Genomic DNA, 54919 nt, shown 5'->3' on the forward strand with positions numbered 1-54919 from the left:
GGCAGTGCAGCGTGCCGTGCACCAGGTGGAGACCGCCCTCGCCCGCGGGCCGCGTGTCGGCGGCGGGGCCGCCCCGTCCCGCTCCGCGGCCGGGCCCGGCCTGTCCGGCACCGACCGCGGGCTGACCGTGCTGCCGCTCGGTGACGGCCTGCTGGCGCGCCACGTCACGGTGCGCGGCACCGACCCTGCCACCGGCGCCCCGGTGGCGCAGGAGGTCTACGTCGACGCCGCCACCGGCATCGTCCGCTTCCAGTCGGGAGCGCTGCGCACCCTGACGGCCGCGGCGCCCACCAGGCGCGGGGCGGCGAGCAGCACTCCGGAGCGAGGCAAGGCCCCCACCACTCCGGCGAGCGGTTCCACAGGCGTCACCGGCAGCGGGATCCTGCTCAACGGCGCCACCGTGCCGCTGAACCTCACCAAGGACACCGCCACCGGCGGCTACCTGCTGCGCGACAGCGCGCACATGGCCGACAGCAAGGCGCACAACGTCATCCAGACCTGGGACGCCTCCAGCCTGTGGTGGGTGGACCTCGACGGCGAGTGGCCGGCGGGGGTGGTGCCGTTCGCCTCGCCCACCACGAAGGTTCCGCAGGAGCTGACCGACAACGGGGCGGTCGACGCCCACTGGGCGGCCGGCAAGGTCTACGAGTACTACCGCGGCACCTTCCAGCGCGACAGCCTCGACGGCAAGGGCATGGCCATCAACTCGCTCGTCGGCGTCACCGATGTGCTCGGCTTCCCCTGGGTCAACGCCTTCTGGGACGGCAGCAAGATGGTCTACGGCACCGGTGACAGCGAGTACCGCTCGCTCTCCTCGGACCCGGACGTCGTCGGCCACGAGATGACCCACGGCGTCGTCGAGCACACCGCCGACCTCGTCTACTCGGGCCAGTCCGGCGCCATGAACGAGGCCATCGCCGACTACTTCGGCAACGCCATCGACATCACCGTCAGCGGCACCCCCATGAGCGACCCCGAGGCGGGCCTGATCGGCGGCGACCTCTGCCGCACCCTGGCGCCGAAGGACTGCGCCCTCCGCGACCTCAACGACGGCGCGGACACCGGCGACTTCGTCAGCATGCCGCTCGGGCCGCTCAACGACCAGGGAGGCGTGCACCTCAACTCCACCATCTTCGGCGGCGCGCTGTGGGACATCCGCGAGGCCCTGGGCGGCGAACTCGCCGACCAGATCGTCTACAAGGCGCTCACCTCCTACCTCACCCCTCTCGACGGTTTCACCGAGGGCCGTGACGCGGTCCTCGCCGCCGCCAAGTCGCTGCACGTCAAGGGCGACCGCATGGAGCAGGTGAAGAAGGCCTTCGACACCCACGGCATCGTCCCCGACTGGGAGAAGAGCCTCGGCCTGGACAGCGACCTGCTGCTCGACCGGCTCGGCACGATGGAGGTCTACTACGCCAACGACATCAGCCCCGCCACCGGCGGCGACTGGTGGGTGGTCCCCCGCTCCAGCGCCGACAGCACGGCCCCGTACTCGATGTGGGCCGGCCGCATCGACGGCAAGGGCAAGGCCCGCCGGATCTCCCCGGAGGACGGGCGCTACCACTTCAGCCCCGTCACCGACGGCAAGCGCGTGGTGTGGGTGGCCGTCGGCGACACCTTCGACCTCATGTCCGCCCCCGTGACCGGTGGCCCGGCGAAGCTGCTCTACCGCACGTCCCGCTCGATCGGCAGCCTGAGCATGGACGGCGACACGGTCGCCTGGTACGAGAACGAGGACGAGGGCCGCACCTCCCTTCGCTACCTCAAGGGTTCGGACCCCACACCGCACACCATCCCGCAGAACCGTCCCGACGTGGCCGCGGTCACCGACTTCGCCCGGGCCGAGTCGCCCTCCGTGAAGGACGGGCGCATCGCGTACATGGTCAGCGGCTGGTGGGGCGACGACAACCAGCAGAGCCGCGCCGTCGTCGACGTGTACGACACGCGAACGGGCACGACCTCCTTCGGCACCCCGATCCGCACCGTGGGGTTCAGCAAGCCCGTGGCGACCGCTTCCGGCGTGTACTGGCTCGCCGACTCGAACGTCTACGACGAGGGTCAGGCGGCGCTGCGCAGGAGCGACCTCGACGGCTCGCACGTCGAGGACGTCATCCCGGAGACCTCGTCCGCGTTGCTCGGGGTCTCGGACCTGACCGCGTCGGACACCGCCGTCACCGTGGAGGTCTCCCCGCTGGCCCGGACCGACGTTCCCTACCTCAACACCAAGCAGTACCAGTTCACGTCCAAGGGGACCCCGCTCGGCCGCGTCTCGTGCGGTGCGGGCCGCCAGACGTTCGCCGTCGCCGGCACCGGCAACCGTGTGCTGTGGCTGGACACGACCACCACGTCCTTCGACCTGGTGACCCGTGCCCGGCCGGCGGGCGACTGCCGCTGACCTCCGCCGGGTGAACCGGGGCCGGGCCCCGGTTCACCCGGCACCGGTCGTCAGCGCGGCATCGGCAGCTCCACCAGAGCGGCGAGTTCGGCGCGGGTCGCCGGCCGGAGCGTGGACAGGACCTGGCGTGCGGCCGGGAGCTGGGCCTCGCCGGCTCCCCGCAGGGTGACGGTGCAGACCAACCCCCCACGTAACAACCGCTGTTCACGACGGGGGCGGTCGCCGCCGTAGGCGATCAGCAGGCGGCCGCCCCCGTCGTCGCGGCAGTGGATCTCCTGGCCGAACGGAACGGGGCAGCCGCGCGCGTCCACGCGCCGGGTGCCCGGCCCGGCGCGTTCGACATGGAGGCCCAGGGCCGGGACGTGCGGGCTCTCGTAGTGGGCGCCGAAGCCGTCGCGGCTCGCTCCCCCGACCAGCAGGGTGTAGCCGGTGGGCGGGTCGCCGACGCGCAGCAGCGCGCCGTCCACGCCGTTGGCGCTCAGCCACGCGTCGAGGGTGGGCGGACGGGTCGCGTCCCAGGCGGCGTATCCCCCGCCGGCCACAAGAACGACGGCCGCGGCGGTCGTGGCGAGCCGGGCCCTGGCCCCGGGCAGGAAGAACCCGGCGGCAAGCGCGTGACAGGTCCCTCCGACGGGGAGCAGCACGAGCCGGCCCGCGCCGCCGCCGACATGGTGCAGCAGTACCGCCGCAGCGAGCGCCCCGGCGGTGCCGGACAGGTACACCACCGCCGTCCAGCCCCACAGGCCCCCCGCCCGGCGGGTGGCCGGCACGACGGTGCGCGCGGCGCGGCCCAGGGTGGCGAGGAACGCCGAGGCCAGTGCCGCCGTGCCGGCCGCCGCGGCGCCCTGGACGGCCACCGGCCCGTCGAGGAACAGCACGAGGACCAGCACCGGCAGCTGCACGGCGGTCAGGGCGCAGCCCGCCGTCCAGACAGCGGCCAGATGCGCACCGACGGCGGTGGCGTCGTTCTTCCGGATCACGTCCGTTGATCACGCGGGGGCGGGTGCTCACGGTTCCACCCCCGGCGGTCCAGGCCGTCGGCCGCCGGAAGCGGAAGCGGGAACTCCTGATCGTTTGCTGTACGGGCCCGCACCGCGCCCTCGCACCGACACTTCGAAGGAGCAAGTCATGACCGCTGGAGAGGACGGCCGGACCCGTGTCCGCGACGCCGGCGACGACGGGCCGCAGAAGCCCGCCCGGCGCACACGCGGCCGCGGCACCCGCGCGCAGCGTCCCTGGTGGCAGGAGTTGCCGCTCCTCGTGCTCCTGGCACTGGTCATGGCCCTGGGCATCAAGACTTTCCTCGTGCAGGCCTTCTCCATCCCTTCGGGTTCGATGCAGAACACCCTCCAGGTAGGAGACCGGGTCCTGGTCGACAAACTCACCCCGTGGTTCGGGGCGAAGCCGCATCGCGGCGAGGTGGTCGTCTTCCGCGATCCCGGCGGCTGGCTGGGCGACCAGCCGCAGCAGACCGGCCGCAACGTCATCACGCAGGCTCTTTCGTTCGTCGGGCTGGCGCCCTCCGCCGACGAGCAGGACCTCATCAAGCGGGTGATCGCGGTCGGCGGGGACACCGTGGACTGCGAGCGCGGCAAGCCGGTCGCGGTGAACGGGAAGCCGCTGGACGAGCCGTACATCTACCCGGGCGCCACTCCCTGCGACGACAACCCGGTCGGGCAGGTCACCGTCCCCGCGGACCACCTGTGGGTGATGGGCGACCACCGCAACGCGTCGGAGGATTCGCGTGCCCACGTCCGCCAGCCCGGCGGGGGCTTCGTGCCGGTGGACGACGTGGTCGGCCGGGCCGTCGTCATCGCCTGGCCGATGCCGCGCTGGTCCACGCTGCCGGTGCCCGCGACCTTCGACCGGTTGTGATCCCGGGGCGGCTCCGCAGCGGGGCGCGGGCTGCCGGTCGCGGTCCGGCGATCCGCCGCGGGGCGGCTGTCCCACGTCGGTGCCGGAACCGGTTCTCACCCCGCTGGGCGCCCCGGTCCAGGCGCCGTGCCGGATCGCCGCCTTCCCGAGACGACCGACCGTCGTGTCCCGGCGCCGACCGGAACGCCTTGACGCCGCCGCACCTCGGTCGCAGAGTGGATACCGCATTGCGGCAGTGGTTTCCACGATGCGACACGTAAGGACGGTGGAGCCATGATCCAGACGAATCCGCGCGCCCACAAAAGCCCGGGCGCATCCGGTACCGGCTCCGCTTCCGCTTTCCCGGCGGCCGGCCGTCGACAGTGCCCCGCCTGCCGGCGGCTTCCGGTGTTACCGCCCAGCGCGACGGTTCCGCGACGGCGGCCGGTTCCCCGGCCCTCGGATACGGGCCGCATCCGAACATTCCGGCCGACCGGCCGGTCCCCCCACCGGGCCGGGTGACATCCCGTCCGTCCGCAGGTGCGTGGTCGCGCGTTCCCGCCGTGCCGGAGGGCGCACGCGCACCGTACGCGTGACGTCCGCGCACGCGTACGAACCACCCGCAGGACCCTTCATGAAACTCTTCTCTCCCCCCGTCCCGGCGGCCGGCCGGGCGACGCGCCGCCTCGCCCCCTCCGGCGCGCGCCGCGCCGGAGGACACGGGAGGCACCCGCGGCATGCCGTCCGGGCAGGCGAACACGTCCCGAGGGCGGGCGTCCGCATCCAGATGTCCCTGCCGGGCGGGCTGATCGCGGCGATCACCCTGGCCGGGGCGCTGGCGCCGGTGGCCATCCATCTGTCCCCGCTCCTGGTCGCCGCCCCGACATGCACGGCCGCGTTCGCCCGTGCCCGGTTCACCGCGTGCGTCGCCCTCATCGCCAGCGGCGCGGTCCTGCTCGTCGACCGCCACGACGGGCTGTGGCACACGCCCATCATGCCCATCCACATCGGCTCGGTGCTCGCGGTCTCCGCCTTCGTCATCGCCGCACGCACCTTGCACGACCGCGACCTGGCGGAGCTCAACGAGGTGCGGGCGGTGTCCGAGGCCGCCCAAAGGGTGCTGCTGCGGCCGATCCCGCCGCGCATGGGTCCCCTGCGGGTCGCCTCCGTCTACCGCGCGGCCGCCGCGCACGCCCTGGTGGGCGGGGACCTCTTCGGCGCCGCCCGCACCGACCACGCGACGAGGTTTCTGATCGGTGACGTCCGCGGCAAGGGGCTGCCGGCCGTGGAGGACGCCTCCGCGTTGCTGGGCGCCTTCCGCGAGGCCGCCCACCACCACACCACCTTGCCGGGCCTGGCGGCGACGTTGGAGCGCAGCATCCAGAGGCACTTGGCCGAGCTCGACGAGGCGGGACCCGAGGCGGGCCCCGAGGCGGCTGAACGCTTCATCACCGCCCTCCTGGTGGAAGTGCCCGACACCACGGGCGTCCTGCGGATCGTCAGCTGCGGGCACCCGCTTCCGCTGGTCCGGCATGCCGGACGGATCACCTCTCTCGAGGCGGACCGGCCCTCGCCGCCCTTCGGCCTGGCCGGCGACTCCCCGGACGACTTCCACATGGACACCTTCGCCTTCGGTGCCGGCGACACTCTCCTCCTCTACACCGACGGCGCCATCGAAGCCCGGGACGACTCGGGCGACTTCTACCCCTTCCACGAACGGGCCGGCACCTGGAACTGGGACAGGCCGGACGAGTTGCTGCGCCATGTCAGTGGTGACCTGGACGCCCACACCGGGCAGCGCCTCGACGACGACCTGGCGATGATGGCGGTGCAGCGACCGGCGCCGGCGGGTGCCGGACAGGATCCGCCCGCCCCCCGGTCGCCCCACCCGTCGGAGGCCGCACCATGATCGGCGAACGTACCGCAGTGCCGCAGGGACGTATCGGCCACGGCAGGGAGCCGGGGGGCGCACTCGTACTCCGCCGCCTGTGGAGCCCCGGCCCCGTGCTGCTGCTGTGCTACCTCGGCGCGGTGTGCGCGGTCCAGTTGGAGGCGTCGGCGGGAGGCCTGCGCTGGGCGCCATACTCGGCGTTCGCGCCCCTCGCGGCCGCCACGGTGCTGCCGGTCAGGCGCACCTTCGCCATCGGCGTCGCCACGCTCGCTGCCAGCGTGGCGATCTACGGCTTCGTGATCGGCGGGGTGTCGGTGGGCGGCCGGACCGTCGTCATCATGGCCGCCGCGCTCTCCTTCGCCGCGAGCGTCGTGCTGTGCCGGGCCCGGCTGCGTCTGCAGCAACGGCAGTGCCCGGCGCCCGGCACGTGCGTCCCGGCACCCGTCACGGCTGCGGCGGTCCCCTCGCCCGCCGGAAGCGACCGCTCCCACCCCCAGCGCTGCGATTCCGCCCCTTCGGCCCCCGACGGCCTGCTGGTGACGTCCCTGCCGGGATCGGGGGCGGTGGAGGCCGTCGGCCGCTACGTGCCGGCGTGCGATCACACGGGGTCCAGCGCCCACTGGCTCGACGCGATCCCACTGCCCGGCGCCCGGGTCGCCCTCGTGGCGGGATCGGTGTCCGAGGACAGCGGGACGGCGGCGAGCGCGGACAGCGGGACGGCGGCGAGCGCGGCGGCCACCGGGCTGCGGGCCGCGGTGCGCACCCTGGCAGACATCGACCTCCAGCCGGACGAACTGCTGACCCACCTCGACGACGTGCTCGGTCGGCTCCGGCCCGAGGGGAGACAGGTCAGCGCCGCCTGCCTGTACGCGGTCTACGACCCGGTGTCCGGCCGGTGCTCGCTCTCCACGGCCGGGCACCCCGCACCCCTCGCCGTCACCCCCGACGGCACGGTGGTGGACCTCGAGCTTCCGCCGTCCCGGCCCTTGGGCATGGCACGGCCGTCCGCCGAAGCCACCGAGGTGGAGTTCCCCACGGGCAGTGTCCTGCTCGTGCGCACCGGTTCCCCCGTCGGTGAGCCGGCCGACGAGACGGTCCTCGGCGCGCTCGCCCGTACCGGGGAGCACGGCCGCTCCCTGGACGACGTGTGCCGTGCCGTCCTGCGCGCCCTGCCGCGGGCCGACCGGCCCTGCGCCGCGGTCCTCGCCGCCCGCACCCGCACGTTCGGCAGCGACGCCGTCGCCACCTGGGATCTGGCGCACGACCCCGCCGCCGTCTCCCACGCGCGCGCCCACGTGGCGGCCAAGCTCGCCGACTGGGGCCTCGCGGATGCGACGCAGTCGACCCAGCTGATCGCCAGCGAACTCGTCACCAACGCCATCCGCCACGCCGTTCCGCCGTTCCGGCTGCGCCTCATCCGGCATGACGCCATGCTGACCTGCGAGGTCTCCGACAGCAGCAGCACCACCCCGCATCTGCGCCGGGCCCGCACCTTCGACGAGAGCGGCCGGGGGCTGTTCATCGTCGCCCAGCTGACCCAGCGCTGGGGCTGCCGCCACAGCGGGACGGGCAAGACCATCTGGGGCGAACAGCCCTGCTGACCGGTCCGCCGGCGCCCCCCGGTCCCGGCCGGCCCGGCTTTCGGCGGCTCCCGAACGGAGCGGTCCCGCGCCCGGGGAATCCGGGCGCGGGACCGTGGAGTCAGCCGTCCGCGCGGCTCACTTGCGCACGGTGAACTCGCCCGTCAGCGCACCCAGGGCGACGCTGTACGTCCCGGGCGTGTCGCGGCGCACGGTGAAGTCCACACGGATGTCCTTACCGGAGGGGACCTGCACGGCACGGCGCTCCTCGACCTCGCCGCCGACCAGGAGCACGGCCTGGTAGGTCCCGGCCCGCTCGCCGACGTTCTTCACGTGGACGGAGACGCGCACCTTCTTGTCCGGCCGGGCGCTGTCCGGGGTGACCGACAGGTCGCTCGGCGCGAACACCGGCTCGGGGCCCGGGGTCCGGTCGTGGACGAAGACGTCGTAGCGGCGGTTGGTGTCGCCCTCGACGAGGTTCGTCGCGCCGCTCTCGAAGGCCACGTACCGGCCGTCCCCGCTGAGGGAGGGGAAGTCGGACGCGGCGTCGCCCTGCACGCCGTCCACGCCGGTCGACACGCGCTCGGTCGTGCCGGCCGTGCGGTCGCGGACGAAGACGTCCGCCTGCCCGTTGGTGTCGTCGGGCACCAGGTTGCTCGCGTAGCTGTAGAAGGCGACCTTGCTGCCGTCGTCGCTCAGCGCCGGTGCGAAGGCCCAGTTGTCGGGCTGGGACCCCGAGCCGACGGAGACCTGCTCGGTGGCACCGGTGCGAAGGTCGTGCGCGAACAGCTGCCAGTTGTTGGTGAAGGCCACGACCTGGCCGTCCGCGCTGATGACGGGGCCGCTGTTCTCCCCGGGCTGCGGACCGGGCACCAGGGTGGTGGTGCCGGTCTGCCGGTCGTGGACGAAGACGTCGAGCTCACCGTCGGTGTCGCCGGGCACCAGGTTGCTCGCGGCGCTCTGGAAGGCGACGTACCGGCCGTCGGCGCTGACCGACTGCTCCCTGGAGGGGCCGTCGCCGGGGCTGCCGTCGGGGGCCTGCGAGATCCGGCTGGTGGTGCCGGTCTGCCGGTCGCGGATGAAAACGTCGGTGGTGTTGTTGGTGTCGCCGGGCACCAGGTTGTCGGCGTCGCTGATGAACACCGCGTAGCGTCCGTCGGCGCTGAGGGAGGGCGAGGAGGACAGGCCGTTGCCCTGGGTGCCGTCGGAGGCCACGGACACCCGCTCGGTCGTGCCCGTCCCGCGGTCGTGCACGAAGCTGTCGGTCTGCTCGTTGGTGTCGCCGGGCACCAGGTTGGTGGCGCCGCTGTTGAAACCGACGAAGCGGCCGTCGGAGCTGAGCGAGGGCGTCAGCGAGAAGCTGTCGGCCTGGGTGCCGTCGGAGGCGACGGACACCCGCTCGGTCTGGCCGGTGCGCCGGTCGGCGACGAAGATGTCGAGCTCGCCGTTGGTGTCGCCCGGAACGAAGTTGGAGGCCGGGCTGGCGAACGCCACCGCGGATCCGTCGGCGCTCATCCTGGGCCACCAGGCCTCGTGGTTGGCCTGCTCGCCCTCGGAGGTCAGCGACACACGCGCGGTCGCGGACGGCCGGGGCAGTCGCAGGTCGGCCGTGGTCTGTGGCCCCTTCTCCCGGACGGTGACCGGTACGGGCTTGGAGCGCGAGATACCGGCCGCGTTCGCGCCCACCTCGTAGTCGCCGACGGGCACGTCGCGGATGGTGTAGCGGCCCTCGCGGTCGGTCGTCGCCTTCAGCGGGTCGGGGACGTCGAGGACGGCGACCGTCGCCCCGGGCACCGTGGAGCCCGTCGGGCCGAAGGTGACCCGGCCGGTGATCGTCCCGCGGCCGGTGGGGGCGAGCTTGAGGGAAACGTCGGTGAAGCGGTCGGTGCTCACCCGCTCGGTGGCCTTCTGCTCCACGTAGCCGAAGCGGGTCAGCCGCAGTTCGTGCGTGCCTGCCGCGAGGCGCATCTCGAAACGGCCGTCGGCGTCGGTGGTGACGGTGCGTCCGTTCTCACGCGCGACGGTGACGCCGGCCAGCGGGCGGCCGCTCTTGGCGTCCTTCACCGTGCCCCGCACACCGCTGGTCAGTGCCGCCTCGTGCACCGCGGCGTAGGCGTCGATGCGGCCCCAGCCGTACCGCGGGTTCGGGCGTGCGCCGTAGCGCTGGTCGAAGAAGGAGGTGCCGGTGAGGATCGCGAGGGCGTCGTCCACGGTGAGGTCCGGACGTGCCTGGAGCATCAGCGCGACTGTGCCGGACACGTGCGGCGTGGCCATGGACGTGCCGTCGAGCACCCCGTACTCGCCGCCCGGGAAGGCGGAGAGGATGTCGACGCCGGGGGCGGAGACGTTGGGCACGACGTACGACTGCGGCCAATCGGCGGGCGCGTCGATCCAGTCGGTGCGGTCGACGACCTCGCCGCAGGAGAAATCGGCCACGTCGTCGGCCTCGTCGGTGGCGCCGACGGACACGGCCTCGTAGACGTTCCCGGGACTCGCGGAGCCGGCGGCGCAGTCGTTGCCGATGGCGAACGCGGGGAAGACCCCGGCACGGCGCAGGTTGCGGGTGATGTCGATGAACTCGTCCGAGTAGCCCTCGGACCCGAGGGACATGCTGACGACGTCGGCGGGTTCACCGGCGGGCTTCCCGTCCGCGTCGTACGGGGACATCGCCCACTGCATGCCCGCGATCACCTGGGCGAGCGAGCCGTGACCGCCGGGGATGACCAGTCCGGCCATCAGCTCGGCGTCCGGTGCGACGCCGATCGCGGTGCCCGAGGCGTCGCCGCCGGCGATGGTGCCGGCGACGTGGGTGCCGTGGTAGGCACTGTCGTGGGGCAGGGAGGGAACGGGCTCACCGTCCTCGCCGAACTCCAGCCAGCCACCCGGGTGCGCGGGATCTGTGGCGTCGTCGGTGGCGAGCTTCCCGGCCAGGTCGGGGTGGCTGATGTCGACGCCGGTGTCCAGGACGGCGACGCGGACGCCCTCGCCCGTGGGCCCCTGCTCGGCGCGCAGCTTGTCGACGCCGATCTTCGTCAGGCCCCAGGTGCTCGCCCCCGCTGCGGCGGCGCGGGCGGCCTTGACGTCCTTCTCGACCTCGACGGGGGGCGCCTCGAGCGTGAAGTTGGGGATGATGTGGTCGACCGGTGCGAGGTCGGCCAGTTCCTGGAGGGTCTGCGGCCGGACCTTGACCAGCAGCATGTTCTTCAGCCAGAAGGTGTTGAGCACCTTGTCGCCGCGCGCTTCGACGAGGTCCACGACCGGGGACTGCACGGACCGCGCGCTGCGCTCCAGTCGGGCCCTGGCCTCGCCCGGGTCATCTCCCTGCTCGGTGAGCGCGGCGGAGCCGTCGCGGAGCACCACCGCGGCCTCGACACGGCCGTCGCCCCGCGCCTCGGCCGCGTCCATCCTGCTCAGCAGCGCCGGGTCGATCTTCTGCCGCCCGGTCGGGGACGGCGCCGACGTCGCCTCGCCGCTCTCCTGCGCCGCGGCCGGAAGGGCGGTCAGCAGCAGCGTGCATATCCCGAGTGCCGGCAGCCACGCTCGGTGGCGGCGGTCCCGGAGTAGGCGGGGAACAGGCAGCGGCATGGGCGCTCCTTCGTGCGACGTGTGTCCACGTCAAGAGGATTGACGACGTACCGCGGGGAACGCTGACATCCGGTTGACCGGGCTGACAAGATGATCAGGAGGCGACTTCCCGTCAGGTGACGGGAGTACGACACGTGAAGACAGCGCGAAGGCGGACGACAGGACCATGCTCGAACCCATCGGCCTGAGCCGGCAGGACGAAACGGTGTACGAGGTCCTCGTGCGCCGGGTGCACGCCACGGTGGCGGAGTTGGCGCTCGACAGCCAGCTGCCCGTACCCGCGACGCGCCGCAGTGTGCGGTCGCTGGTCTCCCTCGGCCTCGCCGTGCGCTCCACCGGACGCCCCGTCACCTATGCCGCGGTCTCTCCCGACAGCGCGCTGGAGGCCGTGCTGCGCGAGAGGGAAAGGGCGTTGCACGACGTCCGGTCCCACATCTCCGGCCTGATGGACCTGTACCGCGCCGCGACACGTTTCGTGAACCCCGGCGAGCTGGTCGAGGTCGTCTCGGGACGGGACGACGTCAACCGCCGCTGGGCGCAGCTCCAGCAGAGCACGCGCACACAGGTGCGGGGGTTCGACCGGCCGCCGTACGCCACCGTCGAGGAGCACACCCAACCCAACCCGGTCGAGCTCGAACTGCTCAAACGCGGCGTCGCCTACCGCGTCATCTACGACAGCACCGTGCTCACCCTGCCCGGCTGGCTCGCGAACGTCACGATCGGCATCCAGCACGGGGAGCAGGCCCGGGTGGCGTCCGACCTGCCGATGAAGCTGGCCGTCTTCGACGACCGCATCGCCATCATCCCCCTGCTGCGCCCGGGCGACAACACCTTGACGGCGTCCTATGTGATCCACCCCTCGCCCCTGCTCGACGCGCTCGTCGCCCTCTTCGAGACGTTGTGGGAGCGCAGCATGCAGGTGCGTCTGCCCGCGCACGGCGGGTCCCTGGGCAGCCTCGAACAGACCGGGGACGAACTCAGCGCCGAGGAGGCGAAACTGCTGACGCTGCTCGCGGCGGGCGCCACCGACAAGTCCGCGGGCCGCGCCCTGGGCTGGAGCGAACGGACCGTCCAGCGTCATGTCACCCGGCTCATGCAGCGCTTCGGCGCCCAGACCCGGTTCCAGATAGCGATGGAGGCCACCCGCCGCGGGTGGATCTGAATTCCTTCGCCGCCGCACACCGCCCGGCGGCGCTCGACGGGGCGCGTCCGGCGCCACCAGCCTGCGCTCCCAAGGGAACCCGCACCACGACGTAGGCACCCGCCACCACAAAGCGACGCCCCCGGCAGCCTGTGCGACAGCCACCAGCCGCCCCGCGACTGCGTCCGCCCGTGCACGGCAGGTCCCCTGACAGCCCTGAACCGACCGCGGACGAAGTCAGCGCCCAGGAGGCGACACCGCCGACGCCGCGCGAGGCAGGTGGATCAGGCCACCCGGCGCCGCTCAGCGGGGCGCGTCCGGCGCCACCAGCGTGCGCACCAAGGGGACCCGCACCACGACGAAGGCACCCGCCACCACAAGCGACGCCCCCAGCAGCATGGGCAGTACCCACCAGCCTCCCCGCAGCCGCTCCTCGAACACGGCCACACCGAGCGCGAGGCTCACGGTCGCGTCCCCCAGCGTCAGCGCGGGCTGGGAGGCCACCAGGGGCCCGGACTGCATGGCGTTCTCCAGGAGGAAGACGGCCGCGACCCCGACGGCGGCGAAGCCGTACGTCTGCCATGCGGTGAAGAACGCGGCCGCCCCGTCGGTGGCCCACACCTGCGTGGCGTCCTTCATGAGTCCTGCCGTCAGGGCGTAGCAGATGGCCGCCGAGAGACCGAAGCAGGCGGCCCGGGCCCGGCCTGCGGGACGCCGGACCGCGGTGCCGACCAGCGCCAGGACGGCCGCGGCACAGCTGATCAGCGCCAGCACCCACACGCCGATGGACGGCCGGTCAACGCCGCCGCTGGGCGCGGCGGCCCACAGTCCCAGGCCCAGCCCCACCACCAGGGCGGCGACAGCGGCCCAGCCGCGCGGCGGAAGCGGGCGGCGCAGCACCATGCCGCCGATGAACAGGGCGAAGGGCAACTCGAGCACGAACAGCGGCTGGACGAGCGACAGCGCGCCGTTCAGCAGCGCCAGCGCCTGGCACGCGGCTGCCGCGATCACCGCGCCGAACCCGGCCAGCCAGACGGGCTTGCGCAGCAGTTCGCCGATGAGCGCCAGACGCAGCCCCGCAGAGAGCGGAACGGTGCGGGCCGCGTAGCGCTGGAGCACGGTGGCCAGGGCATTGCTGATGGCGGCGAGCAGCGCGAACAGCACGGCAAGGGTGGTGTGCACCAGGGTTCTCCTCCGGGTCCGGGCCCACGCTAACCGCTGCGCTCGCCCATCGGGCCGCACGACGCGTCCGGGCACGGACGGCCTGCGCGACAACCCGGTTGACGCCGCACGCGGCACGGGGTTTTCCTGCTGCGATGCCGATCCTTCGCATCGAACAGCCCCATGACGACGCCATGCTCGAGGACTGGCGGTCCGTCCACAACACCGTCATCCCGACCGGCCCGCTCTCCCTCGACGACGTGCGCGAACGCTCGCACCGCAACCACCTGGAGATCGCCTACCTCGGGGACGCCGTCGTCGGCTGCTCCACCGTGCGGCCGCCCACCGGCGAGGACGCCACGGCCACGGTCATCGCCCGCGTACTGCCCGCCCACCGGGGACAGGGCTACGGGACGCGTCTGTTCACCCGCGGAATGGACAGGGCGCGGGAGATGGGGGCGGCAGTTGTCGAGACGGTCGTCCTGGCGTCGAACTCCGCGGGGCTGCGCTTCGCCGAGGCACAGGGTTTCGTCGAGGTCGAACGGTATGTGCTGCCCGGGGACACCGTCGCGTACGTCACCCTGCGGGTGCCCTGAGCCCACCTCACCCGGGCCCGCTCCACCTGCCCGCCTTGGCGCCGGCACCACTCGGGCGTGGTCCGCCGGAGCGCTGCGGCGCAGGTAGCGCTCCGCCACCTCGTGCAGCCGGCCGCGCCCGAGCTCCGCCCGTGGCCCGGCGAGGAACACCGCGGTGCGCCGGTAGCCGGCACATCGGGCTCCGGCAGGTCGCCGGTGAGGTGGCCGTCACAGACGGCGTCGCCGAAGCTCAGCGCCCTTGTGCGCTGCTCGGTGAAGGCTACGGACCCGGACGTGTGGCCGGGTGGGGCGGAGGACGGCGAGCACACACTCTCCGAGATCGATGCACGCGTCCCCGCTCAGCGTGCGGGTGGGGGCGCGCCACGCTGATGGGCCCGGGATCGCTGATGCCGATGAGGCCGTCGCGCAGGCCGCGCCGGCCGATAAGTGCTCCTGCCGGCTGAGTGTCCTCGTCGCGCACGCCGGGTCGTAAGGGAGCGGGGCGGACACCACCGGAGACGGGGCGGCGCGAAGACGGGGTGGCCGAGCCGTCCCCGGCAGCGGTCTCGAACGCTGCCGTGGACGACCCGGCCACCCCGGTCGCGAACCGTCAGTTGCGGATGATGTTCTCCGCCTGCGGCCCCTTCTGTCCCTGGGTGACGTCGAACGTCACGGCCTCACCCTCGACCAGTTCGCGGTAGCCGTTGCCGGCGATGTTCGAGTAGTGCGCGAACACATCGGGGCCACCTCCGTCCTGTGCGATGAAGCCGAAGCCCTTTTCCGAGTTGAACCACTTCACGACGCCTGTCGCCACCGCGTCCATCCTTCACGTGCCAGCTGAAGAGCCACGCCGACTGCGTGACCCGCGGCCGCCTCCGGTCGGAGACGTCCACGGAGCCCTCTTTACCCGATGCGGGGCGTTTTTACGCCGGGTCTTCGCATCTGTACGCCCACTGCCGCAACGGACCCCGCCGCGGCGCCCGTCAACAGGGCCTTCGTGACGGGGGTCGGCACGGCCGGAAGTGCTCCCCGATGCAGCTCCGGCGGCCCCTCGGGTACCGTGAGCGACCGTGTGCGTTCCGCGACGATCTCGTCGGAGATCCGCCCGTCACCGGGGACGACAGCCGCCCACCGGGGGGGGGAACGGGGAGCGTGCGACGCGGACGACGGGGTGGAGGTACGGATTGAAGACGCAAGGGAAGGTACGCAGAACAGGAGTGCTCGACGTCGGGTGCCACAGTGCCCTGCTCACGGTCGTGGAACGAGGGGACGACTCGCCGCTGGAACCGGTGCTGGCGCGCAAGGTGCGGCTGCGGCTGCACGAGACGCTCGACGCCGCGGGACGCCTCGACAGGTCGGGCGTGCGCAGCGTCCAGCGCGCGGTGGCGCGCACGCTGGCGGCCGACGGGGGGCGTTCGCTGCCCTCGGTGTACGCCTTCGCGACCTCCGTCATCCGGGACGCCCCCAACCGCGACGAGGTCATCGCGCAGGTGGCGCGGACCACCGGGACGCGGCTGCGTGTGCTGCCGGGCGAGGAGGAGGCACGACTGGCCTATGTAGCCGCCCGTCAGTGGGCGGGGCGGGACGGGCGTCCCCTGCTGGTACTGGACATCGGCGGCGGCACGGTGGAGATCGCGGACGGCGCCGGGGAGCAGCCGCGCGCGGTCCACTCGCTCCCCCTCGGGGCCCGCGCCGTCAACCGCCGCATGGACCTCGCGGACGCCGTGACCTCCGGGCGGCGGCTGCGCGAGGTCCGCGAGAGTCTGCGCGCGTCGGTGGGCGAGCTCGGCGGCGCCCTGCCGCGCGCGCCGCGGGACGGTCGGGTGCTGGCCTCGTCGAAGACGTTCACCCAGCTGGCACGGCTCGCGGCGGCCCAAGGCCCCTTGGGCGAGGGTCCCGAACGACTGTCGCTGCGGCAGGTACGGAAGATCGTCCCCCTCCTGGCCGCCAGGGGCCCCGCCGAGCGGGCCAAACTCCCCGGCATCTCACGGCACCGCGCCGGTCAGTCGCTGGCCGGGGCACTGGTGGCCGAGGCCCTGATGGAGATGTGCGGGGTGGACAGCGTGGAGATCTGCCCCTGGTCCACCCGCGAGGGGCTGCTGCTGGAGCGCCTGGAGTCAGCGGCGCCGGCCGTCCACCGCCGCGCCGGCTGACCCGCCGACGGGCCCGGCCGCGCCGTCGGCCGCCGTCGCGTCCCAGTCCAGGCGCAGCACCGCGAGGTCGTCCGTATGGCGTTCCCCGTCGAGGGCGCGGACCTGCCTGATGAGGGCGTCCAGGTGGGCGTCGGGGCCCGTCACCGGGGTGTCGGCCAGCAGGCGCAGCAGCCCCTTCGAGCCGAGCCGTTCGCCGCCGGGGCCCATATGGCCCTCGATGAGGCCGTCGGTGTACAGGGTCAGGGTGCCGCGCTCGGGCAGCTCCAGGACGCTGGCGGGCCAGTGGTCCAGGCCCGGCGCGATGCCGAGGGCGATGCCGTGGGCCGCTTCGGCCGGCTGTGTGGCGCCGCCGGTGGTCAGCAGGGGCTCGTGGTGTCCGGCCAGGTGCACCGTGGCGCGCGAAGCGGCAAGGTCCAGGGTGAGCAGGGCGCACGTGGTGAACATGTCGGGGTGTGAGCGTTCGGCGACGAGGATCCGCTCCAGCAGGCGAAGGAGTTCCATGCCCCGGTGGCCGCCCAGGATCAGCGCGCGCCAGGCGATGCGCAGGCAGACGCCGAGTGCCGCGGCGTCCGGTCCGTGACCGCTGACGTCGCCGATCACGGCGTGCACGCGGCCGTCGTCGGTCTGCACCACGTCGAGGAAGTCGCCCCCCAACAGGGCGCTCTCCCGTCCGGGGAGGTAGCGGCTGGTGGCGGTGACGGCCGGGGTGGTCAGCAGCGGCTGCGGCAGCAGGCCGCGTTCGAGGCGGGCGTTCTCCTGCGCCCGCAGCCTGCCCGCCTGCAGGTCGGCGCCGGCCCGTTCGACCTGCTTGCGCTGGACCGCGTAGCGAACGGCGCGCTGCAGCAGCTCCGGTTCGACCTTGCCCTTGACGAGATAGTCCTGGGCACCGGTGGCGAGGGCCTCGGAACCGGCCTGCCCCTCCGCGAGCCCGGTCAGGACGATGACCGCGGTGCCGGGGTCGGCGCGCTGGATCTCCGCGACGGCGCCGAGGCCCGCGGCGTCGGGCAGGTGCAGATCGAGCAGCACGCAGTCGGCGGCCCGTCGCGACAGCTCGAAGACCGCGTCCGCGAGAGTCTTGTGCCAGACGAGGGTGTACCGCAGGGAGGTGTCCGCGAGCAGTTCGGTGACCAGCAGGGCGTCTCCGGCGTCGTCCTCGACGAGCAGGATCCTGTGGTGCGTGACGGGGGTCAGCGGCGCGGGGTGTGTCGTCACGGCCGGGACTCCCCCGCGCCCGCGTCGGCGCCCGCCGCGTCCGGCACGACCCGGGACCAGGTCCCGGGCTGTGGCTCGGCCCCGGCCCCGGCTTCGGGCTCGGCCCCGGCCCCGGCTTCGGGCTGCTGAGCGGGGAGGGTGAAGACGATGCGCGCACCCGGCCCGTACTCCGGGTCGATGGCGATGTCGCCGCCGTGGAACTCGACGATCTTCTTGCACATGGCGAGCCCGATCCCGTTGCCCGGATAGGCGTCCTTGGTGTGCAGCCGTTGGAAGATCACGAAGACCTTCTCGGCGAACTCCGAGTCGATACCGATGCCGTTGTCCGCTACGGAGAACTGCCACAGATCGCCGTCGCGCCGGGCCGTGACGGAGATGCGCGGCGGGCGCCCGGGATGGCGGAACTTCACCGCGTTGGAGATCAGGTTCTGCCAGAGCATGCCAAGTTGCGTGGCGTCCCCGACGACCGTGGGCAGTGGGTCGCGCCGGATCTCCGCTCCCGCCTCCTCGATGGCGACGCTCAGCACGTCCGCGGTCTGGTCGGCGATCCGGTCGAGGTCCACGGCGGCGTGCTGGTTGTGGACCCGTCCCACCCGGGAGAAGTCCAGCAGGTCGCTGATCAGGGTCTGCATGCGGTTCGCGCCGTCGACGGCGAACGCGATGTACTGGTCGGCCCGCTCGTCCAGCCGGTCCCCGTAGCGGCGCTGCAGGAGCTGGGTGAAGCTCGACACCTTGCGCAGGGGCTCCTGCAGGTCGTGCGAGGCAACGTAGGCGAACTGCTCCAGTTCGGCGTTGGAGCGCCTGAGGTCGGCGGCCTGCTCGTCGAGGAGCCGCCGGGTCCGCTCGGCGGCGGACAGCTCCTCCGCGAGCCTGCGCCGCATGGCCTCCACGTCCAGGCCGAGCCTGCGGAGGTCGGCCGGGCCCGTCGCGGCGATGGGGTGGTCGAAGCGGCCCCGCGTGACATGCCGGACATCGGTGCCCAGCCGTTCCAGCGGCCGGGTGATCCCGCGGCGCAGCCCCTCGAAGACGAGGACGGCCAGCAGCACGATGACCGCGGCGATGGCGGTGAACACCCCGTTGCGCAGCCGCACGGACGCCTCGAGCTGCTCCCCGGCGGTGATCCGGGCCTGCCGCAGGTGCTCCTGCTGGGCGCTGAGGGAGCGGCGGACCCGGTCGAAGGCCGCCCGGCCCTCGCCGGCCCGCTCGGTGGCGAGCGGCACCGGCCGCCCGGGCGTCGCACGGGCGTCGGCGACCGGCTGTGCGATCACCCCCTGCCAGGCGGCGGCCGCGTCTGCGACCTCGTCGAGGTCGGCACGGGCCCGCGGGTCGCCCTGCACGAGCGGGTGCAGCCGGTCCAGGGCGGTCCGTTCGTCCGCCAGACCCTGTGTGTACGGTTCGAGGAACTGCCGTTGCCCACTGAGTCCGTAGCCGCGGATACCGGTCTCCTGGTTCACGAGCGCGGCCTCCAGTCGGATGGCGTTGACCAGGGCAGGGGAGCGCTGGTCCACCAACTGGTCGGTCAACGTCGTACTGCGGTTCAGCGCCCATATGCCGAGCGAGCCGAGGGCCGCGAGCACCGCGAGGGCGACTCCCACGCCCACGCGCAGCCACCGGCGGGTGGTCCACGACGAAAGCCCGCTCCGCCCGTGAGCGCGGTCGGGCGCGTGCGCCGCTTCCGGCCCTCCGGCCGTCTGCACGATCGTCTCGCCCGTAGCCACGCTGTGCGCCCTCCTTGGTTCCCCTGCCCTGCGCCGGGTCCGGCGCCGGCGTATCCACTGTATCGGCCATGCGACAACACTTGTTGTCGTGCCGGGCGGCAGGACCTTAAGGTGGGGGCATGCCTGGCACCCACTTCGCTCCGCGTATGCCGGAGGAGGAACTCGCCGCGCTGACCATCGGCGCGGTCGACGACCTCGTCCGGCGCCTGGCCCGTCGTACCCTCCGTCCCCTCACAGGCCCCGGGGCCGCGGACGACGACGCTGTCGCGGCGCGCGGGGAAGCCCTGGCGTACCTGCACATGCTCAACTTCCTCCACGAGGCGGTGGGGCACTTGGAGAACCTGGCGGCCGAGCAGGCGGCCGCCGCAGGTGCCGGATACCCCCAGATCGGCCGTGCCTGCAACATCAGCCGCCAGGGTGCTCGCCGCCGCTGGCCCGGCCTGGTGACCAGCGACACCCCCCACCGCCCCCCAGGGCGCACCGACCGGACCCGGAGCCGATGATGATGATCGCCCCAGCCCGCCCCTACGACGTGCTGCTGGTCGAGGACGACCCGGCGGACGCGATGCTCATCGGGGACGCCCTCGCCGACCGCGGCGCTCGCAACCTGACCCAGGTCGAGGACGGCCTCGCGGCTCTGGAGTATCTGCGCGACCCGGCCAACCGGCAGCCCGACCTGATCGTGCTCGATCTCAACATGCCGCGCATGAACGGCCACGAGCTGCTGGCGATCCTCAAGAGCGACGAGGAGCTGCGCGCCATCCCCGTGGTGGTGCTCACCACCTCCGCGGCACCCGACGACGTGGCCGGCGCCTACCGGCAGCACGCCAACGCGTACGTCACCAAGCCCGTCAACCTGGACGACTTCGAGCGTGCGGTGCGCAGCATCGACGCCTTCTACCTGGACACCGTCACCAGGCCGCCCCGCCCGTGAGCGCGACTCGGGAGGCGCGCGGGCGTCAGCCGCGGAAATCGGGGTAGACGGACGACTGGCCGCGCCGGAGGGCGACCGGCCGGGACGCTGCACGAAAGGCACCACCATGGAACCGAGGCTGGAGGGCCGAGCCGCCCACCTGGCCGAGTGGCCGAGCATCACCGCGGGATTCGCACACGAGGGTGACTCACAGGCGATTTCCGCGGCGCGGCGCTTCACCGCCGCCTTCCTCGCCCGCGTCCAGGGGGAGCACGGCGTCCCGGTACCGGTCGAGACGGTCGAGACGGCGCAACTGGTCGTGAGTGAGCTGGTCACCAACACCTGCAAGTACGCGCCCGGCCCCGGCCTGCTCGACCTCGAGGTGGACGTCGACAGGGCGACGCTGCTCGTCTCCGTCTGGGACACCAGCAGCGCCCTCCCGCTGGCCCGCGCCGCCGAACCGGGGCGGATCGGCCAGCACGGCCTGGAGATCATCCTCGCGGTCTGCGAGGGGTACGACGTCCAGCGCCAACCCGTCGGCAAACGCATCACGGTCCGCATCTCCCTGGAACCTCGGAACCGCTGAGACCCACGGCGCTCGACATGGCGGGCCCGGCCCCGCCGGGAGCCCATCGAACCGCGGACGCCCGCCCGGCCCCCGCTCCCCGACCTCGGGTGATCGAGATCGACCTCGGCACGGCGCGCCGCCCGTCCCCCTCCCGCCTACCGGCAGGCCCCGTCGCACCCCTCGCCTTCCGCGTCCTCCCGGTGCCCCGGGACCGCTGAGACCACGGCGCACACGCGCCGAGCCACCTCGGTGGGCCCGCCCCGCAGGGGCGCGATCGGGTGAACCCCCGGCCCCGCCGGGTTCACCGGCGGACGCCCATGGAAGGTCCCACAACGGCCCGGTCGCGTGCGGCGACCGTGCCGCCCGTCATCGGAACAGGACCGTCCAGGAGCAGCCATGACCAGGATCGCCGTCATCCTCGGCAGCACCCGCCCCGGACGCCTCGGCGAGGCTGTCGCGCAGTGGGTGTACGAGAACGCCGTGCTGCGCGGCGACGCCGAGTACGAGCTGGTCGACGTCTTCGACTACCAGCTTCCGCTGCTCGACGAGCCCGTGCCGCCCTCCTTGGGCCGGTACAGCCGACCGCACACCCTCGCATGGGCGGAGAAGATCGACTCCTTCGACGGCTACGTCTTCGTGACGGCCGAGTACAACCACTCGATCCCGGGGGCGCTCAAGAACGCCATCGACTACCTCTTCGCCGAGTGGAACAACAAGGCGGCGGGTTTCGTCGCGTACGGCAGCGTCGGCGGCACCCGCGCGGTGGAGCATCTGCGGCTGGTGATGGCGGAGCTGCGGGTGGCCACCGTCCGCGCGCAGGTGGCGCTCTCCCTCTTCCGCGACTTCGCCGACATGAGCCGTTTCGAGCCCGGCCCGCGCCGCGCGGGCGAACTGGCACTCGTCCTCGACGAGGTCCTGTCCTGGAGCCGGGCCCTGGCCCCGCTGCGGCACGCGCCGTCCTGACCCCGGCGCTCGGCCCTGCCCCACGGCTGCGACCGGACACGGCCGGCACGACAGACAGGGACGGCCCCTCAGTAGGGTTCTGCCGTGGACGGACGGCAGGCGGGGGTTGTCCGGCGGCCTCCGGCCTTGGCCGGGTGCGGCCGTCGAGGTGTAAGCAAGAGGTATGCGTTTCCCACGGCGCTCACGCACATCCTGGACCCCGGAGCGGAACCCCGCTCTGATCGCGGTCCCCCTTCTGCTGATCGTTGCCATCGTCGTCAGCGACCTGGTGATCCCCACCGAAGGCCACCTGGGCCCGCTTCTGGTGGTGGCGCCCGCGCTGACCGCATCCTTCGGCAGGCTCAAGCTCACCGCCCTGATCGGGGCGCTGGCGGTGGCGGCGCTCACCGTCGTGTCGGTCGCCGACGGCACCATCACCGCGTCGTACCGGCAGAGCGAGATCATCGCGCTCATCCTCGTCTCGGCCTTCACCGTGCTCTTCGTCGTGCTGCGCGAACGGCACCAGGCCGAACTGCAGCAGGTGCGCTCGGTGGCGGAGGCGGCGCAGCAGGTCGTCCTGCAGCCCCTGCCGGAGCGCATCGGCCCGCTGCGGATCGCCTTCGCCTACCAGGCCGCGGAGGACCAGGCCCGGATCGGCGGCGACCTCTTCGCGGCCGTGCGCACGCCCGGCGGCACCCGGCTGCTCATCGGTGACGTCCGCGGCAAGGGGCTGCCCGCGATCGGCGACGCCTCTCTGCTGCTCGGCGCCTTCCGCAGCGTCGCCTACCGCGCGCCGCCGCTGCGGGCGATGTACGCGCACCTGGAGGCGACGGTGTCCTGGAAGGCCGCGCAGTCCAGTAGTGACGGCGAGCAGGACGACGCGGCGGTCGAGTCGTTCATCACCGCGATCCTGGTGGACTTCCCGGACGACCGGCCCGAGGTCCGCATTCTCAACTGCGGCCACCCTTCCCCGCTGCGGCTGTCCGCCGGCGGCATCGTCCCCCTCGACGCGACCCAGCCCGCACCTCCCATCGGCTTGGGGCTGCTGCAGCCCTCCCACCCGGGCGTGGACATCTTCCCCTTCGCACCCGGCGACGTCCTGCTGCTCTACACCGACGGTGTCACCGAGGCCCGTGACGCCGCCGGCCGCTTCTACCCGCTCGCCGAGCGCGTGGCGTCCTGGGCGGGCCCCGCCGACCCGAAGGGGCTCGTGGGGCACGTGCACGACGACCTCCTCGCCTACTGCGGCGGGCAGCTCGGCGACGACGCGGCTCTGATCACCGTCCGGCGCGAGCCGACGGACATCGGGAGGTACGAATCGCGAGCGGTCGAAGGGTTGTCCGCGCTGTCCAGCGGACCCGAACCCGGGACTTCGCGGGTGCCGCCCCTCCGCTCCGAGCGGGAGTGACCGCCTTCCTCCGCCTGCCCCACGCCGTGTCCCGCCACCGGGCCGCTGCTCTACGCTGGGGCCGCCACGCCACCGGCGGCCCCCGGCATTCGCGTCCGGGGCCCGCCCGACGGAAGGACGGTCCATGGACGAGCGGCATCCGATCGACTGGGACGAGGCCACCTGGCTCAACGCCCCGCAGCACGCCGAGGCGGACGGATCGGGACTGCTGGTCACCACCCGCGACCGCAGCGACTTCTGGCGCACCACCGGTTACGGCTTCGTCCGGGACGACGGGCACGCCCTGCTCACCGGCTTCCCCACGGAGACGTCGATGGAGGTGACCTTCCGCGCGGACTTCGACACGCTGTACGACCAGGCCGGGCTCATGATCCGGGTCGACGCGCGGACGTGGGTCAAGGCCGGGATCGAGATGTCCGACGGTGTGCCGCACCTGGGCGCGGTCGTCACCCGCGGCGTGTCGGACTGGTCGCTCGCGCCGGTACCGGACTGGGCCGGGTGCAGCGTCACCGTCCGCGCCAGCCGTTCCGGCGACGCCGTCACGATCCGCGCCCGCCGTGACGACGGTCCGTGGCGGCTCGTGCGGCTGGCACCGCTCGACCCCGACACCGCGGCCACCGCGGGACCGTTCTGCTGCTCGCCCGAACGCGCGGGGCTGCGCGTGGCGTTCACCGCCTTCACCCGGGGCGCGGCAGATTCCGCGTTGCACGAGGAGCCGCAGCAGGCAGCGGCCGCCGGTCACTGAGGCCGATGGAGACGCGATGGGATTCGTGGGCGGGACCTGGCGGGTACTGCACGACGGGGAGCCCGTCGGCGGCATCACGGTCGAGGAGGCCGACTTCCCGTGGCTGTCGGGGCGGTTCGCGCCCGCCCCGGCCTTCGCCCGGGTGGAGCCTCTGTTCGCGCGCGAGCTCGCCCTGATGCGGGTCGCGATGACCGCTCCGGCCGAGGAGGACGAGCCCTGGGAGGCGTGGGAGGCCGCGTACAACGAGGTGCGCCGGGTCGTGGCGCTGTCCTCGCCTTCCGGCCCCGTCCCCGAGTTCCTGCTGCACATCGAGGGTGGTCGAGCCTGGTTCCGGTGGAGCGACGAGCCCTTCGACGACGCATCGAGCGCCTGACGCCAGGGCGCCCCCGACGCCCCGGGAGCGTGGTAGTCGGACTACCCGGCTCGTTCCTTGACGTCACGCCCTGACGGTTGGAGCGTGGGGTTGTGGACGAATAGTGACAAAGGCAACATTTCGAACAACCTTTCCCGGCCGCCATGGTCATCTGTCGCGGCCGCGGGGATACGGGCCGGTGTCCCGGTCCGTGGTGCCTTTGACGTCCACACCAGGAATCGACCTGGCTAGGAGAGTTCTCATGCGTGTTTCCAAGTGGCCCCTCGCCGCAGTGGCAGGCCTTGCGCTGGCGCTGGGGGGTGCGGCCTCGACGGCCGTCGCTGCGCCGACGAGCTCACCGGCCTCAGTGGTGAGCTATGCCGAACACGGCGGCGGCGGCGGTGGCGGTGGCCACGGCGGCGGCGGTGGCCACGGCGGCGGGGGTTACGGCGGCTACGGCGGCGGGGGCTACGGCGGCTGGGGCGGTTACGACCGCGGTTACGGCGGCTGGGGCGACCACGGCGGCTGGGGCGGTTACGGCGGCTGGGGCGGTGGCTACGGCCATGATGGTGGCGGCTACGGCGGCGGCCATGGCGGCGGCTACGGTGGCGGCGGCCACGGCGGCGGTGGCGGCGGCCACGGCGGTGGCGGCGGCGGTGGCCACGGCGGTGGCGGTGGCGGCGGCCGGTAACGGCTCGAGCGCCCCCGGCACAGACCGGCACATCTCATCTGACGACCGGCCGCGCGCCTCCCGCAGGCGTTCCGGCGGTCACGCACCTCGCAGAAGCGGAGGCCGCGCCCACGGGAGACCGTCGGGCGCGGCTTCCGCCTGCGTCGGCCGTGCGACGCTCCGGCGAGGTCACCCGAACGGACCGACCCGCCCGAGGTCTCGGCTACTCGGGCGGCGCGGACGAGGCCGCTGCGGCCAGGGAGCTGAAGCCCGTCAGCTTCTCCGGGTTGAGCACCCACATGAGCTGGTCGATGCCCTGCTCGGAGGCGCTGATGGCCAGAAGGGCCATCGGCGTGCCGGCGTGGACGACGAGCGCCGCGGTCTGCCCGTTCGCCTCGACCCACGCCACTTCGGTGTCGGGCCAGAAGCGCGGCGCGAAGGCGGTGATGAACCTCGCCACCCTGGTGCTGCCGACCACGGGGATCTTCGCGGCGTTGCGCACGGCGCCGCCGCCGTCGCCGTAGTTGACCACGTCCGTGGCGAGCAGCTTCTCCAGGCCTGCCATGTCTCCCGCCCTGGCGGCCGCGACGAACGCCTCCAGCAGTCGGCGGTGCTCCTGCGTCCCCACCCGCTCGCGCCGCCCGGCGGCTACGTGCTTGCGGGCACGGCTGACGAGCTGGCGGGCGTTGGGCTCGCTCAGGTCGAGCACTCCGGCGATCTCCCGGTACGGGTAGTCGAACGCCTCGCGCAGCACATACGCCGCCCGCTCGGTGGGCGTCAGCCGTTCCAGCAGGAGCAGCAGCGCGATCTCCACCGCCTCGCTGCGTTCGGCGCCGAGCGCGGGGTCGGAACGGGTGTCGACCGGTTCGGGGAGCCAGGGGCCGACATAGCCCTCGCGCCGGACGCGGGCGGACTGGGTGACGTTGATCGCCAGCCGGGTCGTCGCGGTGGTGAGGAACGCGGTCGGGTTCTCCACGGCGGAGCGGTCGGCGCCCTGCCATCGGAGCCAGACGTCCTGGACGACGTCCTCGGCCTCCGCGGCACTGCCGAGCATCCGGTACGCGATGCCGAACAGGCGCGGGCGCACGGCCGTGAACACCGCCGCGGCGTCGTCGAGTGAGTCCCCCTGCTCCGCGTCCGCTGACCGCATCGCCGCGTCTTCCTCCACCGTCACCCTGCCCGGCTGCCCGATTCAGCCTACACAGCGCAGCTCCAAGCCCTCGGCGGGGGGCCGCGCACCCTGCCGTGACGCGTGCGGGCAGCTGCGGGGGACGGGCAGCGGGGACGGCCACGGGCTCAGGCCGCGTTGCGTCCCGCCGCACTTCCGCGTGCGGACGCACGGCCCCCAAGGGGACCGGGCAGGAATCGTGTGCGCGACTGCAGGAGCCGTGCGGGACAGCGCGGTGCGACACGCGGCATGCACACGCTTTCCACGCCTTCGCACACGCGTTCCAAAAACGTCATGGATCAGGGTAACGTTACGCATCGCAGCAGGATCCGCACAGGGAGGGACGGGGCATGGAGCCCACCACTACGACAGTGCGCCGTGGGCGCCCGAAGGGCTCGGACAACCCCGGCCCCGACGGGCTGACCAACCGTCAGTCCCACATCGTCGAGGCGATCCTGAACTCGGTGGAGACCCGCGGCTTCCCGCCGTCGATGCGTGAGATCGGTGAAGCCGTGGGACTGGCCAGTACGTCCTCGGTCGCCCACCAGCTGGCGGTGCTGCAGCGCAAGGGCGTGCTCGAGCAGGATCCGCACCGGCCGCGCGCCTACCGCGTGCGGTGCTCCTGGCCGGCGCAGCACGAATCGGAGCCGGGCGCGGCGCCCGTGAGCGCCTCGCCGTCCGCGCGTGTACCCGTGGTCGGCCGGATCGCGGCCGGCACGCCGATCCTCGCCGAGGAGCAGGTCGACGAGGTCTTCGTGCTCCCCCGGCAGATCGTCGGCGCGGGCGAGCTGTTCGCCCTCAAGGTGGTGGGCGACTCCATGACCGGTGTCGCGATCTGCGACGGCGACTGGGTGACGGTGCGCAGTCAGGACGCGGCCGACCACGGCGACATCGTGGCCGCGATGATCGACGGCGAGGCCACCGTCAAGCGGCTCAAGCACGAGGGCGACCGGGTCTGGCTCATGCCGCACAACCCCGCCTACGACCCGATACCCGGCGAGGAGGCGGTCATCCTGGGCAAGGTCGTCGCCGTGCTGCGGCGCCTGTGAGACCGGGCCGTCGGCCCACGCCCGGATCGCCGGCCCGTGGAGGCGGCGCGGACAGAGGGGTCGGCGTCGCGGGCCCGGCCATCCGCGCGACCTCCTGACCGACCGGCTCAGCCGGTCCCCTCGGGCAGCACCGACCGGAGCCCGCCGAGCAGATGGGCCCGGAAGGCCGCGTCGTGGTACGCCCGGGCGGAGTGGCCCAGCGCCGTGTAGAAGACGGGGCCGCCGCCGTACTCGTGGCACCAGACCAGCGGATGGTCGGCCCCCATCGAACCGCCCGTGTACGAGGACTCGTCGGCGCGGGCCAGTACCCGGACTCCGGGACGAGGGCTGCGGTCGAAGTCGTACCACTCGTCGGTGACCTTCCAGGCCGCGCCCAGGTGCGCCGTGGCCGGATGCGCGGTGTCCTCGATGAGCACTGTGCCCGCCTGGAGGGGCGGATGCCCGGTGAAGCGCGCGCCCAGCAGCTTCCCGTAGTAGGGCCAGGCGCCCTCGGTGCAGGCCGCGGCGTGCACTCCCATGAATCCGGAGCCGTCCGCGTGGTGCGCCACGAGAGCGGTCCGGCCCGCGTCGCTGAGCACCTCCCCGCTGGTGGATAGGAAGACCACGGCGTCGTATCGGCGCAGACGCGTCCCCTCGACGTCCTCGGGCCGTTCGGTGGCGTCGACCCGGAAGCCGTGCTCGGCCCCCAGTTCGGAAAGGGCCCGGACTCCGTCCGGGATCGAGTCGTGCCGGTAGGCGGTGGTGCGGGTGTAGACGAGCACACGGGGGTCTCGGCGGGGCATGCGGTCTCCCAGGGCGGTGGCGGACGGCGAGAGCGGCACCCCCAGTCTCCCCGCGCTGCCCCGGGCGGCCCGGTTCGGGGTCGGTGCGCCGCCCGGTTCCCGCTCCGGCAACGCGCTTCAGTGGCCGATGCTGTCGATGAGCTCGCGCGCACCCTGCCGCAGCAGCGCCACCGCGACCGACGTGCCGAGCGTGGCGGGGTCGAGGGGGCCCGCCCACTCATGGGCCTCGAGGACGGTCTTGCCGTCCGGGGAGAAGACCCGTGCCCGCAGGGAGAGCCTGCCTTCGGGTCCGGCGTGGGCGTAGCCTGCGATCGGGCTGTTGCAGTGGCCCTGCAGGACGTGGAGGAACATCCGCTCGGCCGTGGTCTCCCGATGCGCGGCCGGGTCGCCGAGATCGCTCACGGCGTCGATCGTCCCGGTGTCGCCCTCGCGGCACTGCAGGGCGAGGACACCCGCTCCGATGGGCGGCACCATCGTCTCCACCGGCAGCACCTCGCTGATGACGTCGGTCCTGCCGATCCTCCGCAGCCCGGACACGGCCAGGAGCAGCGCGTCGGCGTCGCCCGCCGCGAGCTTGTCCAGACGGCGGTTGGCGTTGCCGCGCATCGGAACACACGTCAGATGCGGGTGCGCTGCCGAGATCTGGGCGACGCGGCGCACGGAGGAGGTGCCGACGCGCGTGCCGGGCGGGAGCCGGTCGAGGGTGAGTCCGCCGGGGTGCACCAGGGCGTCGCGGATGTCGTCCCGCTTCAGGAACGCGGCGAAGACCGTCCCGGCGGGCAGCGGCCGGTCGGCGGGCACGTCCTTCACGCAGTGGACGGCCAGGTCCGCCCGCCCCTCCAGCAGCGCGGCGTCGACCTCCTTGGTGAACGCGCCCTTGCCCCCCAACCGGGCGAGGTCGCCCATCCAGCGGTCACCGGAAGTGGTGACGGGCACGACCTCCGTCCGGATACCGGGGTGGAGCGCGGCGAGCTCCGTGCGTACGCGCTCTACTTGAGCCAGCGCCATCGGTGAGGAGCGGGAGACGATGCGGATCAGTTCCGGGACTGCCATGCGCCCACGGTACGGCGCGCGGCACGCACCCCGTGCGGCAGACCGAGCCCAGCCGCCGAGGTCGGCGGCGCGGCCGGCGGCGCCGGCGGCCCCGGCCGCGAGGAGTCCTGCGCGAGGCTGCGGCGCCGCAAGGACGGGCGGCGGGGTGGGCGCACCGTGACGCGGCGACAACCCTCGCCCGCACCGGTGTCCCCCGAGCCGGTGACGCCGATGACGCACGCACCGGTGTCCCCCGAGCCGGTGACGCCCGGGGCCGTCGGCGCCCTGCGGGCGCGCCGCTTCCCGTCTCCTCCGCCGCCCCTGCGCCGCCCGCTGTACGTCCTGGCCGTGCTGGCGCTCCTCGCGCAGATGGCGTGGGCGATGGTGACGACCGCGGTCCAGCAGACGCCCACGATCGACGAGCCGGTGTACGTGGGCACCGCGACGGTCTATCTGCGCGAGCACAGCCTGCGCTTCAACCCCGAGCACCCGCCGCTCGGCAAGCTGCTCATCGCCGGCGGCCTGGCCTTCGCCCACCCGCGTCTCGACCCGTCCTTCGAGGGCGACCAGACGGAGCTCGGCCGCAGCGTGCTCTACGCGCAGGGCAACGATCCCGGGCGGCTCATGCGGGCCGCCCGGCTGCCGGTCATCGCGCTGACGCTGCTGTTCGGGCTGGTGGTGCTCGCCTTCGCGCGGGATCTCACCGGGGCGCCCGGAGGGCTGCTCGCGCTCGCCCTGTACGCGTTCTCACCCGACGTCATCGCGCACGGCTCGCTGGCGACCCTCGACGTCCCGGCAGCCGGTTTCCTGCTGACGTCGGCGTGGGCGCTGTGGCGGGCCCGGAAACGTCCCAGGCTCCATCTGCCGCTCGCAGGGTCGGCGTTGGGCGCGGCGGTCGCCACGCGGATGAGCACGCTCCCCGCCGTCCCGGTCCTGCTGCTCGCGGCCGCGCTGTCGGTGTGGCACGCGGACCGGCGCGGCGCGGAGCGGGGCACGGAGCGGCCCGCCGCGGGACGGTCGCTGCGGCGCGCCGCGGTCGCTGCGGGCGGGGTCGGGGTCCTGGCTGTCGCGGTGGTGTGGGCGGCCTATCTGGTCGTCGACCCGCGGCTGCGCTGGACGGCGCCCGACACCCTGCCGGCCCTGCGCGGGCTGCGGGCCGCGGCCGTCGACGCGCTCCCGCTGCCCAGGGCTTACAAGGACGGGATGGCGGTGCAGTTCGGCTTCGAGGACTCGACCTTCGAGGGCTTCCTCTTCGGCCGCCACTACCGCGGGGCGCTGTGGTACTACCTGCCCGCCGCGGTGCTGGTGAAGACCCCGCTCGGCATGCTCGCCCTGTGGCTCGCCGGCGCCGTCGCGCTGCTCGCACTGCCCAGGCTGCGGCCCGCCGCCCCGTACCTGCTCGTCCCGGCCGCCGTGCTGACGGCCGCCGCCATGACCGGCTCACGCGACTTCGGCGTCCGCTACGTCATCTTCCTGCCCATGCTCGGGGCGGTCACGGCCGCGTGCACCACCGCCCTGCGGCGGCGCTGGGCGGCCGCGGCGGCGGCACTCGCCGTCTTCGTCGCCGTCAGCTCGCTGCGCACCTTCCCGTACTACCTGCCGTACTCCAACGAGGCCTTCGGCGGCACGTCGAAGACCCATCTGCGCCTGCACGACTCGAACGTCGACTGGGGCCAGGACCTGGGCCGCCTCGCGGACCGGCTCCGCGAACGCCACCCCGGCGAGCGGGTGTGGCTGGTCTACAAGGGGAGCGGCGATCCCGCCCACTACGGCATCGACGCCGCCGACCCGCGCGATGTCCCGAAGGACCGGGTCCACGGGCTGCTCGTGGTGTCGGACTCCGCGGTCGCCAAGGCCGAGGGCCGGCTGGCGGAACTCATCGCAGGCAGCGAGCCGATCGACGAGGTGGGGCACTCGATCACGATCTACCGGCGCTGACGCCCGGCGCCGCCCCCTCCGTCGTCCGGGAGACGGCGCCGGCGCGGCGCCAGGGCGTGCGGGCCGCCGCGACGAAGACGTCGATGTCCGCGTCCGTGACGTCGTCGATGCTCCGGTAGCGGGTCTCGTCGATGTCCTCGAGGGTCGCGACGCACTCCTCGGAGGCGTCCGCACGGGTGTCGTCGACGTCGTCCGGCCGCCAGTGGTGCCGCCCGGGGAACACGTCGTGGCCGCGCCGGATGCACCTTGGAGGTGTCGATCCGCCCGCGGAGCTGCTCGGCGGAGACGTAGTCGCCAGGAGCGTCGCAGCCGCTGGTCATGGCCACCCCTGGGGACTCGAGTGCCCGATCGATCAGCACACGACTCGGCTGTTCCACCCGTTGCTTGGCGCCGCCCTTTCCTGACGCGAGCCCCCGGGACGACGGTCGGACCCCGGCCCCGGAAGGCGGTCTCCCGGCCTCAGGCCGTGGACTCGTGCACGTAGCACCAGCGCCAGGTCTCGCCCGGCTGGTAGGAGCGGATCACGGGGTGAGCGGTGGCCTCGTAGTGCGCGGTGGCGTGCCGCCCCGGGGAGCTGTCGCAGCAGCCGATGTGGCCGCAGGTGAGGCACAGCCGCAGATGGACCCAGTCGCGGTGCCCGGCGGCCAGGCAGTCGGCGCAGCCGTCCTCCGGGGGCGCGGCCGCGGTGTCTACCGGGGCCCGCTCGAGATCGGGACATGGTGCTGTGGTCACGCGGACCCCCTGTGCCTGCTCCGGATCCTGCGCCTGCCGCGGATCACTCCTGACGCCGCCAGGCTACGTCAGCCCCGTACCCGGCGCGACCAGCGGCCCGGACCTCCCCCGAGCCACCCGGCGGCCCTTGCCGGCGACCCACCGCGAGGGCGGCGGCTCAGTCGCGGAGCTCGCCCTCCAGGAGGCCCATGGTGAACATGTCGTACCAGCGGCCGTCGCGCCGGAAGACCTGCCGCAGCCGGCCCTCCTCGACGAAGCCGACTCGGAGGGTGTCAACCATAGTTGACACCCCCCGACCCCGCGGCATCGGACGACGCCCGTGCGTCAGGTGTTCCCCCGGGCCGCGGCGCGGCGCTGCCGCTTGCCCAGCGGCGCCTGGGAGAGGTCCTCGGCCTGGGACCTGAGGTTCCTGTGACCGTAGCCCCGTTCGTCCAGCCACGCCCTGGCCGCCGTCTCGGCGCGTACGGCCGCCTCGAGGATGTCCTCCTCCGCCTCCCCCGAGTCGAGGAAGCGGAAGGTGAAGGCCGGGCGGGCCGCGATGTCGTAGGTGAGGTGGCCCTCGGGGGTGAAGGCGGCGCGCAGGACGTCGTGTTCCGCCGCGTCGGCGAGGAGTTCGGCGCGCTGCTCGGTGGTGAGGCCGTCGAAGACACCGCGGACGGTGACGCGGAAGGTGCGTGTGCTCATCCCCCGACCCTAAGGAGGGCGCCGCTGTCCGCTCCACCCCATTTCGCCGGTGCGAGGCGGGCCCTGGCGCGCGGGCGGACGGTGGTCGGGACACGTCTGGCCGCAGGGAACTTCAGCCCGGGGCCGAAATTGTCGATCATTGCGGCAGGACGCACGAAACTGGGTTCCCGACACCGCCGAGGAGTCGCGCCGATGACGACGTGGACGAAGGACGAACTGGACCGCATCGAGCCCGCCGACGAGCTGTCGCTCGCGCCCCGGTGCGATCCGGGCACCCTGGACCCGCCCACCACGATCTGGGTGCTCCGCGACGGTGGCGACCTCTATGTGCGGTCCGACCACGGACGCGGCGGCACATGGTTCGGCGCCGCACGGACCCGGCGCAAGGGCCGGATCAGCACCGGAGGGGTCGAGCGGGACGTCGACTTCGCGGAGGTCGACGACCGGGTCGTCGACGAACGGCGCGACGCCGCCTGCCGCGGCGCGGACCGCACCGAACCCACGGCCGGCGGGACGGCACGCGCCGTGACGCTCAAGCTCGTGCCGCGCTGAGCGCGCCCGCAGCGGAACACGAGGACAGACATGACGACGATGGTCATCGTCGGCGCGGGGCGCGGGTTGGGCGCCGCCTCGGCGCGCCAGTTCGGCAGCGACGGTTTCGACGTCGCGCTCGTCGCCCGCGACCAGGACCGCCTGGACGCGTTGGCGGCCGCGCTGGACCAGGACGGCGTGCACGCGCAGGGGTTCGCGGCCGACGTCCTGGACCCGGACGCCCTCGGCGCCGCGCTGGACGCCGCCGCGTCCGCGCTCGGGCCGATCGAGGTGCTGCAGTACAGCCCGGCGCCGCACCGGGACTTCATGCGGCCCCTGCTCGAGACGACCGCGGCCGACTTCGCGGGGCCCCTGCGGTTCTCCCTGTGCGGGGCCGTCACCGCCGTCCACGCGGTGCTGCCCGACATGCGGTTCCTCGGGCGGGGCACCATCCTCTTCGTGGGCGGCGGCAGCGCGGTGCGGCCGCTGCCCGCCCGCGCCGGGACCTCCGTGGCGTACGCGGCGCAGAGCGCCTACGCCCGGATGCTGCACGACACGCTGGCGGGTGAGGACATCCACGTCGCGCAGCTGATCGTCCCCGGGGTCATCGCGGCCGGGCACCCCCGGCACGATCCCGCCGCGCTGGCGGGCGTCCTGTGGGCCATGCACCGCGAACGGACGGAATTCCGGCACTTCGCGGGGGTGCTGGTGGGCGAGGCCTGACGAGCGGCGCTCGGGGCCGCCGGAGCCGGGACTGGGCTTCTCGGACGGCTCGCACGGGCTCGTCGGGGACGGTGGTGTGCCGGGCGAGGACCTCGCGGAAGGCGAGGTGCTTCGGGGTGATGTCGCCGGCTGCCCATGGCGTCCGTCGGCGCCGCGGACGGGCCGGGCGCCGGCCGGGGCAGAGAGGCGCCGAGGGGCGGGGCGAAGCGGCGTGACGAGGCCCCGGACGGGCCCGCCACGAACGGCCGCTGCGGCGGCGAGCCGACTTCGGGGGTGGCGGTCCGTGCGGTAGACAACCAGCGCGGACCAGGACCGCGCGGTCCGCCGATCGCACCGCCGTGCCCCGAGGAGCAAGCCGTGCCCCAGGAGTTCCAGGAGTTCGCCGGAGCCACCGCCCTCGTCACCGGGGCCACCGCCGGCATCGGACGGGGGGCGGCGCTGCGGCTGGCGGCGCTGGGCGCCGAGGTCGTCGTCCACGGACGGGACGCGGACCGCGGCGCGCGGGTCGTTGCGGAGGCGGAAGCCACCGGCGGGCGCGCCCGGTTCGTCGCCGCCGACCTGTCCGATCCCGGTGACGTGCTGCACCTGGCCGAGGCGGCGGGCGCGGTGGACGTCCTGGTCAACAACGCGGGCATCTACCGGTTCGCGGGCGCCGCCGATTCCACGGCCGAGATGTTCGACGTCCACATGGCCGTCAACGCCCGGGCGCCCCTGCTGCTGGTCGGGGCCCTCGTTCCGGGCATGGCCGCGCGCGGCCGCGGGGCGGTCGTCAACCTGAGCACTTTGGCGGCGAGCGTTCCCGCGCGGGGGGCCGCCGTCTACGGGGCCTCCAAGGCGGCGCTGGAGCTCATGACGCGCGTGTGGGCCGACGAGTTCGGGGCGCGCGGGGTACGCGTGAACGCCGTGGCCAGCGGGCCGGTCCGCACCCCCGGCACCGTGAAGATGGGTGAGAAGGCGCTCACGTCCGTCGCACGCGCCACCGTCCTGGACCGGCCCGCCGAGCCCGAGGAGATCGTCGAGGCGATCGTCTTCCTGGCCTCGGCCCGCGCGGGATACATCACCGGCGCCGTCCTCGACGTGTCCGGCGGCCGGCCGGCGATCGGCTGATGGCGGGCACACCGGCGCACCCGTCGCGTCCGCTCCGGACACCTCCGCGAGGGGGCCCGCGTCCACGAAGGACCCCCGTCCACGAAGGCAGGAACGACTCATGAAGGCGCCGCCGCATCCCGGCCTCGGCAGGGACACCGTCTACCTGGACCACAACGCCACCACGCCCGTCGACCCCAGTGTGGTCGAGGCGATGGCGCCCTGCCTGACCACCGGCTTCGGCAACCCCTCCAGCGGGCACGCCTGGGCCGCGGAGCCGGCCGCGGCGCTCGCGCGGGCCCGCCGCCAGGTCGCTGCGCTGATCGGGGCGGCGGCGCGGGACATCGTGTTCACCGGCTCCGGATCCGAGGCGAACAACCTGGCGGTGCGCGGCGCGGTGCTCGCCTCCGGAGCCGACCGCCCACGGGTGATCACCCAGGTCACCGAGCACCCGGCGGTGCTGGAGACCTGCGCCGCGCTGCGGCGGCTGCACGGGGCGCGGGTGACGGTCCTGCCGGTGGACCGGGAGGGCCGGCTCGACCCGGACGTCCTGGCCGCCGCGCTGACCCCCGACACCGTGCTGGTCTCCGTCATGGCCGCCAACAACGAGACCGGCACCCTGCAGCCCGTCGCGGAACTCGCCCGGCTCGCCCGCGACCAAGGCGTGCTGTTCCACTGCGATGCCGCGCAGGCCGCCGGGAAGATCCCCCTGGACGTGGGCGCGCTCGGCGTGGACCTGCTGACGGTGGTGGGGCACAAGATGTACGCGCCCAAGGGCGTGGCCGCGCTGTACGTACGCCCGGGCCTGCGCCTGGAACCGCTGGTCTACGGCGGCGGGCAGGAGCGCGGGCTGCGGGCCGGCACGGAGAACGTCGCCCTCGCGGTGGCCCTGGGGGCGGCCGCCGAGATCGCGGCGGCGGACCTCGCCGACGGCGCCGGCGCGCGAGCCGAGGAACTCCGCGACCGGCTGCACAGGGGCCTGTCCCGGGCACTGCCCGGCCGTGTCCACCTCAACGGGTCCGAGCGCCACCGCCTGCCCACCACCCTGAACGTCAGCATCGACGGCGTGCTGGGCCACGACCTGCTCGCCGCGGTACCCCGGGTCGCGGCATCCACCGGATCCGCGTGCCACAGCGGCAGCCGCGCGCCCTCGCCCGTGCTGCGGGCCATGGGCCTGGAGGACGAGCGTGCCCTGACCGCCCTGCGGCTGTCGGTGGGGCGGTGGACCACGGCCCGCGACGTCGATCTGGCCACCGGGCTGCTCGCCACCGCTGCCGGCGCCGCCACGGCACCTTCCGGCTAGGAAGCCGTGCGGAGGGGCGGCGTCGCCCTGGACTTGCGGGCGGCCGTCCGCGCGGTAGCGTCGAAAGGACGCGGGGAGAAGCGCACGAAGGAGCGGGCGGATGGGCATGAAGCGGTGGATCGGCGCCTGGCCGGTGTACCGGCAGCTCACGGGGACGGACCCACTGGGCCGGGGCAAGGCCGCGCAGTCGGCCCGCTCGGCCGGCCTCGGATCCCGCACGGAGAGCGCCGACCGGGTGGCCGGCTCGGTGTGCCCGTACTGTGCCGTGGGCTGCGCGCAACGCGTCTTCGTCAAGGACGAGAAGGTCGTCCAGATCGAGGGCAACCCGGACAGTCCCATCTCGCGCGGCCGGTTGTGCCCGAAGGGCTCGGCGAGCAAGCAGCTGGTCACCGGTCCTCAGCGGGAGCAGCGGGTGCTCTACCGCCCGCCGTACGGCACCGAGTGGCAGGAACTGGACCTGGACGCGGCCATGGACATGGTGGCCGACCGGGTGCTCGACGCACGGCGCAAGGGATGGCAGGACACCGACGCCGAGGGCAGGACCCTGCGCCGCACCATGGGCCTGGCCAGCCTCGGCGGGGCGACGCTGGACAACGAGGAGAACTACCTCATCAAGAAGCTGTTCACCGCGCTCGGCGCCCTGCAGATCGAGAACCAGGCCCGCATTTGACACTCCGCCACGGTTCCCGGTCTGGGAGCCTCGTTCGGACGTGGCGGTGCCACGGACTACCAGCAGGACCTGGTCAACTCCGACTGCATCATCATCATGGGCTCCAACATGGCCGAGGCCCATCCCGTCGGGTTCCAGTGGGTCATGGAGGCCAAGGCGCGCGGCGCCAAGGTCTACCACATCGACCCCCGCTTCACGCGCACGAGCGCGCACGCGGACCAGCACGTCACCATCCGGGCCGGTACCGACATCGCGTTCCTCGGCGGCGTGATCAACCACATCCTCACGCACGACCTGGACTTCCGGGAGTACGTGGCGGCGTACACCAACGCGCCCTTCCTCGTGAGCGAGCGGTTCCAGGACACCGAGGACCTGGACGGGCTGTTCAGCGGCTACGACCCGCACACCGCGGCGTACGACGCGTCGAGCTGGTCGTACGCGAGCGTCCCCGCGGAAGGCCGTCCGGGCCACCACAACAAGGAGGTGTCCGCCCCCTACCAGCACGGCGCGGGCGGCCCCTTCATCGAGGGGGCGCCGGGCGGCATCGAGTCCGACCCCACGCTGGAGCACCCCCGCTGCGTCTTCCAGGTGCTCAAGCGGCACTTCTCGCGCTACACCCCCGAGATGGTGGAACGGATCTGCGGCGTGCCGCAGGAGCTGTTCCTGGAGGTCTGCCGGGCCTGGACGCAGAACTCGGGCCGGGAGCGCACCGCCTCGCTGGTGTACAGCGTCGGCTGGACCCAGCACTCGGTGGGCGCGCAGTTCATCCGGGCCGGGTCGATCATCCAGCTGCTGCTGGGCAACATCGGGCGCCCGGGCGGCGGGATCTTCGCCCTGCGGGGCCACGCCAGCATCCAAGGCTCCACCGACGTGCCCACCCTGTTCAACCTGCTGCCGGGCTACCTGCCGATGCCGGACGTGTCCCACGAGGACCTGGCCACCTACCTTGACGGGATCCGCGGGCGCGGGCAGAAGGGCTTCTGGGGGGCCGCCGACGCCTACACGGTGTCACTGCTCAAGGAGTACTGGGGCGACGCCGCGACGGCGGAGAACGACTACTGCTACGACTACCTGCCGCGGATAGACGGCGACCACGGCACCTACCGCACCGTGATGGACATGGTCGACGGGGGCAAGGTCTTCGGCTACTTCCTGCTCGGCCAGAACCCCGCGGTCGGCTCGGCCCACGGCCGCCTGCAGCGCCTGGGCATGGCGAACCTCGACTGGCTCGTCGTCCGCGACCTCGCGATGATCGAGAGCGCCACGTTCTGGAAGGACGCGCCGGAGATCGAGACCGGGGAGATCACCACGGAGACCTGCCGCACGGAGGTGTTCTTCTTCCCGGCGGCCTCGCACGTGGAGAAGGCCGGCACCTTCACGCAGACGCAGCGGATGCTGCAGTGGCGGGACCAGGCCGTCGAACCCTCCGGGGACCAGCGCTCCGAGCTGTGGTTCTTCTACCAGCTCGGGCTGCGGATCAAGGAGCGGCTGGCCGGCTCGACCGATGAGCGCGACCGCCCCGTGCTGGACCTGGCCTGGGACTACGAGGTCGAGGGCGACGAGCCCTCTCCGTCGGACGTGCTGCGCCGCATCAACGGCATCGACCTGCGCACCGGGCGGACCGTCGACAGCTACCTCGACCTGAGGGCCGACGGCTCGACGGCCTGCGGCTGCTGGATCTACAGCGGCGTCTACGCAGGTGAGACCAACCAGGCCAGGCGGCGCACCTCCCGCTTCGAGACCGGCCCGTACGACGCCGAGTGGGGCTGGACCTGGCCTCTCAACCGTCGTGTGCTGTACAACCGCGCCTCCGCCGACCCGCAGGGGCGGCCCTGGAGCGAGCGGAAGAAGCTGGTCTGGTGGGACGCGGAGGCCGGCGAGTGGACCGGCAACGACATCCCCGACTTCGAGAAGAACAAGCCGCCGGACTACAAGGCCCCGCCGGGGGCGTCCGGCGCCGAGGCGCTCGAGGGCGACGACGCGTTCATCATGATGCGCGACGGCAAGGGGTGGCTGTTCGCCCCGGCCGGGCTCGCGGACGGCCCGCTGCCCACGCACTACGAGCCCCACGAGTCGCCGATGCGCAACCTGCTCTACGGCCAGCAGGGCAACCCGGTGCGGAAGGTCTACGGGCGGCCCGACAACCCGTCCAACCCCGCGCCGCCCGAGGCGCACTCCGAGGTGTTCCCCTACGTGTTCACCGCGGCCCGGCTCACCGAGCACCACACGGCGGGGGCGATGAGCCGGCAGCTGCCCTACCTGGCGGAGCTCCAGCCGGAGTTGTTCGTGGAGGTCTCGCCGGAGCTGGCGGCGGAGCGCGGGCTGCGCCACCTGGACTGGGCCCATGTGGTCACCAGCAGGACGGCGGTCGACGCGCGCGTCATGGTGACCGACCGGATGGCGCCGCTGCGTGTCGACGGGCGCGTCGTCCACCAGGTCTGGATGCCGTACCACTGGGGCCAGACCGGGCTCAGCAAGGGCGACGTGGTCAACGACCTGATCGGCGTGGTCGCCGACCCCAATGTGTTCATCCAGGAGAGCAAGGTGCTGACCTGCGACGTCCGGCCGGGACGGCGCCCGAGGGGACCGGCCCTGCTCGAGTACGTCGAGGACTACCGGCGAAGGGCCGGGATCACGACGGAGACCGGCACCCGCATAGCGACGGCCGACGGCCGCGTCGAGCGGGCGCACCTGGAACCGGACCGGCCGGAGGAGCCGTCATGACGCAGGACAACAGCTTCTACGGGCCGCTCGCGGATCCCGCCGGCGACGCCGGGCACCGCGACCACCCGCCGCGGATGGGCTTCTTCACCGACACCTCCGTGTGCATCGGCTGCAAGGCGTGCGAGGTGGCCTGCAAGGAGTGGAACGCCATCCCCGAGGACGGCATCGACCTGCTGGGCATGTCCTTCGACAACACCGGCATGCTGGGCGCGAGCTCGTGGCGGCACGTCGCCTTCGTCGAGCAGCAGCGCCCGCTGGGCCGGCAGGACGCGGGCCTGGCCGGCCTGCCCGTCGGCCCCTCCAGCACGGAGGGGACGGCCGAGGTGGTGGCGGACGCCCTGGAGGTCGCCGAACGCGGCGGCGGCGACCTCGGCACGGCACCGGTGGACCTGGGTTTCCCCTCCTTCGACCTGCCCGGTGCCGGGACGGGCGCCGAGACCCGCACCGACTTCCGCTGGCTGATGTCCTCGGACGTGTGCAAGCACTGCACGCACGCCGGGTGCCTCGACGTATGCCCGACCGGGGCGCTGTTCCGCACCGAGTTCGGCACGGTCGTCGTTCAGCCCGACATCTGCAACGGCTGCGGCTACTGCGTGTCCGGCTGCCCCTACGGCGTCATCGACCGGCGTCCCGACGACGGCCGGGCCTGGAAGTGCACGATGTGCTACGACCGGCTCCGCGACGGCCTGGAACCGGCCTGCGCCAAGGCCTGCCCCACGGACTCCATCCAGTTCGGGCCGCTGGACGAGCTGCGCGAACGGGCCGACCAGCGCGTGGCGCAGCTGCACGAGGCGGGCGTCACCGAGGCCCAGCTCTACGGCCGCGACCCGGACGACGGGGTCGGCGGGGACGGCGCGTTCTTCCTGCTGCTGGACGATCCGGAGGTGTACGGGTTCCCGCCGGACCCGGTCGTGCCGACCCGCGACCTGAAGTCGATGTGGAAGCATGCGGGCGTGGCGGCGTCGGCGCTGCTGGCGGCTTCCGCCGCCGTCTTCGTCGGCGGGGTGCGGCGGTGACCCGCGACGGGGCCGGCCGGCACGGTCGCGACGACGACGGGAGCCGCGAGCGCTCCATGGTGCCGAAGGCGACGTTCCGCTCCTACTACGGGCGTCCGGTGCTCAAGCCGCCGGTGTGGGAGTGGAAAGTCCCGGCGTACCTGTTCACCGGCGGGCTGTCCGCCGGGGCCGCCCTGCTCGCGGCCGGCGCGGACCTTACCAGGCGCCCCGAGCTGGCCCGGGCAGGCCGGATCGGCGGCTTCGGCGCCCTGCTCGCGAGCATGTATCTGCTGGTCGCCGACCTCGGGCGGCCGGAACGCTTCCACCACATGCTCCGGGTGGCCAAGCCGAGTTCGCCGATGTCGGTGGGCACCTGGATCCTCGTGGCGTACGGGCCCGGCAGCGCACTGGCGGCCGCGGCCGAGGTGCTGCCCGCGGGCGTGCGCGCCACACTGCCCGGGAGGCTGCTGCGCGGGGCGGCACGACCGGCCGGGCTGTCGGCGGCGCTCTTCGCCCCCGGCGTCGCCTCGTACACGGCGGTGCTGCTGTCGCAGACGGCCGTGCCCGCGTGGCACGACGCCCGCCGCGAACTGCCCTTCGTCTTCACCGGGTCGGCGGCGGCGAGTGGCGCGGGGCTGGGCATGCTCCTGACCTCCGTGGCCGAGGCGGGGCCCGCCCGGCGCCTCGGCGTGGTAGGCGCGGCAGCCGAGATCGTCGCCTCGCGGCTCATCGACCGCCGGCCGGGTCTGGTGACGGAGGCGTACACCACCGGCCTCCCGCACCGGCTGCGCAAGGCGTCGGAGTACCTCACACTGGGCGGCGCCCTCACCGCGCTGACCCTCGCCCGGCGCAGCCGCGCCGCGGCGGCCGCCGGCGGACTCGCCCTGCTGGCGGGCAGCGCCCTGCAGCGCTTCGGCACCTTCGAGGCGGGTGTCGTATCGACGAAGGACCCCGCGTACGTGGTCAAGCCGCAGCGGGACCGGTTGCGGGCCGCGGGGGCGGCCTGAGCCGGCGCGGAGCGTTTGCCGGGGGTACCCCGTCGGCGCGCGGGGCGTGCGCTCGAAGAAGATTCATCACGCGGGACCGACTCTCCACCGCTTTCATCCCCCCACCACTTTCTGCGACCGATTTCCCCTGTGCCCGCGTCGCGGCGATGACGTGTTCGAAGCTGCCATCCGGTCGCCGCTCCGTGGCGTCTTCTTGCGCGTGCCGCGGCAGGGCCTCCTGCCGTCGGTGGCAGAAACCGCAACCGCCGACCACGACGCACCCGCACACGACATCACGACCCGGCGCGGCGCAGCCACGACCGGCGGCCGGGGCCGCCGTACCCTGGGCCGCAGACAGGCCAGAGCGAGGTGCAGCCGATGGACCGCGACCAGACCTCCACCGTTCCCTCCCCGTCCGCCGACACGCGCCGTCACGTGCCGCGCACCGACACGCTGCTCGCCGACCCCCGGCTCGCCGCGGCGACGGAGCGGCTGGGGCGGTCCGTTGTCAAGGAGGTGGTGGCCGGGGTGCAGGAGCGGGCGCGTGCCGGCGAGGTGCCCGCCGACGGGCTCGCCGACATCGCCGTCGCGGCGCTCCCGGCGACCGCCGCCAGGCTGCGTCCGGTGCTCAACGCCACAGGGGTGCTGCTGCACACCAATCTCGGTCGGGCCCCGTTGTCGCGGGCGGCCCGTGACGCCGTGCTCGCCGCCTCCGGGACCACGGACGTGGAGCTGGACCTGGCCACCGGCGCGCGTTCCCGCAGGGGGCGGTCCGCGCTGGACGCGCTGCTGCGGCAGGTGCCCGCGGCCGAGGCGGCGCACGTGGTCAACAACGGGGCCGCGGCCCTGGTTCTGGCGGCCACGGCACTGGCGCAGGGCCGGGAGATCGTCGTCAGCCGCGGTGAGCTCGTGGAGATCGGCGACGGGTTCAGGCTGCCCGATCTGCTGGTGTCCACGGGCGCCCGGCTGCGCGAGGTGGGGACGACCAACCGGTCCACGCCGGACGACTACGCGGCGGCCGTGGGGCCGGACACCGGGCTCATCCTGAAGGTCCATCCCTCCAACTTCCTTGTCACCGGCTTCACCCGGGACGTGCCCGTCGCGGAACTGGCGCGGCTCGGTGTGCCCGTGGTGGCCGACATCGGTTCGGGGCTGCTCGTCCCGGACCCGGTGCTGCCGGACGAGCCGGACGCCTCCGGCTGGCTGCGGGCGGGGGCGTCGCTGGTCACCGCGAGCGGCGACAAGCTGCTGGGCGGGCCGCAGTGCGGACTCGTGCTGGGCCGCTCGGATCTGGTGCGCCGGCTGGCCCGCCATCCGCTGGCCCGCGCCCTGCGGGTGGACAAGCTGACCCTCGCGGCGCTGGAGGCGACCGTTCGCGGGCCCGAGACCCCGACCCGGGCGGCACTGCACGCCGACTCGGGGCGGCTGCGGGACCGCGCCGAGCGCCTCGCGGCCGAGCTTCGCGCCCACGGCTTCGACAGCACGGCGCGCGACACCCTGGCGGTCGTCGGCGGCGGCGGCGCGCCAGGCGTCACCCTGCCGAGCGCCGCCGTGTCCCTGCCCGCGGGGTACGCGGCCCTGCTGCGGCGGGCGGAGCCCGCGGTGCTGGCCCGTGTGGAGGACGGCCGGTGCCTGCTGGATCTGCGGGCCGTGCCGGAGGAGGCGGACGAGGAACTGGCGGTCTGTGTGCGCCGGGCCGGCATCCTGCCGGGTACGGGGGCCTGACATGCACGTCGTCGCCACCGCCGGGCACGTCGACCACGGCAAGTCCGCGCTGCTGCGGGCGCTGACGGGGATGGAGCCCGACCGCTGGGCGGAGGAGCGGCGGCGCGGCATGACCCTGGATCTCGGGTTCGTGTGGACACGGCTTCCCGGCGCCGGGGAGATGGCCTTCGTGGATGTGCCCGGGCACGAGCGCCTGGTGGGCAACATGCTGGCCGGTGTCGGCCCGGTCCCCGCGGTGCTTTTCGTGGTCGCCGCCGACCAGGGCTGGCAGCCGCAGTCCGAGGAGCACCTCGCCGTCCTGGACGCCCTCGGGGTGCGGCACGGCGTCCTCGCCGTCTCGCGCTGCGACCTGGCCGACCCCGACGCGGCGCGGAAGGAGGCCCGGGCCCGCATCGCGGAGTCCTCCCTGGGGGAGGTGGAGTGCGTGGCCGTCAGCCCCGTCACCGGCGCCGGGCTCGAGGAGCTGCGCGCGACCCTCGTCCGGCTGGCACGCGCAACTCCGCCGCCCGATCCGGCGGCGGACGTGCGGCTGTGGGTCGACCGCGCCTTCACGGTGCGGGGCCGGGGCACGGTCGTCACCGGGACGCTCGCCGCGGGCACCGTCCGGGTCGGCGACCACCTGCGGCTCGCCCGCGACGGCAGGCCGTTGCGCGTGCGCGGCCTGGAGTCGCTGAAGGAGCCGCGCCAGGAGGTCCTCGCGGTGGCCCGGGTCGCGGTCAACGTGACCGGGCCCGGAGCCGGGTCGCTGGGGCGCGGGGACGCGCTGCTGACCCCGGACCGCTGGCTGACCACCGACCTCGTCGACGTGCGCCTGCGCGGTGACGCCGCCGGCGACCTGCCGCGCGAACTCATGCTGCACGCCGGTTCGGCGGCGGTGCCGGTGACCGTCCGTCCGCTCGGTGACGACAGCGCGCGCCTGCGGCTGGCCACGGCGCTGCCCCTGCGGGTCGCCGACACCGCGCTGCTGCGGGACCCGGGGCGCCACCGGGTCCCCGCGGGTCTCACTGTGCTCGACGTGCGGCCGCCTCCGCTGACCCGTCGCGGCGCGTCGGCGGCTCGGGCGCAGGATCTGCGCTCCCGTCCCGTCGCGGACGGGGCGGCGGAACTGCGCCGGCGGGGCCTGGTCCGGCGCGCGGAGCTGCTCGCCATGGGCGTCCTGCCGCCGAGCGAACCGGTGGCCGGAGACTGGCTGGCGGACCCGCAGCGCTGGGCCGCGCTGCGCGACGGGCTGCGGGAGGCGGTCGAGGAGCACGCCCTGCGCAACCCCCTGGAGCCGGGCCTGCCCTTGGAGGCGGCCCGCCAGGCGCTCGGGCTGCCGGACCGCTCGCTGGTGGAGGCGCTGGCCGGGGGCGCGCCGGAACTGCGGCAGGGGGACGGCAGGCTCTATGGGAGCCGTGCGCGCCCGACGCTGCCGCCCGCGGCGCAATCCGCCGTCGAAGAGGTCCGCGCCGACCTGGCACGCGCCCCGTTCCGGGCACCGGAGGCCGAGCGGCTGGAGCGGCTGGGGCTGACGCCGAAGCTGCTCGCGGCGGCCGAGGCGGCGGGCGCGCTGCTGCGGATCGGCGAGGGCATCGTGCTGCTGCCGGGCGCGGACGCGCGGGCGGCGGCGCTGCTGGCCCGGCTGGAGCAGCCGTTCACCGCGAGCCAGGCGCGGCGGGCGCTGGACACCACCCGGCGGGTCTGCATCCCGCTGCTGGAGCATCTCGACCGGACGGGCCGGACCGTACGCCTGGACGGCGCCCTGCGCCGCTGCGCCGCTCCAGGGGACGAGGGACGCGGGCGCGGCGCGGTGAGACACGGCACCGGCCCGGCCGGCGGAGACGGACGGGAATCGAACCCGCCTGCCCGAGTTGCTCGGACACCTCGGTTTTGAAGACCGGGAGGGCCACCAGGCACCTTGACGTCTCCCTGCCGTGGCCGGACATTCATCGAACTCCGCCCCTCCACCCAAGTCAACGCGCCACACTGCGGTGCTCACCGAGAGGATCACGCGATCATGACGGAGACCGGCGTCCGGCAGGACGAGGTACGGCTCACGCAGTACGCCCATGGCGGCGGCTGCGCCTGCAAGATCCCCCCGGGGGAGCTGGAGGAGATGGTGGCCGGGCTGATCCCGTGGGGCTCGGGGGGCTCACCCGGGGGCGAGGTGCTCGTCGGTCTGGAGACCGGTGACGACGCCGCCGTCGTCCGGCAGTGCGGGCCCGGCGCACGGGCGGTGGTGACCACCGCCGACTTCTTCACCCCGGTCGTCGACGATCCCTACGACTGGGGCCGGATCGCCGCCGCCAACGCCCTCTCCGACGTCTACGCCATGGGCGGCACTCCCCTCGTGGCGGTCAACCTGCTGAGCTGGCCGCGGGATCTCCTGCCGATCGAGCTGGCCCGGGAGGTGTTGCGCGGGGGGCTGGACGTCGCGGGCCTGGCGGGCTGCGTCGTGGGGGGCGGGCACAGCGTGGACGATCCGGAGCCGAAGTACGGCATGGCGGTCACCGGCACAGCCGACCCGGACCGCCTGCTGCGCAACGACGCCGGCCGGGCCGGTGTCCCACTGTCGCTGACCAAGCCCCTGGGGCTGGGCGTGCTCAACAACCGCCACAAGACGACCGGCGAGGTGTTCCCGCAGGCCGTGGAGACCATGACGACGCTGAACCGGGACGCGGCCGAGGCGGCGCTTGCGGCGGGCGCCGTGTGCGCGACCGATGTGACCGGTTTCGGGCTCCTGGGCCATCTGTACAAGCTGGTTCGGGCCTCCGGGGTGAGCGCGGTGGTGCACGCCTCGGCGGTGCCGTACCTCGACGGCGCCCGGGAGGCCGCGGCGGAGGGCTACGTCAGCGGCGGCACCCGCCGCAACCTCGCCTGGGTCGCCCCGTACACCGACTTCGGCGGCGCGGACGAACTGACCCGGCTGCTGCTGGCGGACGCCCAGACGTCGGGGGGCCTGCTGGTGGCGGGAGAGGTGCCCGGCGCCCCGGTCATCGGCGAACTCGTGCCGGCCGGTGAGCACCGGATCGTCGTCCGCTGACCGGCGTGGCAGCGCTCCCGGTACACCGCGGCAGCGTTCGTCACCCTGCCGCGGCGGACCGCGCCGCCGTGCGACGGCGACCCCGCTACCGGAGTCCGCGCAGGGAGAACTCGTTGCCGTCGGGGTCGAGCATCAGTGCCTGCTCGCCGTCGCCTTCGGCTGCGTCGATGTGTGACGCGCCCAGCGAGACCAGCCGGTCGAGCTCCGCCTCGAAGGAGGCGTCGGCGGGGACGACCAGCTCGAGGTGCAGCCTGTTCGGGCCCGTCTTCGGCGCCACCGGGGGGCCGCCCCACGTGATCTTCGTGCCGCCGTCCGGCGCCTGGATCGCGGTCTCCTGATCCTGGTCCCAGACAAGCGGCCATCGCAGCGCCTCGCTCCAGAAGTAACCGACGTGCTGCGTACCGTCGCAGGCCAGCGCCCCGATGAAGCCGGTATCGGCGAGGAACGCGTTGCCCGCCTCGATGACGCAGAACTCGTTGCCGTCCGGATCGGCGAGCACCACGTGCCCCTCCTCCGGGAGTTGGCCCACGTCGATGTGCTTCCCGCCGAGCCGCAGCGCCCTGGCCACCGTCTCCTGCTGCTCCTCGGGGGAGGCGCTGGTCAGGTCGAAGTGCGCGCGGTTCTGACCGGTCTTCGGTTCTTGGCTCGGCCGGAAGCGGATGCGGAATCCGGCGGCGTCAGGAGGCGCGATCACCACGTCGCCGTCCGGGCCGTCGGCCGATTCCCAACCCAGGAGCCCGGACCAGAACCGCGCCAGGTCCGGCGGCCGGGGGGCGTTGAAGCAGACGGCGAAGAGTTGACTGGTCATACCCCGTGGGTCTCCGATCCGCTGACGATCGGTACGGCGCGCCTCACGCCGCACGCGGGCCCAGCGTAGGGTCGGCCGCGCGGCACTCGCATCCGGTTTTCCGTCCGGCCCCTTACGCGTCGCTCCCGGTCCGCGGGTCGTCGCTGACGACGTCGAAGCGGACCTTGCCGCGGGGCTCTCCGTTGACCTGCAGTTCGAGGATGTGCTCGCCGAGGTGGAAGACCCGGGTGCTGATCGGCTTGAAGGAGCGTGTGCCGGTGTGCTCGCTCCGCTCCCCCGGCCGCAGGGTGCGGGTCGTCAGTTTGTAGACCTTGGGCGACGTGGCGCCATTGGCCTTGCGGTAGTGCACGACGTAGTCGACGACGAGGCGGAGCGGCGTGTCGCCGTGGTTCTCCAGCGTGAAGGCGAAGCGCAGTTCCCCGCCCACCGCGACGACCGGCCGAGGCACGGACGGCCCCTCGACGGTCAGTTCCGTCGCGGGGCCGAAGCCCAGCAGCGCCAGCGCGCCCCGGTCGCCCTGCTTGACGGCGGTGCGGAGCGCGTGGCGGACGAGCCGGGGGGTGTGAGCGTCGGGGGCCGCCGTCCACCGCCGGGCCGTCTCGACGGCCAGGTCCACCCGGGCGTGGCTGATGTCGTTGACGTGGTTGGCGACGGATCTGCGCACGTACTCCGAGGGGTCCTGGTAGAGCGCGTCCAGGATCGGCAGGGTCGCCTCGGGCCAGGCGAGGATCGCCGGCACGCGTACGGCCCACGGCAGGCGGGGCCGGGTCCCCTCGCTGGCGAGGCGGCGCACATGCTCGTCCGGGTGTGCCGTCCAACCGCTGACGACGGCGAGCGCCCGGTCGAGGTCGGCGTTGAGCATGCGGCGGAGGGCGAACTCGGCGGTCAGTCGCGGCGTCAGGTCCGCGAGGAGGTGGAGCCCGTCCTCGAAGGCCGTGCCCGCGGCCGGGCCGGAGGCGAGGACGGCCACGGCCTCGGTGACCGGCCAGATCATCCACCCGGTGAAGCGCGGGTCGGGCAGCGCTGACCGTACGACCGCCTCCAGGGCCGCCGCCTCCGGCGGGCCGGATGCGAGCATCGCGTCGCGCACGAGGTCGCTGCGCTCGCGCAGCGCCAGGCCGTCGAGCGCCGGCAGGGCGTCGCGCACGGCGGCGGCCATCCGTGCCGCGCCGGCCGTGTCCAGGCAGTCGGCGAGCGCGGCGACGGCGGCATGGCCGAGTAGTTCGTCCGCAGTGGGCACGGGAGCTTGCCTCCGGTTGCTCGTCTCGGGTCAGCCGCTGTCGCGGCCGGCGTAGCGGGCGCGCATGAGTTCGCTCGCGGCCGGGCCCGCCGCGTAGACGAAGGCCTCGCCGTCGTCGAGCCGCCGGCCCGTCGCGGCGTCGACCACGACCGGCTCGACCTCCTCGCCCGTTTTCGCGTCGACCAGGATCATGCTGCGCTCATGCGGCGCGAGGCGGGAGTTGCCCCACGCCGCCAGGGCGACGATCACCGGGCGCAGTGAGCGGCCGAGGTCCGTGAGGAGGTACTCGTAGCGGGTCGGGTTGGTCTGGTACGGCCGCCGTTCCAGCAGCCCGTCCGCGACCAGGGTCTTGAGGCGGGTGGTCAGCATGCTCGACGAGATGCCGAGGTTCTCCTGGAACTGGTCGAAGCGGGTGTATCCGTCGAACGCGTCGTGCAGGATGAGCAGCGTCCACCATTCGCCGACGTGCCCGACCGTCGTCGACAGCGGGCACTCACGGTCTTCCAGCCGGATGCGGCTCACCATCTCGACCACCTCCGCGCGGTTGTGCCAGGGTCGACTACCTTCACTTGCATGTTAGCAGCAACTAAGGCGCCATCCGCGCGGAGGGACCGCGAAGAAGTGTTTGCAAAGATCTCTTTGCAAACACTTCTTCGCGGTCTAGCCTGTGCGGTGTGACCGACTCAACGAACAGACGGGAAGGCCCGGTTGAGGACGACTCGGTCGTCCTGGACGCCAAGGGGCTGCGCGCCATGGCGCATCCGGTGCGTGTCCAGCTCATCGGACTGCTGAGGAAGTACGGCCCGTCCACGGCCACCCGCCTCGCCGAACGGCTGGGCGTGAATTCCGGCACCGCCAGCTATCACCTGCGCCAACTCGGCGCGGCCGGTTTCGTCGAGGAGGACGCGGAGCGCGGCAACGCGCGCGAGCGCTGGTGGCGAGCGGTGCACCAGACGACACGACTCAACGACCGGGAGCTGGTCGATCGAGAGCCCGAGGCCACCCTGGCCTTCCTGCAGTCCGTGGCCGCCACGTACACCGTGCGCACCCAGCAGACGCTGAACGAGCTGCAGACGATGCCCCGCGTGTGGCGGGACGCCTTCGACCTGAGCGACTGGGCCCTGCGGCTCACGCCCGAGGAGGCCGTCGCCCTGGGGCTGGAGTTGCGAGCCGTCCTCGCCCGGTACCGGAGGGACACTCCCGAGGCCGCGGCGGATGCCCCTGCGAGGGCCGAGCGGGTCGGCGTCATCACCCAGCTCCTGCCGGAACCGGACGCACCCGCGGCGCCGGAGCGGCACACCGGTCCTGAGACGGGGTCAGGAACGGGGACTTCGTGAAGGAGCGGCCCCTGAGTGCCCCGGACACGCCAGGCATATCCGGTCGGCGGTCCTTGCGGCCTCTGGTCGGAGTGCTGGCTGCGATGGCCGTTTCGCTGAGCGGCACGGCGGTGTCGGCGGTCGCCCTGCCCTGGTTCGTGCTCGTCACGACCGGCAGCGCCACCCGGACCGGGCTCGTCGCCTTCTGCGAAATGTTCCCCTACGTGGTGGTCAAGGCGCTGGCCGGACCACTGGTGGACCGGGTCGGCTCCCGGGCCGTCTCCTGGACCACGGACCTCACCAGCGCGACCGCGGCCGCCGCCGTCGTCCTGCTCCATGCCGCGGACCTGCTGTCCTTTCCGCTCCTGCTGGCCCTGGTCGCGGTGATCGGCGCCACCCGCGGACCCGGGGACCTTGCCAAGGAGGTCATGGTCCCGGAAGCCGCCGAACGCGCCGGGGTCCGGCTGGAGCGGGCCGCCGGCCTGTCGGGCGCGACGGAGCGACTGGCCTCCACCGTGGGCCCGGCGGTCGGCGGTTCCCTCGTGGCGCTGCTCGGCCCCTTGACGGGGCTCGTCGTCACCGCGGGCAGCTTCGCCTTCGGTTCGCTGATCATCGCGCTGGCGCTCCCCCGCCGTGCGGCGGGTCCGGCCGAGTGCGCGTCGCCGCACCCTGGAGGGGAGGACGAGGGCTACTGGAAACGCTTCGGCGCGGGCTTCGCCTTTCTGCGGGGCGAGCCGCTGCTGCTCGTCGTCATCGCCATGGTGAGCGTCACCAACCTGCTGGACGCGGCGTTCACGACGGTCCTCAGGCCCGTCTGGGCGAAGGAGTCCGGCAACGGGCCGGCCGTGATCGGCCTCACCGGCAGCGTGATGGGGGCCGCCGCGGTGGCCGGGAGCCTGATCGCCGCGATGGCCGCTCACCGCCTGCGACGCCGGGCGGTGTTCCTGATCGGCTTCCTGCTGGCGGGAGCGCCGAGGTTCCTGATCCTCACCCTCGACGTCCCGTTGGGAGCGGTGCTGGCCGTCTTCGCCGTCAGCGGTTTCGGCTCGGGCTTCCTCAACCCCGTGCTGGGAGCGGTCCTTCTCGAGCGGGTGCCGCGCCGGATGCTGGGCCGGGTGGGCGCCCTCGGCGACTCGTTGGCCTGGGCGGGCATCCCACTCGGCGGGTTGGCCGCCGGGGCCGCGGTGGCGTCCGCCGGGCTCGTGCCGGTGCTGCTCGCCTGCGGGGCCGTGTACCTACTGATCACCAGCCTGGCGGGACTGCGGCCGGAATGGCGCGAGATGGACCGTCCGGCCGGGAGCGGCGCCACGCGGCGGCACCCCGGGGAAGGCGCCGCACGGGAGGCGGACGCCACGGCGTGACATGCCCGGGAGGACCTCGCCGGGCAGGCTCCTTCGACGGCTCTTCCTGACCGCGTACATCGGCCTGTCGGTGCCCGTCCTCAGGCTCGGCGTGGGCACGCTGTACGTCTCGCAGCGGCTGGCGCTCCTCGGTTTCGCCGCGGTGCTCATCGGTATCTGCGCCGTCGTCAGCCGCCGTCTCCTGCGCCGCTGAGGCTCCGCCGCGTCCCACCGGGGGGGGACGCGGCGGCACGGACGGTGCCGTCGTGGATCCGGCGGCACCCGGCGCTCGCGGGACGGCGCATGCATGTGCGCGGCGGGCTTCGCCGCCCGGCCCGCTCTCGCTCCGGCATCCGAAGTGCCGCCCGGCGGACGGTGGTTCGGACCCGGGCGGCGGGCGCGGTGCCCACGCGAGCGGGCACGCGCCCCGCGCGGCCAGGTCACCAGGTCACACGGTGGCGTCGAGGTCCTCCGCGTAGGAGGCCACGGCCCGCCGGTAGCGTGCGATGTCCGGGTCGGAGCTGCTGTCGGCCAGCAGCGTCAGCAGGATCCGCATGGCCTCCCGGTGTCCGCCGGTGTTGTACAGGGCCATCGCCAGGAAGGTCCGCAGCGCGCCGTCGCCGGGGAAGTCCATGACGGCCGCACGCAGCAGCCGCACCGCCTCGTCGTACCGGCCCAGGACCCGGTAGGTGCTGCCCAGGCCCAGTAGCGCGCCGCGCCGGTCGTCCTCCGACAGCCCCGTGCCGCGCAGGGCCTGCTCGTAGTAGGGCACCGCCTCGGCCTCCAGGCCCAGCACGTCGTGTGCCCACGCCGCCTGGTAGGCCACCTCCGCGTCCCCGGGGAACCGTTCCACCGCGGCGACCAGCCGCTCCCTCGCCGCCTCCGCGTCCCCGCGCTGACGCAACCCCACCGCGGCCGCCAGCAGTTCGTCGCGCCCCTGTGCCTTCTCGCTCATGCGCACATCCTGGCAGCACCCCGCCCTGTGGGGCACGCCCTTGCGCGGTGCGGAACCTACGGGGAACGACCGCGTCCCATAGGTCACGTCCCGACACGTCCCGTCACGTCCGACGTCCGTCGCCCTGGCGTGATGTGACACCTCGTAAGGCGTCGACGAGGGGTCCGCGTTCCCGGCACGACGGGCGGTCGGCGCACCCGCCACGCGTCCTCCGCCCGCTCCGCGCGCGCCGTTCACGCGCGAACGGAGTGGACGGGCCACAGGCCCACGACGTCCGACGACGGCTCTGACGAGCCGGTTCGAGAGCCGACGGCCCCGCGGCCGGGCTCCTGATGTAGGGTCCTGCTTCCGCCGCGCGCGTGACGCGCCCGGCTCTGTCCCAACAGGGGGGATACCCATGTCCCAGCACGCCCGTATCGGCGTGGCCGCGTTCGCCGCGGCCTGCGCCACCGCCGTTCTCATACCGACCCAGGCGCACGCCGCCGAGTACAGCTCGGCTCTCAAAGTCCTCGGGGCGCAGTACGACGCCCCCGGGCGCGACTCCAACAGCTGCTCCTCCGGCAACACCCGCGCCGAGTACCTGACGATCAGGAACTACTCCGCCTCGGCCACGGTCAACCTCAAGGGCTACGTCGTCAAGGACGCCACCGGCAACCGCTTCCGCTTCACCGCGAACCACTACCTCCAGCCCGGCGACTACGTGAAGCTCCGCGGCGGCCACGGCACGGACTCCGACAAGAACAACGTGGTCTACCGCGACAACTGCAACTTCCTGTGGAACAACGACCGCGACACGATCTACCTCTACAAGCCCTCGGGCAGCCGCGCCGACGTCCACGCCTACACCAAGCGCGGCTCGGACGCGGACGGCAACGGCTACATCCGCTTCCACCGCTGAGCCGCGGCCACCCCCGTCCCCGGTCAGCCCACCCCGGCCCGCCCCGTTCCGCTCAGGCGGCCGCGACGTCGGGGACGGGCACGGGGCGGGGGTGGTGCAGGCGCAGGTGCTCGACCCGTCCCGTCGCGTCATGGGTCATCAGCCAGGCGACGGTGGGCGGGCAGTGGTCGGGGTTGTCCGGGGGATTGACGATGTCCATCTCCCAGATGGCGAGCGACTGCCCGGCGACGGCGTGGGCGAGCCGCTGGCGGACGCCGTCGGCCAGGTCGCACTCCATGCCGCGGATCAGGAAGTTCCGGCCACCCACCCGCTGCTTGCCACGCAGCAGGGCGACCTCGGGTGACCAGCGCTCGCGCAGCAGTTCGGCGAAGTGGCCGCTCTCGGCCGCGGCCAGTGTCTCGTGGGCCTCGGCCGCGCTGGCGCGGGTACGCCGGGCGGTGTCGTCGTGGGCGCTCTCCGCGGTGTCGGCGAGAGCCTGGGTGAGCTTGGCGCGAGCCTGGCTGAGCCGGCTGCGGACCGTGCCGACGGGAAGCCCGCAGGCGGAGGCGATCTGGTCGTACGAGCTGACGCCGGTGGTGAAGTGCCGTAGCACGAGCGGCAGCCGCAGGGCCGGGGAGAGCTGCTCGATGGCCTCCCAGATCCAGTCCCGCAGCGCGGTGCGCTCCAGCCATCGCTCGGGACCGGAGTCGGCCGCGCGCAGGACGAGGTCGTCGACCGGCGCGGCGGCGACCGTACCGCGCAGCAGGGAGCGCGCGCCGTTGCGGACGACCATGCGCAGCCACGGCCCGACCGCCGCGGGGTCGCGCAGGTCGCCGATGCGGCGCAGCGCCGTGAGCGCGGCGTCCTGCAGCACGTCGTCCACATCGGGCCCCGGGCCCAGGATGCTCAGAGCGACGGCCCGCATTCCCGCCTGGTGCCGCCCCAGGAGCAGGCCGAGCGCCGTGACGTCACCGGCCTGCGCGGCGCGGGTGAGCGCCACGTCCTCCGTGCGTGCTGCCACGGTCACGTCCGGTTCCATCGCGTCCCTTCCCATGTCGTCGCTCCTCAGCGGATGCTACGGCGTCGCTGCGGCGACCCGGAAACGCACCCGGGGGGGCCGGCGGCTAGGGCGACGTGCGGTGATGGCGGGCCGACGGCACGCGAGCGCCCGTGCCCGGGCCGCCAGCAGGGTCAGGGGACGGGCAGCAGGATGCCGGGATTGAGCAGCCCGTCGGGGTCGAGCGCGTCCTTGACGGCGCGCAGGGCCTCCACGCCGAGCGGCCCCGCTTCCCGGACGTACCAGTCGCGGTGGTCCGTGCCCACGCCGTGGTGGTGGCTGATGGTGCCGCCCGCGGAGAGGATGGCGTCGTTGGCGGCCTCCTTGGCGGGGGTCCAGTGCGCCACGGGGTCCTCGCCCTGCGCGGAGACGACGGTGAAGTAGAGCGAAGCGCCGTTCTCATAGACGTGCGAGATGTGGCACATCACCAGCGGCGGGGTGCCGGCCGCGGACAGGGTGCCGGTGAGCGCCTCACGCACGGCGTCGTACAGCTCCGGGATCCGGGACCAGAAGGCGGCGGTCTCGACGGTCTCGGCGAAGGCGCCCGCGTCGAGGAGCGCGTCCCGGAGGTACGGGGCGGAGAACCGGCCGCGCGCCCAGCGTTCGCCGGGCTCCTCGCCCAGGTACGCGCCGCCGCAGGCGCGCAGGACGGCCGCGGCCTGTCCCCGGCGCGACGCGGTGTCCTGCGCGGTGCCCTCGTAGCCGGCGATCGCCGTGCATCCGGCGGGCGCGGACCCTCCCGCGCCGATGGCGTCGGGCTGGGCGAGGCCGACCATCGTCTCGGTCTCGTCCGACAGGCGAAGCACCGTGGGGCGGGGCCCGTCCTGGGCGAGCCGGCGCAGGGCCGCGGCGCCCTCGGCGAAGGAGGCGAAGCGCCAGCCCTCGTAGACCTTGGCCTGGGGAACGGGGCGGATCCGCACCGTCACGGACGTGATGACGCCGAGCGCGCCCTCGGAGCCGAGGACCAGCTGCCGCAGGTCGGGGCCGGCCGCGGAACGCGGGGCCCGGCCGGCGTCGAGGGTGCCCCGCGGGGTGGCGACGGTCAGGCCCAGCACCATCTCGTCGAAGCGCCCGTAGCCGGCGGACGCCTGGCCGCTGGAGCGGGCGGCGGCGAATCCGCCGATGGTGGCCCACTCGTAGGACTGGGGGAAGTGGCCGAGCGTGAAGCCCTGTTCCGCCAGGAGCGCCTCGGCCTCGGGAGCGCGCAGCCCCGGTTGGAGGATCGCGGTCCGCGAGACGGGGTCGAGCGACAGCAGGCGGTTCATCCGGCGTAGGTCCAGTGCGAGGAAGGGGCGCCGCCGCTGCGGGGCTAG

The 54919-nt window shown here is 73.7% G+C and carries 49 protein-coding genes, 1 tRNA gene and 1 pseudogene; 31 read left to right on the plus strand and 20 right to left on the minus strand.

What is annotated here, in order from left to right; all coding sequences use genetic code 11:
* Positions 1-2395 (plus strand): M4 family metallopeptidase (locus tag ACRWND_RS16415; protein WP_431949915.1); only part of this gene is annotated, 2395 nt, incomplete at its 5' end.
* A gap of 50 nt (positions 2396-2445) precedes the next feature.
* Here ACRWND_RS16415 and ACRWND_RS16420 read toward each other — a convergent pair.
* A complete protein-coding gene (locus ACRWND_RS16420; protein WP_431949917.1) occupies positions 2446-3375 on the minus strand; it encodes a hypothetical protein in 930 nt (309 codons plus the stop codon).
* Positions 3376-3523: 148 nt separating this feature from the next.
* Here ACRWND_RS16420 and lepB point away from each other — a divergent pair, with 148 nt between their 5' ends.
* The 3 genes from lepB to ACRWND_RS16435 all read left to right on the plus strand — a co-directional run bounded on the left by lepB (position 3524) and on the right by ACRWND_RS16435 (position 7741).
* Positions 3524-4270: a signal peptidase I gene (gene lepB, locus ACRWND_RS16425; RefSeq protein WP_431949919.1), complete on the plus strand. Its 747-nt coding sequence runs from the start codon at positions 3524-3526 to the stop codon at positions 4268-4270.
* Between the two features lie 613 nt (positions 4271-4883).
* Positions 4884-6158: a PP2C family protein-serine/threonine phosphatase gene (locus tag ACRWND_RS16430; protein ID WP_431949921.1), complete on the plus strand. Its 1275-nt coding sequence runs from the start codon at positions 4884-4886 to the stop codon at positions 6156-6158.
* Positions 6155-7741: a SpoIIE family protein phosphatase gene (locus tag ACRWND_RS16435; protein WP_431949923.1), complete on the plus strand. Its 1587-nt coding sequence runs from the start codon at positions 6155-6157 to the stop codon at positions 7739-7741. Before ACRWND_RS16430 ends, ACRWND_RS16435 begins: the two co-directional genes overlap by 4 nt.
* A gap of 117 nt (positions 7742-7858) precedes the next feature.
* Here the strand turns inward: ACRWND_RS16435 and ACRWND_RS16440 are convergent, their stop codons facing one another.
* On the minus strand, positions 7859-11305 hold the full coding sequence (locus tag ACRWND_RS16440; protein WP_431949925.1) for a S8 family serine peptidase: 3447 nt from the start codon (positions 11303-11305) through the stop codon (positions 7859-7861).
* A 166-nt stretch (positions 11306-11471) separates the two neighbouring features.
* Here ACRWND_RS16440 and ACRWND_RS16445 point away from each other — a divergent pair, with 166 nt between their 5' ends.
* On the plus strand, positions 11472-12467 hold the full coding sequence (locus tag ACRWND_RS16445; RefSeq protein ID WP_431949927.1) for a helix-turn-helix transcriptional regulator: 996 nt from the start codon (positions 11472-11474) through the stop codon (positions 12465-12467).
* 282 nt (positions 12468-12749) lie between these two features.
* Here the strand turns inward: ACRWND_RS16445 and ACRWND_RS16450 are convergent, their stop codons facing one another.
* Entirely contained in the window at positions 12750-13628 is an 879-nt protein-coding gene (locus ACRWND_RS16450; RefSeq protein WP_431949929.1) for a DMT family transporter, read from the minus strand.
* A gap of 134 nt (positions 13629-13762) precedes the next feature.
* On the opposite strand from ACRWND_RS16450, the gene ACRWND_RS16455 reads away from it, so the two are divergent.
* Positions 13763-14203, plus strand: coding sequence for an N-acetyltransferase family protein (locus tag ACRWND_RS16455; protein WP_431949931.1), 441 nt, complete (start codon positions 13763-13765; stop codon positions 14201-14203).
* A 589-nt stretch (positions 14204-14792) separates the two neighbouring features.
* Here the strand turns inward: ACRWND_RS16455 and ACRWND_RS16460 are convergent.
* Positions 14793-14996 (minus strand): cold-shock protein, encoded by a 204-nt coding sequence (locus ACRWND_RS16460; RefSeq protein ID WP_018557881.1) that lies wholly within the window; start codon positions 14994-14996, stop codon positions 14793-14795.
* Between the two features lie 403 nt (positions 14997-15399).
* On the opposite strand from ACRWND_RS16460, the gene ACRWND_RS16465 reads away from it, so the two are divergent.
* On the plus strand, positions 15400-16335 hold the full coding sequence (locus ACRWND_RS16465; protein ID WP_431949934.1) for a Ppx/GppA phosphatase family protein: 936 nt from the start codon (positions 15400-15402) through the stop codon (positions 16333-16335).
* Here ACRWND_RS16465 and ACRWND_RS16470 read toward each other — a convergent pair.
* Positions 16300-17547, minus strand: a complete 1248-nt coding sequence (locus ACRWND_RS16470; protein WP_431949936.1) for a PP2C family protein-serine/threonine phosphatase — start codon at positions 17545-17547, stop codon at positions 16300-16302. The genes ACRWND_RS16465 and ACRWND_RS16470 overlap by 36 nt on opposite strands.
* Entirely contained in the window at positions 17544-19265 is a 1722-nt protein-coding gene (locus ACRWND_RS16475; RefSeq protein ID WP_431949938.1) for a sensor histidine kinase, read from the minus strand. The genes ACRWND_RS16470 and ACRWND_RS16475 overlap by 4 nt, the downstream gene beginning before the upstream one ends.
* A gap of 119 nt (positions 19266-19384) precedes the next feature.
* Between ACRWND_RS16475 and ACRWND_RS16480 the strand changes: the two genes are divergently transcribed.
* The 8 genes from ACRWND_RS16480 to ACRWND_RS16515 all read left to right on the plus strand — a co-directional run bounded on the left by ACRWND_RS16480 (position 19385) and on the right by ACRWND_RS16515 (position 24884).
* Complete coding sequence (locus ACRWND_RS16480) at positions 19385-19768, plus strand: hypothetical protein (protein ID WP_431949940.1); 384 nt, start codon at positions 19385-19387, stop codon at positions 19766-19768.
* Entirely contained in the window at positions 19768-20199 is a 432-nt protein-coding gene (locus tag ACRWND_RS16485) for a response regulator (RefSeq protein WP_431949942.1), read from the plus strand. The genes ACRWND_RS16480 and ACRWND_RS16485 overlap by 1 nt, the downstream gene beginning before the upstream one ends.
* 106 nt (positions 20200-20305) lie before the next feature.
* Positions 20306-20764, plus strand: coding sequence for an ATP-binding protein (locus ACRWND_RS16490; RefSeq protein ID WP_431949944.1), 459 nt, complete (start codon positions 20306-20308; stop codon positions 20762-20764).
* A 378-nt stretch (positions 20765-21142) separates the two neighbouring features.
* Positions 21143-21709: an NADPH-dependent FMN reductase gene (locus ACRWND_RS16495; protein ID WP_431949946.1), complete on the plus strand. Its 567-nt coding sequence runs from the start codon at positions 21143-21145 to the stop codon at positions 21707-21709.
* 163 nt (positions 21710-21872) lie between these two features.
* Complete coding sequence (locus tag ACRWND_RS16500) at positions 21873-23096, plus strand: PP2C family protein-serine/threonine phosphatase (RefSeq protein ID WP_431949948.1); 1224 nt, start codon at positions 21873-21875, stop codon at positions 23094-23096.
* 124 nt (positions 23097-23220) lie between these two features.
* Positions 23221-23841, plus strand: a complete 621-nt coding sequence (locus ACRWND_RS16505) for a DUF1349 domain-containing protein (RefSeq protein ID WP_431949950.1) — start codon at positions 23221-23223, stop codon at positions 23839-23841.
* 16 nt (positions 23842-23857) lie between these two features.
* Positions 23858-24214: a hypothetical protein gene (locus ACRWND_RS16510; RefSeq protein ID WP_431949952.1), complete on the plus strand. Its 357-nt coding sequence runs from the start codon at positions 23858-23860 to the stop codon at positions 24212-24214.
* A gap of 241 nt (positions 24215-24455) precedes the next feature.
* Entirely contained in the window at positions 24456-24884 is a 429-nt protein-coding gene (locus ACRWND_RS16515) for a hypothetical protein (RefSeq protein WP_431949954.1), read from the plus strand.
* Positions 24885-25086: 202 nt separating this feature from the next.
* Here the strand turns inward: ACRWND_RS16515 and ACRWND_RS16520 are convergent, their stop codons facing one another.
* Positions 25087-26013, minus strand: a complete 927-nt coding sequence (locus tag ACRWND_RS16520) for an RNA polymerase sigma-70 factor (protein ID WP_431949956.1) — start codon at positions 26011-26013, stop codon at positions 25087-25089.
* A 368-nt stretch (positions 26014-26381) separates the two neighbouring features.
* Here ACRWND_RS16520 and lexA point away from each other — a divergent pair, with 368 nt between their 5' ends.
* Positions 26382-27080, plus strand: a complete 699-nt coding sequence (lexA, locus tag ACRWND_RS16525; protein ID WP_431949958.1) for a transcriptional repressor LexA — start codon at positions 26382-26384, stop codon at positions 27078-27080.
* A gap of 107 nt (positions 27081-27187) precedes the next feature.
* On the opposite strand, the gene ACRWND_RS16530 is transcribed toward lexA, so the two are convergent.
* Both ACRWND_RS16530 and hemC read right to left on the minus strand, forming a co-directional pair.
* Entirely contained in the window at positions 27188-27862 is a 675-nt protein-coding gene (locus tag ACRWND_RS16530) for a ThuA domain-containing protein (protein ID WP_431949960.1), read from the minus strand.
* Positions 27863-27979: 117 nt separating this feature from the next.
* A complete protein-coding gene (gene hemC, locus ACRWND_RS16535) occupies positions 27980-28915 on the minus strand; it encodes a hydroxymethylbilane synthase (protein ID WP_431949962.1) in 936 nt (311 codons plus the stop codon).
* Between the two features lie 210 nt (positions 28916-29125).
* Between hemC and ACRWND_RS16540 the strand changes: the two genes are divergently transcribed.
* The gene (locus tag ACRWND_RS16540) at positions 29126-30832 is read left to right on the plus strand and encodes an ArnT family glycosyltransferase (protein WP_431949964.1); all 1707 of its coding nucleotides are present in this window, start codon (positions 29126-29128) and stop codon (positions 30830-30832) included.
* Here ACRWND_RS16540 and ACRWND_RS16545 read toward each other — a convergent pair.
* From ACRWND_RS16545 to ACRWND_RS16560, 4 genes are all read right to left on the minus strand, one after another.
* Positions 30813-31055, minus strand: a complete 243-nt coding sequence (locus ACRWND_RS16545) for a hypothetical protein (protein ID WP_431949966.1) — start codon at positions 31053-31055, stop codon at positions 30813-30815. The two genes, ACRWND_RS16540 and ACRWND_RS16545, sit on opposite strands and share 20 nt — an antisense overlap.
* A gap of 236 nt (positions 31056-31291) precedes the next feature.
* Positions 31292-31564, minus strand: a complete 273-nt coding sequence (locus ACRWND_RS16550) for a UBP-type zinc finger domain-containing protein (protein WP_431949968.1) — start codon at positions 31562-31564, stop codon at positions 31292-31294.
* Positions 31565-31721: 157 nt separating this feature from the next.
* Positions 31722-31844: a hypothetical protein gene (locus ACRWND_RS16555; protein WP_431949970.1), complete on the minus strand. Its 123-nt coding sequence runs from the start codon at positions 31842-31844 to the stop codon at positions 31722-31724.
* Positions 31845-31888: 44 nt separating this feature from the next.
* Entirely contained in the window at positions 31889-32248 is a 360-nt protein-coding gene (locus ACRWND_RS16560) for a DUF6204 family protein (protein WP_431949972.1), read from the minus strand.
* Positions 32249-32440: 192 nt separating this feature from the next.
* Between ACRWND_RS16560 and ACRWND_RS16565 the strand changes: the two genes are divergently transcribed.
* From ACRWND_RS16565 to selB, 9 genes and pseudogenes are all read left to right on the plus strand, one after another.
* Positions 32441-32800: a DUF2255 family protein gene (locus ACRWND_RS16565; protein WP_431949974.1), complete on the plus strand. Its 360-nt coding sequence runs from the start codon at positions 32441-32443 to the stop codon at positions 32798-32800.
* Between the two features lie 30 nt (positions 32801-32830).
* The gene (locus tag ACRWND_RS16570; protein ID WP_431949976.1) at positions 32831-33502 is read left to right on the plus strand and encodes an SDR family NAD(P)-dependent oxidoreductase; all 672 of its coding nucleotides are present in this window, start codon (positions 32831-32833) and stop codon (positions 33500-33502) included.
* Positions 33503-33859: 357 nt separating this feature from the next.
* Entirely contained in the window at positions 33860-34609 is a 750-nt protein-coding gene (locus ACRWND_RS16575) for an SDR family NAD(P)-dependent oxidoreductase (RefSeq protein ID WP_431949978.1), read from the plus strand.
* A gap of 100 nt (positions 34610-34709) precedes the next feature.
* The gene (locus ACRWND_RS16580) at positions 34710-35891 is read left to right on the plus strand and encodes a cysteine desulfurase family protein (RefSeq protein WP_431949980.1); all 1182 of its coding nucleotides are present in this window, start codon (positions 34710-34712) and stop codon (positions 35889-35891) included.
* A gap of 100 nt (positions 35892-35991) precedes the next feature.
* Positions 35992-39285, plus strand: a complete 3294-nt coding sequence (gene fdh, locus ACRWND_RS16585) for a formate dehydrogenase (RefSeq protein ID WP_431949982.1) — start codon at positions 35992-35994, stop codon at positions 39283-39285.
* Positions 39282-40301, plus strand: coding sequence for a 4Fe-4S dicluster domain-containing protein (locus tag ACRWND_RS16590; protein WP_431949984.1), 1020 nt, complete (start codon positions 39282-39284; stop codon positions 40299-40301). Before fdh ends, ACRWND_RS16590 begins: the two co-directional genes overlap by 4 nt.
* Positions 40298-41287, plus strand: coding sequence for an NrfD/PsrC family molybdoenzyme membrane anchor subunit (gene nrfD / locus ACRWND_RS16595; RefSeq protein ID WP_431949986.1), 990 nt, complete (start codon positions 40298-40300; stop codon positions 41285-41287). The genes ACRWND_RS16590 and nrfD overlap by 4 nt, the downstream gene beginning before the upstream one ends.
* A 357-nt stretch (positions 41288-41644) precedes the next feature.
* Positions 41645-42991, plus strand: coding sequence for an L-seryl-tRNA(Sec) selenium transferase (gene selA / locus ACRWND_RS16600; RefSeq protein WP_431949988.1), 1347 nt, complete (start codon positions 41645-41647; stop codon positions 42989-42991).
* Position 42992: 1 nt separating this feature from the next.
* Positions 42993-44714 (plus strand): annotated as a pseudogene (gene selB / locus ACRWND_RS16605) (selenocysteine-specific translation elongation factor); the annotation flags it as partial.
* Between the two features lie 92 nt (positions 44715-44806).
* Here selB and ACRWND_RS16610 read toward each other — a convergent pair.
* Positions 44807-44899 (minus strand) — tRNA-Sec (locus ACRWND_RS16610).
* 88 nt (positions 44900-44987) lie between these two features.
* Between ACRWND_RS16610 and selD the strand changes: the two genes are divergently transcribed.
* Complete coding sequence (selD, locus tag ACRWND_RS16615; RefSeq protein WP_431949990.1) at positions 44988-46013, plus strand: selenide, water dikinase SelD; 1026 nt, start codon at positions 44988-44990, stop codon at positions 46011-46013.
* An 85-nt stretch (positions 46014-46098) separates the two neighbouring features.
* Here selD and ACRWND_RS16620 read toward each other — a convergent pair whose 3' ends face one another.
* From ACRWND_RS16620 to ACRWND_RS16630, 3 genes are all read right to left on the minus strand, one after another.
* Positions 46099-46821: a VOC family protein gene (locus ACRWND_RS16620; protein ID WP_431949992.1), complete on the minus strand. Its 723-nt coding sequence runs from the start codon at positions 46819-46821 to the stop codon at positions 46099-46101.
* 112 nt (positions 46822-46933) lie between these two features.
* On the minus strand, positions 46934-48061 hold the full coding sequence (locus ACRWND_RS16625; protein WP_431949994.1) for a DNA alkylation repair protein: 1128 nt from the start codon (positions 48059-48061) through the stop codon (positions 46934-46936).
* A 30-nt stretch (positions 48062-48091) separates the two neighbouring features.
* Entirely contained in the window at positions 48092-48586 is a 495-nt protein-coding gene (locus ACRWND_RS16630; protein ID WP_431949996.1) for a winged helix-turn-helix transcriptional regulator, read from the minus strand.
* A 227-nt stretch (positions 48587-48813) separates the two neighbouring features.
* Here ACRWND_RS16630 and ACRWND_RS16635 point away from each other — a divergent pair, with 227 nt between their 5' ends.
* The 3 genes from ACRWND_RS16635 (at position 48814) to ACRWND_RS16645 (ending at position 50931) form a co-directional block, all read left to right on the plus strand.
* Positions 48814-49398, plus strand: a complete 585-nt coding sequence (locus tag ACRWND_RS16635) for a helix-turn-helix domain-containing protein (RefSeq protein WP_431950010.1) — start codon at positions 48814-48816, stop codon at positions 49396-49398.
* 83 nt (positions 49399-49481) lie between these two features.
* Complete coding sequence (locus ACRWND_RS16640) at positions 49482-50738, plus strand: MFS transporter (RefSeq protein ID WP_431949998.1); 1257 nt, start codon at positions 49482-49484, stop codon at positions 50736-50738.
* 1 nt (position 50739) lies between these two features.
* Positions 50740-50931 carry a hypothetical protein gene (locus ACRWND_RS16645; RefSeq protein WP_431950000.1) on the plus strand — a complete coding sequence of 64 codons (192 nt, stop codon included), beginning with the start codon at positions 50740-50742 and terminating at the stop codon, positions 50929-50931.
* 234 nt (positions 50932-51165) lie between these two features.
* Here ACRWND_RS16645 and ACRWND_RS16650 read toward each other — a convergent pair whose 3' ends face one another.
* A complete protein-coding gene (locus tag ACRWND_RS16650; protein WP_431950002.1) occupies positions 51166-51672 on the minus strand; it encodes a tetratricopeptide repeat protein in 507 nt (168 codons plus the stop codon).
* Between the two features lie 397 nt (positions 51673-52069).
* Between ACRWND_RS16650 and ACRWND_RS16655 the strand changes: the two genes are divergently transcribed.
* Positions 52070-52570 (plus strand): lamin tail domain-containing protein, encoded by a 501-nt coding sequence (locus ACRWND_RS16655; RefSeq protein ID WP_431950004.1) that lies wholly within the window; start codon positions 52070-52072, stop codon positions 52568-52570.
* A 52-nt stretch (positions 52571-52622) separates the two neighbouring features.
* Here the strand turns inward: ACRWND_RS16655 and ACRWND_RS16660 are convergent, their stop codons facing one another.
* Positions 52623-53603: an RNA polymerase sigma factor gene (locus ACRWND_RS16660; protein WP_431950006.1), complete on the minus strand. Its 981-nt coding sequence runs from the start codon at positions 53601-53603 to the stop codon at positions 52623-52625.
* A 137-nt stretch (positions 53604-53740) separates the two neighbouring features.
* Positions 53741-54919: FAD-binding oxidoreductase (locus tag ACRWND_RS16665; RefSeq protein WP_431950008.1), on the minus strand; the 1179-nt coding region annotated here is incomplete at its 5' end.

This window comes from Actinacidiphila sp. bgisy167, from assembly GCF_965342175.1.
Lineage (GTDB): Bacteria > Actinomycetota > Actinomycetes > Streptomycetales > Streptomycetaceae > Actinacidiphila.

Bases quoted from the DNA above. Each gene is read 5' to 3' on its own strand.
- ACRWND_RS16515 (WP_431949954.1), top strand. From the start codon at position 24,456: ATGCGTGTTTCCAAGTGGCCCCTCGCCGCAGTGGCAGGCCTTGCGCTG.
- ACRWND_RS16480 (WP_431949940.1), top strand. From the start codon at position 19,385: ATGCCTGGCACCCACTTCGCTCCGCGTATGCCGGAGGAGGAACTCGCC.
- ACRWND_RS16560 (WP_431949972.1), bottom strand. From the start codon at position 32,248: ATGAGCACACGCACCTTCCGCGTCACCGTCCGCGGTGTCTTCGACGGC.
- ACRWND_RS16650 (WP_431950002.1), bottom strand. From the start codon at position 51,672: ATGAGCGAGAAGGCACAGGGGCGCGACGAACTGCTGGCGGCCGCGGTG.
- ACRWND_RS16645 (WP_431950000.1), top strand. From the start codon at position 50,740: ATGCCCGGGAGGACCTCGCCGGGCAGGCTCCTTCGACGGCTCTTCCTG.
- ACRWND_RS16565 (WP_431949974.1), top strand. From the start codon at position 32,441: ATGACGACGTGGACGAAGGACGAACTGGACCGCATCGAGCCCGCCGAC.
- lexA (WP_431949958.1), top strand. From the start codon at position 26,382: ATGGAGCCCACCACTACGACAGTGCGCCGTGGGCGCCCGAAGGGCTCG.
- lepB (WP_431949919.1), top strand. From the start codon at position 3,524: ATGACCGCTGGAGAGGACGGCCGGACCCGTGTCCGCGACGCCGGCGAC.
- ACRWND_RS16580 (WP_431949980.1), top strand. From the start codon at position 34,710: ATGAAGGCGCCGCCGCATCCCGGCCTCGGCAGGGACACCGTCTACCTG.
- selA (WP_431949988.1), top strand. From the start codon at position 41,645: ATGGACCGCGACCAGACCTCCACCGTTCCCTCCCCGTCCGCCGACACG.
- ACRWND_RS16495 (WP_431949946.1), top strand. From the start codon at position 21,143: ATGACCAGGATCGCCGTCATCCTCGGCAGCACCCGCCCCGGACGCCTC.
- ACRWND_RS16510 (WP_431949952.1), top strand. From the start codon at position 23,858: ATGGGATTCGTGGGCGGGACCTGGCGGGTACTGCACGACGGGGAGCCC.
- ACRWND_RS16660 (WP_431950006.1), bottom strand. From the start codon at position 53,603: ATGGGAAGGGACGCGATGGAACCGGACGTGACCGTGGCAGCACGCACG.
- ACRWND_RS16540 (WP_431949964.1), top strand. From the start codon at position 29,126: ATGACGCACGCACCGGTGTCCCCCGAGCCGGTGACGCCCGGGGCCGTC.
- ACRWND_RS16655 (WP_431950004.1), top strand. From the start codon at position 52,070: ATGTCCCAGCACGCCCGTATCGGCGTGGCCGCGTTCGCCGCGGCCTGC.
- ACRWND_RS16640 (WP_431949998.1), top strand. From the start codon at position 49,482: ATGGCCGTTTCGCTGAGCGGCACGGCGGTGTCGGCGGTCGCCCTGCCC.
- ACRWND_RS16590 (WP_431949984.1), top strand. From the start codon at position 39,282: ATGACGCAGGACAACAGCTTCTACGGGCCGCTCGCGGATCCCGCCGGC.
- ACRWND_RS16485 (WP_431949942.1), top strand. From the start codon at position 19,768: ATGATGATCGCCCCAGCCCGCCCCTACGACGTGCTGCTGGTCGAGGAC.
- ACRWND_RS16570 (WP_431949976.1), top strand. From the start codon at position 32,831: ATGACGACGATGGTCATCGTCGGCGCGGGGCGCGGGTTGGGCGCCGCC.
- ACRWND_RS16435 (WP_431949923.1), top strand. From the start codon at position 6,155: ATGATCGGCGAACGTACCGCAGTGCCGCAGGGACGTATCGGCCACGGC.
- ACRWND_RS16555 (WP_431949970.1), bottom strand. From the start codon at position 31,844: ATGGTTGACACCCTCCGAGTCGGCTTCGTCGAGGAGGGCCGGCTGCGG.
- ACRWND_RS16530 (WP_431949960.1), bottom strand. From the start codon at position 27,862: ATGCCCCGCCGAGACCCCCGTGTGCTCGTCTACACCCGCACCACCGCC.
- ACRWND_RS16520 (WP_431949956.1), bottom strand. From the start codon at position 26,013: ATGCGGTCAGCGGACGCGGAGCAGGGGGACTCACTCGACGACGCCGCG.
- ACRWND_RS16490 (WP_431949944.1), top strand. From the start codon at position 20,306: ATGGAACCGAGGCTGGAGGGCCGAGCCGCCCACCTGGCCGAGTGGCCG.
- ACRWND_RS16620 (WP_431949992.1), bottom strand. From the start codon at position 46,821: ATGACCAGTCAACTCTTCGCCGTCTGCTTCAACGCCCCCCGGCCGCCG.
- hemC (WP_431949962.1), bottom strand. From the start codon at position 28,915: ATGGCAGTCCCGGAACTGATCCGCATCGTCTCCCGCTCCTCACCGATG.
- ACRWND_RS16430 (WP_431949921.1), top strand. From the start codon at position 4,884: ATGAAACTCTTCTCTCCCCCCGTCCCGGCGGCCGGCCGGGCGACGCGC.
- ACRWND_RS16445 (WP_431949927.1), top strand. From the start codon at position 11,472: ATGCTCGAACCCATCGGCCTGAGCCGGCAGGACGAAACGGTGTACGAG.
- selD (WP_431949990.1), top strand. From the start codon at position 44,988: ATGACGGAGACCGGCGTCCGGCAGGACGAGGTACGGCTCACGCAGTAC.
- ACRWND_RS16500 (WP_431949948.1), top strand. From the start codon at position 21,873: ATGCGTTTCCCACGGCGCTCACGCACATCCTGGACCCCGGAGCGGAAC.
- ACRWND_RS16630 (WP_431949996.1), bottom strand. From the start codon at position 48,586: ATGGTGAGCCGCATCCGGCTGGAAGACCGTGAGTGCCCGCTGTCGACG.
- ACRWND_RS16635 (WP_431950010.1), top strand. From the start codon at position 48,814: ATGGCGCATCCGGTGCGTGTCCAGCTCATCGGACTGCTGAGGAAGTAC.
- ACRWND_RS16505 (WP_431949950.1), top strand. From the start codon at position 23,221: ATGGACGAGCGGCATCCGATCGACTGGGACGAGGCCACCTGGCTCAAC.
- ACRWND_RS16440 (WP_431949925.1), bottom strand. From the start codon at position 11,305: ATGCCGCTGCCTGTTCCCCGCCTACTCCGGGACCGCCGCCACCGAGCG.
- ACRWND_RS16455 (WP_431949931.1), top strand. From the start codon at position 13,763: ATGCCGATCCTTCGCATCGAACAGCCCCATGACGACGCCATGCTCGAG.